Here is a 56,409-nt window from a genome sequence, read left to right as displayed (position 1 = left end):
ATCCGCCCCGGTCAAGTGCGCTCCCGTCAGGGCGGCATGGGTTCCGGTCTCCCCCGGTGCACGCGACAGCAACAGGGTGCCGCCGACGTCGGGCACGAAACCGATGGTTGTTTCCGGCATGCCGGTACGGGTCCGTTCGGTGACCACCCGGACCGATCCGTGGGCCGAAACGCCCACCCCACCACCCAGCACCAGCCCGTCCATGAAGGCAACGTAGGGCTTGGGGTAGTTGGCAATCAGGGCGTTGAGCCGGTATTCATCAGCCCAGAAGTCTGCCGTGGCCGAACCGCCGTGCAGCATGTCCTTGTAGATGGCCACGATGTCACCGCCGGCGCAGAGACCGCGGTCGCCGGCACCGCGCACCAACACCGTGGCAACGGAGTCATCATCAGCCCAGGCAGCCAACTGCTGCAGCATGGCTTTCACCATGCCCGCATTGAGGGCGTTGACTGCCCGGGGCCGGTTGAGCGTCACGGTGCCCAGATGGCCGCGGCGCTCAAAGAGCACTTGGTCTTCTGCCTGTTCGGTGGAAACTGTTTCTCCCATCAGCTGCCTGCCGGCATCACGAAGCTGGCGCCCTGGCGGATGCCGGAGGGCCACCGCGAGGTGACGGTCTTGGTCTTGGTGTAGAAACGGAAGGCGTCGGCACCGTGCTGGTTGAGGTCGCCGAAACCGGATGCTTTCCACCCACCGAAGGTGTAGTACGCGATCGGCACCGGGATGGGGACGTTGATGCCCACCATGCCCACTTCCACCCGGCTGGCGAAGTCGCGGGCGGAATCGCCGTCGCGGGTGAAAATGGCCACGCCGTTGCCAAACTCGTGCTCGCTGCAGAGCCGCAGAGCCTCGTCGTAGTCAGCCGCCCGCAGGACACTGAGCACGGGACCGAAGATCTCTTCCTTGTAGATCTTCATGTCCTTGGTGACATTGTCGAAGAGTGTGGGGCCCACCCAGAACCCGCCGTCATAGCCGTCAACGGTCAGGCCGCGCCCATCGGCGACGAGCGTGGCGCCTTCATCAACGCCGGACTGGATGTATCCCTCGATCCTTTCCTTGGCCGAGGCGGCCACGACGGGCCCGAAGTCCACGTCCTTGTCCAGGCTGTGGCCCACCTTCAGGTCCTTGACCCGTTCACCCAGCTTGGCTACCAGCGCATCGGCCGTCTCCTGGCCCACAGGTACGGCCACCGAGATGGCCATGCACCGCTCACCGGCGGAACCGTACCCGGCACCAATCAGGGCGTCGGCAGCCATGTCGAGGTCGGCGTCGGGCATGATCACCATGTGGTTCTTTGCCCCGCCGAAGCACTGGGCCCGCTTGCCGTGCGCAGCGGCGGTGGCGTAGATGTACTGGGCAATCGGCGTGGAACCCACGAAGCCGATCGCCTTGACCCGCGGGTCCTCGAGGAGCGCGTCCACGGCTTCCTTGTCACCGTTGATCACGTTGAAGACGCCGTTCGGCACCCCGGCTTCGCTGTACAGCTCGGCCAGGCGCAAAGGAACGGAGGGGTCGCGTTCGGACGGTTTAAGGATGAATGCGTTGCCGGCGGCGAGCGCAGGTCCGGACTTCCACAGCGGAATCATGGCCGGGAAATTGAACGGGGTAATGCCCGCAACCACCCCGAGTGGCTGACGGAGCGAATGGACATCGATACCCTGGCCTGCGCTGTCGGAGAATTCACCCTTGAGCAAGTGCGGGGCACCGGCGGAGAACTCCACCACCTCGATGCCGCGCTGGATATCGCCCTTGGCGTCGGCAAAGGTCTTGCCGTGCTCCGAGGACAGGAGCCTGGCGAGTTCGTCCATGTTGTCGTTGACCAAATCAACGAACTTCAGCAGTATCCGGGCACGGCGCTGGGGGTTCATGGCAGCCCACTCGAGCTGGCCCTTCTCCGCATTCGCTACCGCGTTGCGAACCTCGTCCGCGCTGGCCAACGGAAGCCGGGCCTGGACCTGGCCCGTGCAGGGATCGTAGACGTCGCTGAAACGGCCGGACGTTCCGTCCACCCGTTGGCCATCAATGTAGTGGGAAAGTTCGCGCACCATGGTGAATGCTCCTTTGCATCGTGAATGACTGCCGTTCCCGGGGTGCTGGGACGTGGCGGGAACACGTGACCAACTGTGATCCAGGTCATCTCTGAACCTGAATATACTCGGACTTCCTACTAAATTCCAGAGGGGCATCCGGCAGCGGCGGGCAGGCCTCAATGGACCTCGCGCAGCTCCTTGTAGGCATCCAGCGCGTCCTGGCGGGAGGTCTTGAGGTCCACGATTTCGGCGGGGTAATCAGGCGTGCCGAACTCCGGAATCCAGTGCGCGATGTACTTGCCCTGCGGGTCGAACCTGGTGCGCTGTGCCTCAGGATTGAAGATCCGGAAGAACGGTGAGGCATCAGCACCTGAACCGGCCACCCACTGCCAATTGGCCGGATTGGACGCAGGGTCGGCATCAACCAGCGTGTCCCAAAACCACTGCTCGCCGAGCTGCCAGTGAATGCCAAGGTTCTTCACCAGGAAGCTCGCAGCGACCATGCGGACCCGGTTGTGCATCCAGCCCGTGTGCCAAAGCTGTCGCTGCCCGGCATCCACCATGGGAAACCCGGTGAGGCCCTTCTGCCAGGCTTCGAACTCCTCGGGCGCGGACTCATGGCCGGGATGCTTGCCATCGGAGGAACTGCCGGAAGCTCCCGGCCATGCCCACGGAAAACGGTCGAACTCGGTTCGGAGATTGGCCGTGGCCAGGGTCGGGTTGTGGAAGTACTGGTGCCAGCAGAATTCCCGCCAACCAAGCTCGGAGGCGAAAATCGTGGCGCTGTCCGAGCGCTTGGTGCCCAAGGCGTGCCAGACCTCGAACGGGCTCAGTTCACCCCAGCGGAGGTAGGGCGACAGGGAACTGCTGCCATCAACATCCGGCCGGTTGCGTCCGTCCTTGTAGCCGGACAGGCCGTTGGCCACGAAGTCCCGGAGCCGCCGGTGACCGGCATCCGAACCGGGCGTCCAGCGCTCAGTCAACCCCCCGGACCAGTCGGGCCTGGTGGGCAGGAGGTGCCAGGAATCCAGGTCGTCATACGCGGGAAGCTTGCCCCCGTAACCATGCCCCTTGGCCGGGATGGCCAACGGTTCACGGAACTCCTGGGCGGACACCGCCCGCCAGAAGGGCGTGAAGACCTTGTACTGCCCGCCGGTCTTGGTAGTGATCTTCCACGGCTCATGGAGCAAGGAGGCCTGGAAGCTCTCTACATGCAGCCCCTCGTCCCCCGCCCAGGCCTTGATCCCTGCGTCGATGGTCCGTTCCACTTCGCCGTACCGCCGGTTCCAGTACAGCGCGCCCGCGCCTGCCGCCGTCGTGGTTTTCCGCACGACCTCCGCGGCCGGTCCACGCCGCAGCAACAAAGGAATCCCGAGTTTGTCCAGATCCTCGCGCAGCGCCGCCAGGGAGTGGTGCAGCCACCACTTCGCGGCACCGCCGTGCGGACGGATGCCGTGCGATTCCTCGTCCAGGACGTACAGGGCCACTGCGGCGCCATCATCGACGGCGGCGCGCAGGGCCGGGTTGTCGCGGACCCTGAGGTCGTCACGGAACCATACGATGGACGGCTTCACTTGAGCCCCTCTTCCAGGTTGAATACAGAAAGTGCCCTTACGAACGAATCATAAGGGCACTTTCTGTAAACATTCCGACTAGCTGAGGGTGGAAACCGGCCCATCCTGTTCAACCACCAGCAACGCCGGGGTGGGAACCTCCAGGGCACCGGCTACGGGAACGCTGTTGACCACGTAGTCCCGCGCAGCCTCGCCCATCATGCGAAGTCCCGGGTAGTAGCGCAGACCGTCACGCTTGTCATGCTTGACGCCGCTGATCCGGACTGCGGTGCGGAAGGCACTGTCCGGGATGGGAACCTTGTTCCCCAGCAAGCACCAACTGATGTACAGGCCATACAGGGCTTCAAAGCCCAACCCGTCTTCGCTGTCTTCTTCGTAAATTACGGAATCGCGCAGGAACGCATGAATCTGGGAATCTGTCATTGCAGAGGCCTCCAGCCATCAAAAGGGCCGCCGGTCTGCATCAGCGAGGTAGTGCTCTTCCCCACTATAGACCCCTTTCCACCGCCCGGCTGGCCCGCGGAGATGAACTCCGGGTACAGAGGTCTGGTATCCGCTGCCGGCACGGCGTACCGTCAACTACATCCCGCTGCACGCCGTTGAAGGAGCCCCCCGTGGCCGGATGGAATACTGACACGGCCGCCGGCCCCTTGGGTTCCGGTACGGTGACGCTCGTGGAGGGCTCGTCGTTTTGCATCTCCACGGCCAACGGGGACATTCGCCCAGGCCTGCCCCACGGTGTCTTCCATCTGGACACCCGCATCCTGTCGCGCTGGGAAATGACCATCAACGACCAGCCCCTGGAACCCCTGGCCGCCGAAACCCAGGAACCATACCGTGCGCTGTTCGCTTGCCGCGTACCGGGGCCCGGTGGCTACTCGGACAGCCCCCTGCTGGTGGAACGGCGCCGGGAGGTTGGGGCCGGGATCCTGGAGAAGGTTACCGTCCACAACTACTCCGCCAAGCCCACGGAATGCCGGATCACGTTGTCGGTGGAAGCCGACTTTGCGGACCTGTTCGAGGTCAAGGAAGCCCGGGTCACCCGCGAGTGGAAGGAAACCCGCCGGATCGACGGTGACTCCCTGGAAATCCGGGGACAGTGGGAAGGCGTGCGCAAAAGTGTGGTCATCAGGGCCGAAGGCGGCGGTGCAGGAGCGAAGGCCCTGGGCTACAGGATCACCGTGCCGCCTTTTGGGGAGTGGAACGCACGCCTCAGCGTGGTCCCGACGGTCGACGGCACCGGCACGGCCCTTCCTTTCGGGCATCCGGACCGGGACGGGCTCTCCCCCAGCGACCGCCGAAGGCAGGAATGGGTGGCCAGGATCCCGGTCCTCCAGATGGGCAACCGGTCCATCCAGCGGACCCTGCGCCGGAGCTACGAGGACCTGGGCGCTTTGCGGATCCAGGATCCCAACCACCCTGACCGTGTGGTGGTGGCCGCCGGTGCGCCCTGGTTCATGACCCTGTTCGGCCGCGACTCGCTCTGGGCGTCGGAAATGGCGCTGCCTGTGGATCCTTCCCTGGCGCTGGGTACCTTGCGCACCCTCGCGGAACGGCAGGGCACCGAGGTCAATGAGGACACCGAAGAGGAACCGGGCAAGATCCTCCACGAGGTCAGGCTGGATGTCACCAGCGGGCAGGCACTGGGCGGGAGGTCCGCTTACTACGGCAGCGTGGATGCCACGCCGCTTTTCGTGGTGGTGCTCGGCTCCGTCAGCCGCTGGGGCTTCTCCAAGGAGACCATCACGGCGCTGCTGCCCAATGCGGACCGGGCGCTGGACTGGATCCGCCATTACGGGGACCGTGACGGGGACGGCTTCGTGGAGTACGGCCGGCCCAACCAGCATGGGCTCATCAACCAGGGCTGGAAGGACTCATGGGACGGCATCAACTTCGCCGACGGCACCCTCGCAGAGGTGCCCATCGCCCTGGCGGAGGTCCAGGCCTATGTGCATGGCGCCTATGTGGCACGCGCCTGGATGGCTTACGACGACGGCGACACCGCCTTGGCGGCCGACCTCCAGGAACGCGCGGACCGGCTGAAGCAAAGGTTCAACGAGGAGTTCTGGTTGCCGGACCGGGGCTACTTCGCCGTAGCGCTGGACCGGGACAAACGGCCGGTGGATGCGTGCGCCTCCAACATGGGCCACTGCCTGTGGTTTGGTTTGCTGGATGAGGACAAGGTTCCATCCGTGGTGGAACATCTGATGTCCAAGGAAATGTTCAGCGGTTGGGGCGTGCGGACCCTGGCCAGCAACATGGCCTGCTACAATCCGGCCAGCTACCACAACGGATCAGTATGGCCCCACGATAACGCCCTGATCATGTCCGGCTTGCTCCGGTACGGGTATGTGGAGGAAGCCCAGCGGATCGGCACCGCCCTCCTCGAGGCGGCCGAGTACTCCGGTGGCCGGCTTCCCGAGCTCTTCTGCGGCTTCGACCGCGACAGGTTCATGGAACCGGTGCCCTACCCCACCGCCTGTTCGCCGCAAGCATGGGCGGCCACCACGCCCATCCACGTGATCACCAGCCTGATGCGGTACGACACCCACATCTCGCAGGGCGGGATCTGGCTGGACCCGGTGCTGCCGGAGTCCTTCGGGGACCTGCACATCAGCAACGCCCCCATGGGAGATGCCCGCATCACGATCGACGCCTCCGGAATGCAAGCGACGGTGCAAGGCATTCCGGAGGGTCTCACGGTTCATCACGGGCAGCGGCCCTGGATGTCCGAGCTCGTGGAGCGGGCCCGCTTGCGGGAGCCGGACAGGTAGGCCGCCAGCTACTGGATGGCAGCAGCAGTTACTGGATGGCAGCCTTCAGTTCCTTGGCAGCCAGTTCCGGGTCCTCGGCGCTGTAGATGGCGCTTCCGGCAACAGCAACGTCAGCACCTGCCAACTGCACGGATCCGATGGTGGAGGCGTTCACTCCACCGGCCACGGAGAACGGAACACGGGCTTCCTCGCCGGCGTTCAGCAGGGTGCGCAGGTTGTAGCCAGGCTGTGCCTGCTCGTCCAGGCCTGCGTGGAACTCGATGAACTTGGCGCCCAGTGCACGGGCTTCCTTGGCCCGGGATACCTTGTCGGCAACACCGATCAGGTCCACCACGATGCCCTTGTTGTGGGCCTTGGCTGCGGCGACGGCACCGGCAATGGTGGAATCGTCGGCGGTGCCCAGCACGGAGACGAGGTCGGCTCCGGCCTTGAACGCGATGTCAGCCTCGAGCTCGCCGGCGTCCATGGTCTTCATGTCCGCGAACACGATCTTTTCCGGGTGGGCTTCCTTGATGGCGGTGATGGCGGAGAGGCCCTCGGCCTTGATGAGGGGCGTACCCAACTCGATGATGTCCACGTACTCGGCGACCTTGCCGGCCAGTGCCAGGGCATCTTCGGTGGTGAGGAGGTCCAATGCAACCTGCAGTTTCATGTTTTCTTCTTTCTGGTGGTGTTGGTTGTTGTGCACAGCACGGGTAAAACGAGGACGCCTACTCGAGGTTGGCGTGGCGGAGCCATAGCTGCTCAGCCGGCTCGTCTGTGGTGTCCCAGAGGGTTTGGAACACCGTCTCGGTGGCCAGGAACAGAGACTGCTCAAAAAGGCTCCCGGAGTATTGGCGGGTGATGGCGGATCCGTGATCCGTCTTGCGTGCCGCCGGGATAACCACCACGGCACCGGCCAGGCCGGCCAGCGGCGAGTCCGGGTCGGTAGTCACCGCCGCGACCTCTGCTCCGGCGTCGCGGGCAGTCTGGGCAGCCTTGACTACCCCGGCCGTGGTTCCCGATCCCGACGCAACCAGCAGGAGGTCGCCCGAGGTGATGGCCGGCGTCGTGGTGTCACCGGCCACGTGCACCGTCAGTCCGAGGTGCATCAAGCGCATGGCAGCCATCCGCAGGACCAGCCCGCTCCGCCCGGCGCCGGCCAGGAAGACACGGTCCGCGCCCTTGATCCGGTCGGCCAGGACTGCCAGTTCCCGGACATCGATCTTGCTGGTGGTGTCCAGGATTTCCTTCTGGATGAGGGAAAGGTTCAGGGCGGCCTGATCGGTGGTTCCGGTCAGGGACGGCGACTCTGCCGTTACGTCCATACGTGCTCCCTTCTCAGGTGGTAGATGGGCCGCTTCTGCGGCCTGATACCAGTTTTCAGGTATCTGCGGGTAGGTAATACGCTGAAAAAGAGCAGTAATACCTATCCGTTCGGGTAGTCAGGGCGCGCCGACAGCCGGTACCGTTCTTCCATGACCATCACTGCTGCGCCTTCTGCCCTGCTGTCCACGGGACTTCCCTGGCAACTGCTGGACCACATCACGGCAGTTGTGCAGGCCCCCCTCCTGGGCATCGCCGGGAGCCTCCGCGCCGCTGTCCAGCCGTTCATGGCAAACAGTGCCCTGGTGATCTTCACCGAAGACTGCACCGGACGGCCCCAGAAGAAGGCCGGCGACGAGGCAATCATCGGGCGGGTCACCATCGCGGAGCTGGAGCGCCTTCGTGCCGGGGTTCCGGACGGGAAAGCGTGGACAGGGCGGGCGGAGATCGGGGGCATGGAACGGGACGTTCTCGCCCTGAAATACCAACCCAGCGGGGCCTTGCTTGTGCTCACGGACCCCGGGCACGTACAGGCAGGGCAGCCTCCGGCGGAACAGCTTCCCGCAGCACAGCCCAAACAGCATGTCAGTGGGCAGCTGCGCATTGTGGAGTACCTGTGGTGCCTCGCAGCCGCCCGCATCCAGGAAAAGGTATCGGATGCGCCGCCGTCGTACCTTTTGGAATCCCGTGCCGCCTCGGCCGAGCGGCTGCGGGTCACAGCGGAGCTCGTGGACCAGCACTCAACCACGCTGGAAACGGTGCTCGCTGCCCTGCGCTCCACAGCCTTGGACGACAAAGCCGCCCGCACCGCAGTGACGGACATGACCGCCAAAGCATTGGTGGGCCTGCGCACACTGAACGACCGCACCAGCGACCTCGCGGAGGAACCCGTAAGCACTGCGTTCGCGCGACTGCGGGAGGATCTCCGGCCGTTGATGCGGTTCAGCAACATCGATACCCAGTTCATCGAACCGCCGGCCAACGGCAGGGCACTGCCGGGAGAAGTTGCCCACGCCGCCAGGGCTGTAGTGCGGGGACTGGTGTTGGCGATCGCGGAGCAGCCTGATGTGCGGCGGGTCCGGGTCCAGTGGGACTGCGACGGAGAAAACCTGCTGGTCAATGTCCGTGACGACGGCCGCGGCGACCTCTCCCCAGACGCCCCCACCATCGACCGGCTGCGGCAAAGGGTTCAGGCGGTGGACGGACGCATGGGCATCGACGTCATGCAGGGGTGGGGAGCGGACATCTCCGTAGTCCTGCCCCTGGATCCTCCCGGGTTACCGGGCAAGGACGTAGCTGCATGGGGACTGGCGCAGAGGGAGCTCGAGGTTCTGGAGCTCCTGGCCGCGGGACACAGAAACCGTGCCATCGCTGCTGCCTTGAACATCAGCGAGAACACGGTGAAGTTCCATGTGCGGAACTTGTTCAGGAAGTTGGACGTCCGGTCCCGCACTGAGGCCACGGCAATGGCCCACAGTGCGGGAATCCGGTAGTCCGTTGCTGCGCAGGACGCAGCCGGATTGGAGTTAAGCGTCGATTACCAGGTCGGTCTGGGCAGTGGAGCAGCAAGGCAGGAACTTGCCCGCGTCGATCTCCCTCTTTCGGATTCCGCCCTGGTGGTTCATGTCGATGTCACCCGACAGCTTGACCACCTTGCAGGAACCGCACATTCCTTCCTTGCAGTTCGCGCCGATCCTGACGCCCGCGCGCTGTGCCACCTCAAGGATGTGCTCGCTGGGGTCGATCCGCACATTAATGCCGGTCTTCAGGAAGGACATCGTGAGGCTGCCGGAACCTACAGTGTTGAAGCTTGAGGCATCGGGAGTTGCTGCCTCAGGCTCGGTGACCGGACCGCCGTCGTTCGTCCCGGAACCGGAGGGCTCCCCCTCAACCGTCTCCAGGGGCAGGCCTGAAGCCTCCAGGGTCCCGTCGGCATCGTAACCGGGCTCGTAGAGTCCGAATGCGGCGGGCTGGCTTTCGTAGTAGTCCTCGGCCGAGTCGGCGATTTCCTCCGCGATCTCCTCGGCAATGTCCGCGGCGAGGGCAACCTCGGCCGCGTATTCAAGGAGCGTCTGGCGATCACCGGAGAAGAACTCCATGTAGATGGAGGTGTCGTCCACGCCCACCTTCTTGAGAAGTTCGGTGGCGGTGTTCAGGTAGCCCTCGGGACCACAGGCATACACCTGGCGTCCATTGGCGTCAGGCGCCACGTGGTCAATCATGGCCGAAGTCAGGCGCCCCGTGAGGCCTTCCCAACCGTCCGGATTGTTGCGGTCACCCAGGGAGTAGAAGACCCGGATCCGCGAGTCCACGGAAGCGATGTAAGCAAGCTCCCGGTGGAACGCGAAGCCGCCCGCTTCTGCACCGTGGTAAAGCACCACAACATCCGCGTGACCCGGCAACGAATGGATGGTCCTCACCATGGACATGATGGGCGTGATGCCGGCTCCGGCTGCGAGCAACAGGTAACGTGCACGCCGGTCCGCATCAGGCAGATGGAATGCACCCACGGGACCGAGCATCTCCAGCACGGTCCCGGGCTTGACGTTGTCGTGCACCCACGGGGACACCAGACCGCCGGCATCGCGCTTGACGCTGATGCTGAAGGTCCACGGCTCGGTGGGCGAGCTGGACAGGGAGTAGCTGCGGTCCACAGGCTCGTGGTCCTCGCCGTTCACGGGGAACGCCACGTTGACATACTGCCCGGCACGGAATGCCAGGGGCGCACCGTCGCAGCGGCGGAAGACGAAAGTCATCAGGCCGCCGGCCTCGGGAACGGTTTCCACGCACTCGGCCATGAACTCCTGCGGATGCCAGGGCCCAGGGCCCGGGCAGCGCGGGCCGGTGCATCCGTGCTGCCCATCACCCGGTTCCACGGCATTTCAAGGCCGCGGATACGCTGCGGTTCCTCGATGACCGTCTCGGTGAGGAGTTCCGTCATGCCAAGTGCTCCTGAACGCGCTGCACGTACCAGTTGATGAATGCTTCAACCTGGTATTCGCTCTTCATGTACGGGCCGGGCTCGTAGGCGGGGCTGCCCGCGCCGGTCTGGCACAGCTCAACGAAGGCCTTGTCCTGGATGTTGGTCTGCTTCCAGGTGTAGGTGAGCTTGTCCAGGTCGTAGTCCACGCCTTCTTCGGCGTCGTCGGCCACCAACCAGGTGGTGCGGACCAGGGACTGGTGCTCGTTGATCGGGAAGACACCGAACGTGATCACGTGGTCGCCCAGGAAGTGGAACCAGCTGTTGGGCTGCAGGTGCATGGAACAGCGGCCGAGGCGGAAGTCCGGCAGGTCGCCGAGCAGCTTCTTGGAAAGGCGGCGCCCATCGGCGGAGAACGATTCGCCTTCGCCGTCCAAGGACTCGCGTGAGATGCGGATGCCGGCAATACGGGTATCGAGTTCCTCAACCACCTCGTAGGGCAGGCCATAGCGGCGGCAACGCTCTTCAAGCGAGGACTGGGCTTCCTTGTTGCGGTCCCACACCTCCTCAAGGTGTGCCGGGATCAGGCCCTCGGTCAGGCCCCACGTGGGGAAGAGCGAGCACGCCAGCTCGGGGTGTCCGTCGCAGTGGTAGCACTCACGGTTGTTCTCCATGACGAGCTTCCAGTTGCCCTCTTCGATGATGTTCTGCTGGTAGGCAATCTTCGTCTTGGACAGATCGTGGGGCGCCAGGTAGGGCTCGAAGATCTTGGAGGTCTCGTCAAAGTCCGTGGGCGGCTCGTCCGCGATGCAGACAAAGATGAGTCCGGCGACCTCGCGGCTGTGGGCACGCTTGAGGGCGAAGCAGTTCTTGTCGAACTTGGCTTCTCCGGGAGCGGAGGCGTGGATCAGGTTACCCTCGGGGGAATAGGTCCAGGAGTGGTAGCCGCAGACGAGGTTTCCGGTGGAGCCGGCGGCTTCGGTCAGGACGCGGGCACCGCGGTGGCGGCATACGTTGTGGAGAACGTTGACGTCACCTTCATCGGTGCGCAGCACGATCAGGGAGTACGGGCCGTAGTCGACCGTGATGTAGTCGCCGGGCTCAGGCAGTTCGGCGACGCTGCCGGCAAAAATCCAGTGCTGGCCGAAGATGGCTTCCATGTCGATCTTGAAGATCGTGGGATCGGTGTAGAAGGGGGCATCGAGGGAATAGCCCGTACGCCGGAACTCAAACAACGCGGTGATTTCTGCCAACTGCTCGGCAGGCAGGGATGAAGCGAGTTTTCCGCGTGAATTGAGGGCGACGTTCACTGGAGCAGTCATGGGTTTCCTCCCGGGAGGCTGGGTACGTAGGTGAATCTGGGGGACCGGCAATGCGTCGTCGCGGCCGGTATTTTCGAAGTCTTCGTAGTAAGAGATTAGGGTCACAGGAACTGCAACAAAAGCGCAATATTCAGGAGATAACCGTGCACATTTGGTGCATGATTAGTTCATGATCGATCCAAGGCTCAATACCCTTCGCGTGTTTGCCCGCTGCGGCACGGTCGGAGCAACAGCCGAACTCACCGGTTACTCCCCTTCTGCAGTGTCCGCGCAGCTCCGCGAGCTCCAGCGCCTGCTGGGAATGCAGTTGCTGACAAAGGACGGAAGGGGCGTTCGGCTGACCGCCACGGGCCGGTACCTGGTGGCCGGATCGGACGCGCTCGTCGCGGAATGGGAGAGCCTGCGGGCCGCGGCCATGGAAGCCGGCGACCAAGTGCAGTCACATTTTGGTTTGGGCGGATTCTCGACGGCGGCCGCCCAGTTGCTTGCGCCGCTGGCGGCAACGCTGCGGTCAACACGGCCGCAGCTCGAGGTACAGGTATTGGAGGCCGACCCGGCCCGCTGCTTTGACCTGCTGGTCGCCGAACGGATCGACCTCGCCGTCATAGTGGCCATGCAATCGGACACATACGGCGAGGACGATCCGCGCTTCGAACAGACCGTCCTGCTCGACGATCCCCTGGACGTGATTATTCCGGCCGACCACCCCCTGGCAACGAGGACGACCGTGACGCTCGAAGAGCTGGCCTCGGAACCATGGATCACTGAGTCAGCCGGTTCCACGTATCACGCCCTGTTTACCGCGGCGTTCACTGCGGTGGGCGTGACCCCGCGGATAGCCCACGAGGCCGTTGAATGGGAAACCCAGATCGCTTTTGTCGGGGCGGGGCTCGGCGTTGGCCTCTTGCCGCGCCTGGCTCCCCTCCACAGTGCCGAAAACGTGGTCCGGCTCCGCATTACGGGCAAGGGAAAGCCAGCGCGCCGCATTGTCGCCGCAGTCCGCAGGGGAAGCATCTCTTCGCCCCTGATCAAGGAGTCGCTGGACATCCTGCAGGCCCGGGCCCATCGGATCCTCACCGCCCGCCCGGAGGACGACCTCTGACCAGCTCGTGTCTCCCCAAGCGGCGTCCTGGCGTCGCCTGGATTGTCCAGCCGACGCCAGGATCATGCCAAGCCATTCGGCGCAGGTTCTAGACGCCTGCGATCCGCGCCGGCTCGGCGGCTTGGTCGTCGACGATGGTTTCCTTGGAACCCGCAGCCGCTGCCAACGACATTCCCTTGGTTTCTTCTGCCAGAAGTACGCATACCAGCCATCCGAGCGCGGTGAGGCCGGCTGCTGCCAGCATTGTGGGACCAATGCCCCAGTCGCGCAGAGCAAAGGGGATCACGAACGTACCGATGGCCGCCCCGATCCTGCTGGCACCGGTGGTAATGCCGATGGCACTCGCCCGGATCTCCGTGGGAAAAAGCTCGCTGGGGTACGCCCACTCAAGGATGTTGGGACCGCCCGAGAAAAAGGCGTACATGCAGAAGCAGGCAATGATGATGGCGACCGGCGCTCCCGGAGCGAATCCCAAAACAAAGAGCGGGAGCGCCATCAAGGCAAAACTCCAGATGATCAGCGGTCGGCGGCCGACGGTTTCAACCAGGCGGAGGGCAGGCAGGCATCCAAGCAGGAAGACGGCATTGATGATGACCGAGCCAAGGTTTGCCAGGTTGCCCTCCCCCAGGCCAAACGAGCCAAGAATGACCGGGCCGAACGTGAAGATGGCGAAGAGTGGCGTGACTTGGAGGATGTAGAACGCGCTGCAGAAGAACAGGCGCTTGGGGTAGGGGCGGCGAAGCAACATGGCGAAGTCAACCTTGCCCCGCTTCGACGCCCCGGACGGCGCTTCGGCTTCGGCCGCAAGCACCGCCGCTGCGTCCACCTGGTCGCCCAGGCCGGTACGCAGGGCGTCCTCTGCCTCTTTCAGTCGACCATTGTTGAAAAGCCAACGCGGTGATTCCGGAATTCCGTGCCGCATGGCCAGCACCGCGATGCCCAGCACCGCAGAGCTCCCCAGCATCCAGCGCCAGCTTTCGGGACCGAAGACCTCCGACATGGCGAACCCTACAAGGGATGCCAGGGCAGCCCCCGCGAACCAGCCGGTGATCAGCATGCCAAGCATCCTGCCGCGGCGCTTTTGGGGCAGCCATTCGGCCAACAGTGCACTGGCAATGGGGTAATCGGCACCGATGGCCAGGCCCACTATGAAGCGAAGGATGATCAACTGCGTGGCATCCTGCACCACGAACTGCAGCGCCGAGGCAATCACCAGCGCCCACAGGTCGATCGTGTACATCAGACGGCGCCCGATCTTGTCCGTCAGCGGCCCCAGGAGCAGCGCGCCGAAGAAGATGCCCACCAGGGCGGAGGCGCCAATGAGGCTGACTTCGAGCTCATTGGCTCCGAACTGGGCAGTAAGCCCCACCATTGCTATGCCAATGATGCTCAGCATGTACCCGTCCAGGAGTGGACCTCCCATGCAGCCAATGACGAGTTTTCGATGGAAAGGGGAAAAGCGGGCGGAATCGAGGGCGGAGCTTAGACCCATGGTTCTCCTTGGCCTGTCCCGGCGCGACGCTGCGTCGGGAAAACGGTGAATATATTGACAGCAGAAAAATTGATATATGAGAACGTAGTGTTGGCCGTCTCACAGTGTCAATTTGTGTCAATATCCCGCCATGGCCCCTCACATGCTGCTCAGTGCCACACCTGATAACCGGTCGATTTATCGAACAGACGGCGGGATTCGGCCCCGTCCGCGGCCAGCCACAGGACAGAATCATCGGCGGCTGCCTGCTCCACGACCCCGGACATGATGCGGTCGTCCTTTAACCACACCTCCACCACGTGCCCCGTCAACTGGGCCCAGTCATGGCGCAATGCACGCCCTTCTTCCGTCCGAACCTGCCTTGCCTCCGGCACCTCCATCACCAGCCGCGTTCGGCGAGGCGGTGCGGTTGCGGGATCTCGTCGACGTTGATGCCGACCATGGCTTCACCCAGGCCGCGGGAGACCTTGGCGATCACGTCCGGATCGTCGTAGTAGGCAGTGGCCTTCACGACGGCGGCGGCGCGCTGGGCCGGGTTGCCGGACTTGAAGATGCCGGAACCGACGAACACACCGTCGGCGCCGAGCTGCATCATCATCGCAGCATCAGCCGGGGTCGCGATGCCACCGGCGGTGAACAACACCACCGGAAGCTTGCCCGTGGCGGCGACTTCCTTGACCAGCTCGTACGGAGCCTGCAGTTCCTTGGCCGCAACGTACAGCTCGTCCTCGGGAAGGGCGGAGAGCTGGGCGATCTCGGTGCGGATCTTGCGCATGTGACCGGTGGCGTTGGAGACATCGCCGGTACCGGCTTCGCCCTTGGAGCGGATCATTGCCGCACCTTCGTTGATGCGGCGCAGCGCCTCTCCGAGGTTGGTGGCACCACAAACGAAAGGCACAGTGAAGTTCCACTTGTCGATGTGGTTGATGTAGTCCGCCGGGGTCAACACCTCGGACTCGTCGATGTAGTCCACACCGAGGGACTGCAGGACCTGGGCCTCGACGAAGTGGCCGATGCGGGCCTTGGCCATCACGGGGATGGACACGGCGGCAATGATCGACTCGATCATGTCCGGATCGGACATGCGGGACACGCCACCCTGGGCGCGGATATCAGCCGGAACACGCTCGAGCGCCATGACAGCCACGGCGCCGGCATCCTCGGCGATGCGGGCCTGCTCGACGTTAACGACGTCCATGATGACGCCGCCCTTGAGCATCTCAGCCATGCCCCGCTTAACGCGGCTGCTGCCCGTGAGCGCGATGTTTTCAAAAGGGAGAGGTCTTGGGTTCACGTGATACTCCAAAGGAATGAAAGCCGCGGTGGCCGCGGGCACCCGGGGATCGATCATGCAAAGGCAGGAGTGTCTGATATCCGGGTGATATATTAGCTGCGGATTTCAGTATGCAAGCCTTGGTTCCCGGAGTCAACGGCAGGACCGAAGGGCGAACGGGAATGAAGCGGGCGGGCTGCCGTCAGGCGGCAAACAACGCCTGGCGCACGGCCTGCTCGAAGCCGCTCACGTGAACACGGGCCAGTTCGGCCGCCTTCTCGGCTTCACCGTCGATCACGGCTTGAAGGAGGTCCACATGTTCATGGACATGGTGCTCAAGATTCGGCAACCGGTCCAACACCATGCACCAGATGCGCGTGGCGAGGTTGTCATAACGGATCAACACGTCTTCCAGGTGCGGATTGGCGGCCGCCGCATAAATTCCCTGATGGACGCTGGCGTCCAGCTTCAGCGTTTCAACGACCGTGGCCGCGCGGAGGTCGAACGCTTCTACAGCGCGCATCACTTGGCGAAGATGGTCACGGCCCGCCGGAGTGGCTACCCGCGCAGCGCGGGCAGCGGCCACAGGCTCCAGCTGGACGCGGATTTCCGAGATGAAGGCGAGATCGGTGACTTCCACCCTGGTGGCGAAGGTTCCGCGCCGCGGATAAGTCACCACCAGGCGATCCAGCTCAAGGCGCTTCAAGGCCTCGCGTACCGGCGTGCGACCGATGCCCAGCTCCCTGGCGAGTTGCTCGTCGTTCAGGAGATCCCCGGGCTTGATGTCCAGTGTCAGCAATCGGTCCCGCACACTCTCGTAGGCGATCTCCGCAAGGGACTTCCTGCCCGCCTCTTCGGCGGTTGCCAGAGTTTGGATTACCACAGTGCCGAGCCCCTTCCACAGTTCAAAAAAACCTATTGACCCCGTTCCAAGGTCCAGTATACGCTGAATCCAATCCTAATATATCAGTACACGACTCAGGAATATATTTAGGGAATTATCTAAGGAGGACCTATGACCCTCGTGGCTTCAGACTCTCACCTCAGCACCGTGCCGGCAGAGCGCAGCCAGCTCAAGGACGAGCAGGCGCAGAAGTTCGTACTCACACTGTCGTGCGTCGAACAGCCCGGCATCGTGCATGCAGTCACCACGTTTCTGTTCGAACGCGGCTTCAACATCGAAGAGCACCAGCAGTTCGATGACAGCCTGCGCCAGACGCTGCACCTGCGTACCGCGTTCTCCGGTCCGGAGAGCTACTCCCCGGAGCAGCTTGAGGACGAGTTCCGTTCCATCGCGGAGCGTTTCGACATGAAGTTCAGCTTCTACGACCAAACCAAGCAGCGCGTCCTGGTGATGGTCTCCAAGTTCGGCCACTGCCTGAACGACCTCATCTTCCGCTGGCGCGGTGGCAGCCTTGGCGGCGAGTTGGTGGCGGTGGTGTCCAACCATGAGACACACCGCGCCATGGCCGAGGCCGCCGGCCTGCCCTTCATCCACGTCCCGGTAACCCCGGACACCAAGGCAGAAGCCGAAGCCCGGTTGCTTGAGCTGGTTGATGAGTACCAGGCCGACCTCGTCGTCCTGGCCCGTTACATGCAGGTCCTCTCCGACGACCTCTGCCGCAAGCTGGAAGGCCGTGCGATCAACATCCACCACTCCTTCCTCCCCGGCTTCAAGGGTGCCCGCCCCTACCACCAGGCCTACGACCGCGGCGTGAAGCAGGTTGGCGCCACGGCCCACTACGTCACTGCGGACCTGGACGAAGGCCCGATCATCGAGCAGGAAGTCATCCGGGTGGACCACAGCTACGGCCCCACTGCCCTCTCCACGGTGGGCCAGGACGCCGAAGCCCTCGCCCTTTCCCGCGCCGTCCGCTGGCACTGCGAACACCGTGTCCTGCTGGACCAGACCAGCACGGTCGTTTTCCGCTAACCCGCACCCTAGCCCCGCCCGAATCACAGCAGGAGAATACTTTCATGGCCTCCACGCCTCGCATTGTCATCATCGGAGCCGGCATTGTCGGCACCAACCTCGCGGACGAACTCGTTCAACGCGGCTGGAACAACATCACGGTCCTGGACCAGGGACCGCTCAACATGCCGGGCGGTTCCACCTCGCACGCCCCCGGCCTGGTTTTCCAAACGAACCCGTCCAAGAGCATGGCCCTCTTCGCCAAGTACACGGTGGAGAAGCTGCTGTCCCTGACCGAGGACGGCCAGAGCTGCTTCAACCAGGTGGGCGGCCTTGAAGTTGCTACCACCGAGACCCGTCTGGCGGACCTGAAGCGCAAGCTCGGCTATGCGGCATCATGGGGCATCGACGGAAAGATTCTTTCTCCGGAGGAGTGCAAGGCCCTCTACCCGCTGATCAACGAAGAGGACATCCTGGGCGGTCTCCACGTGCCCAGCGATGGCCTGGCCCTCGCCGCCCGCGCAGTCCAGCTCCTCATCAAGCGCACCGAGGCTGCCGGCGTGAAGTACCAGGGCAACACGGAGGTCACCGGCATTGAACAGTCGGGCCGCCGCGTCACCGGCGTCCAAACGGCCGACGGCGTGATCCCGGCTGACATCGTGGTGTCCTGTGCCGGCTTCTGGGGCGCAAAGATCGGCGAGATGATCGGCATGTCCGTGCCGCTCCTCCCCTTGGCACACCAGTACGTCAAGACCACCCCCGTCCCCGCGCAGAAGGGCAAGAACGAGCTCCCGAACGGCGCCCAGCTGCCAATCCTGCGCCATCAGGACCAGGACCTTTACTACCGCGAGCACGGCGAACGCTACGGAATCGGCTCCTACGCCCACAAGCCCATGCCAGTGGACCTGGACGAACTCGGCAAGTACGAGCCCAGCAGCATCAGCGAACACAACATGCCGTCCCGCCTGGACTTCACGCTGGAGGACTTCCTGCCGGCGTGGGAAGCCACCAAGCAGATCCTTCCGGCGCTGCGTGAGAGCGAAATCGAAGACGGCTTCAACGGCATCTTCTCCTTCACCCCTGATGGCGGCTCCCTGGTGGGCGAGTCCAAGGAACTGGACGGCTTCTACGTGGCAGAGGCCGTGTGGGTCACCCACTCCGCAGGCATTGCGCGCGCTGTTGCCGAGGTGCTCGTGGACGGCAAGTCGCAGATCGACCTGGGCGATTGCGACATCCACCGCTTCGAGGACATCCAGCTCACTCCCGAATACGTCAGCGAAACCTCCCAGCAGAACTTCGTGGAAATCTACGACGTCCTGCACCCGCTCCAGCCCAAGTTGTCTCCGCGCAACCTGCGCGTCAGCCCGTTCCACGCCCGCCACAAGCAGCTGGGCGGCTACTTCCTGGAAGGTGCCGGCTGGGAACGCCCCTACTGGTTCGAAGCCAACGCCGAGCTCCTGAAGGAAATGCCGGACGAATGGCAGCCGCCGGCCCGTGACGCCTGGTCCGGCATGTTCAACTCCCCTATCGCGGCAGCCGAGGCCTGGAAGACCCGTACCGCAGTAGCCATGTACGACATGACTCCGCTGAAGCGCCTTGAGGTTTCCGGCCCTGGAGCCCTCAAGCTGCTGCAGGAACTCACCACCGGCGACCTCAACAAGAAGCCGGGCGCCGTGACCTACACCCTTCTCCTTGACCACGCGGGCGGTATCCGAAGCGACATCACGGTTGCCCGCCTGGACGAGGACACGTTCCAGCTCGGCGCCAACGGCAACATCGACACCGCCTACTTCGAGCGGGCAGCCCGCCACCAGACGGAGAACGGCGGAGCCGGCGACTGGGTGCAGGTTCGCGACACCACCGGCGGCACCTGCTGCATCGGCCTCTGGGGACCCCTGGCCCGCGACCTTGTCAGCACCATCAGCAGCGACGACTTCTCCAACGAAGGCCTCCGCTACTTCCGTGCAAAGAAGGTCGTCATCGGCGGCGTTCCCGTGACCGCCATGCGCCTGTCCTACGTTGGCGAACTTGGTTGGGAGCTCTACACCAGTGCCGACAACGGCCAGCGCCTCTGGGATGCGTTGTGGAAGGCCGGCCAGCCGTTCGGCGTCATCGCGGCAGGCCGCGCGGCGTTCAGCTCGCTCCGCCTCGAAAAGGGCTACCGTTCCTGGGGCACTGACATGACCACCGAGCACGATCCGTTTGAGTCCGGCCTCGCTTTCGCGGTCAAGATGGCCAAGGAAAGCTTTGTCGGCAAGGCCGCCCTGGAAGGCCGGAGCGAAGAAAGCTCCGCCCGCCGCCTCCGCTGCCTGACGGTCGACGACGGCCGCAGCCTCGTGCTGGGCAAGGAACCGGTGTTCTACAAGAACCAGCCGGTGGGTTACGTCACCAGCGCCGCGTACGGCTATTCCGTCCGCAAGCCGATTGCGTACGCATACCTGCCGTCGGCTGTTTCCCTGGGAGACTCCGTGGAAATCGAATACTTTGGCCGCCGCATCCAGGCAACGGTCACCGAGGACCCGCTGTACGACCCCACCATGAGCAGGCTTCGCGGCTGATCGCGCAGCCTTTCAAGGGCATGCGGCCCGGACACCCTTTCTCCCTCGCAAACCGTGTCCGGGCCGCTGCCCTTTCCCCTGCCGTCAAGACGCCCCACCACGCCTCTCTCCCGTACGCCCAGGAAGCCCCATGATCAGCTCTGAAAGCATGAACGATTACCTCTTCCGGCTCGCATCACGCCAGCCGACTCCCGGCGGTGGCGCCGCTGCCGCCCTGCACGCAGCACAGGGTGCTGCACTCGTGGCCATGGTGGCCCGGTACTCCACCGGTGAGAAATATGCCGCCTACGCGGAACAAGTAGCCCGGATCACCGAATCCGCAGACACCCTCCGGCACGAAGCCCTCGGCCTCGCCGACGAGGACGAACGCGCCTTCCAAGGCGTGATCGATGCCTACAAACTTCCCTCCACTACGGAGGAGCTCAAAGCCGCGAAGACCGCAGCCATCCAGGACGCCCTGGTCACGGCCGCGCAGACACCTGCGCGGCTGATCGGCCTTTCCGGCGCTGTGGTGGACCTTGCCACCGAACTCTTCGACGCCGCGAACCCCAATGTGATCAGCGACGTCGCCGCCGCCGCGGACGCCGCCCGTGCTGCTGCGACCACTGCCAGGGTCAACATCGACATCAACGTGGTGGCCATCAAGGACCCCGCGGTCCGCTCACGCCTGGCCAGTGAAACCGACGGCCTGGAAGAGAAAGTCGTCCTCGCTGCCGACGCCCTGGTGCAGCGGGTCCGCGAAAGGATCCTCGCATGAATACTGAAGTCCTCTCCGGCAAGCCGCTTGCCGGACTCATCAAGCAGCGGGCGCAGGATGAGGCCCGCCTCCTCGACGCCGAGGGCGTGCATCCGGTCCTGGCCGTGGTGGTTGCCACCGACGACGAATCGACGCACTGGTACGTCCGCTCGATTGAGCGCGCCGCCGAGCGGGCCGGCATTGATTGCCGGATCGTGGACCTCGGCCACGACGCGACCGAACAGGTCCTGGCCAGCGTCCTGCGGGATCTCAGCGCAGAACCTGCGGTCAACGGAATCATCCTCCAGACCCCCTTGCCCGCCGGTGTCCGGAGCGATTCCCTGGTGGGCCTGATCGCCCCGGAAAAGGACATCGACGGCGCAAACCCCCTCAGCCTGGGACGCCTCGCCGTGGGGCAACCTGCATTTGCGCCGGCCACCGCACGGGCCGTGGTGGAGTTGCTGGACCACTTCAACGTGCCCACAGCGGGACAGAACGTAGTGGTCGTCGGACGCTCCGCAGTGGTGGGCAAACCGCTGTCCCTGCTGTTGCTCGCCAAAGACGCCACCGTCACCGTCTGCCATTCCCGCTCCGGTGAGCTGGAGCCGTTCACCCGGCCCGCCGACGTCGTGGTCGTGGCTGCAGGCCGCACCGGACTCCTGACCGGCAGCCATGTTTCGGAGAAGACGGTAGTGGTCGACGTCGGCACGAACGTCCTGCCCGACGGTTCCCTGGTAGGGGATGTCGACGAGGCGGGCGTCAGCGGTGTGGCAGCTGCGTTGACACCGGTACCGGGCGGCGTAGGCTCGGTGACGACCGCACTCCTGCTGCTGCACACCACCGAAGCAGCCCGCAGCCAGGCCCGTGCGGCCACCGGCCAGCCGCTGGCCGCCGTCGTCGCCTGACTCCCGCAAAGCCGCTAGTTCCTGATCTGGAGGGAAGATCGCCATGGCTTCCAAAGCCCCCCGCGAAAACATCGACGAGTCAAAGCTGACCGTCACCAAACCCAAGACAAAGGCCGTGGGCATCCCGGCTGTGGCCAATGCGCTGAAGATCTCGTTCGAACAGATGGGACCGGTCCGCAGCGTTCAGACGCTGATGGCCGTGAACCAGCTGGACGGGTTCGACTGCATGGGCTGCGCCTGGCCGGAGCACGAGAAGCGCAACGCGGCAGAGTTTTGCGAAAACGGGGCCAAGGCCGTGGCCGAAGAAGCCACGAAACGCCGGGTCACGCCGGAATTCTTCGCTAAGTACTCCGTTGCGGAACTGAAAACCCGCGACGATTACTGGCTTGGCCAGCAGGGCCGCCTGACCCATCCCATGGTCCTGGAAGAGGGCGCCACCCACTACGCACCGATCAGTTGGGATGACGCGTACGCGCTGATGGCCGATGAACTGCGCAGCCTGGAGACTCCGGACCAGGCAGTCTTCTACACCTCGGGCCGCACATCCAATGAAGCCGCGTTCGTGTACCAGCTCCTGGTCCGCGGCCTCGGCACCAACAACCTGCCGGACTGCTCCAACATGTGCCATGAGTCCTCCGGATCCGCCCTGGTGGAGACCATCGGCATCGGCAAGGGTTCGGTGAGCCTCACGGACCTGGAAACAGCGTCCCTGATCTTCGTGGCGGGCCAGAACCCGGGCACCAACCACCCGCGCATGCTCAGCGCTTTGGAAAAGGCGAAGAAGAACGGCGCAGTCATTGTCTCCGTCAACCCGCTGCCTGAGGCCGGGCTGCTTCACTTCGAGAACCCGCAGCACGTTGCGGGCGTGGTCACGGGCACCAAGCTGACTGACGACTTCCTCCAGATCAGGGCAGGCGGCGACCAGGCACTTTTCCAAGGCCTCGGGAAGTACCTGCTGGAAGCCGAGGCCGCAGGCCGTGCCACTCCCGGTCTGGACACCGTGCTGGACCACGCGTTCATTGCGGACCACACCGTGGGCATCGACGAATACCTCCGCTACCTCGAAAAGGTGGAGTGGGATGACATCGTCGAAGCCAGCGGCCTGACCCTCGAACAGATCCACGCCACAGGTGAGCGCCTCCTGGCCTCCAACGCCACGATCGTCTGCTGGGCGATGGGGCTGACCCAGCACAAGCACTCCGTACCCACCCTGCGGGATGTGGTCAACGTGCTGCTGCTCCAAGGCAATATCGGCAAGCCCGGCGCAGGCGTGTGCCCGGTGCGCGGACACTCGAATGTCCAGGGCGACCGCACCATGGGAATCTTCGAAAAGATGCCTCCGACGTTCCACGACCGGCTGGACCACGAATTCGGGTTCCTGTCGCCCAGGGAGCACGGTTACGACACCGTTGCGGCCATCCGGGCCATGCGGGACGGCAAGGTCCGCTTCTTCATGGGAATGGGCGGCAACTTCGTCCGCGCGGCCCCGGATTCGCAAGTGACCGAGGACGCCCTTGCCAACACGGCACTCACCGTGCAGATTTCCACCAAGCTCAACCACTCCCATCTCTCCACAGGGCGTCGCGCCTTGATCCTGCCGACCCTGGGACGGACCGAGAAGGACACCCAGGCTTCCGGTGACCAGCGCGTGACGGTAGAGGATTCGATGAGTGCGGTCCATGCTTCCCGCGGACGGTTGAAGCCCGCCAGCGACCACCTCCACTCCGAGGTGGCGATCGTGTGCAACCTCGCCCACCTGCTGTTCACCGACGGCCAGGGCAGGCCACTGCCGGGAGCACCCCGCGCCAACTGGCTCGCCCTCCGGGACGACTACACCCTGGTCCGCAAGCACATCGAAGCCGTCATCGACGGGTTCGAGAACTTCGAGGACCGCATCCAGCATCCGGGCGGTTTCGTCCTCCCCCACCCGCCCCGGGACGCCAGGAAGTTCGACACCGTCTCCGGAAAGGCCCACTTCACCGGGAACGAGCTTGAGTACATCAAGATCCCGGCCGGCCGGCTGGTGCTGCAGACCCTGCGTTCGCACGACCAGTACAACACCACCATCTACGGCAAGGACGACCGTTACCGCGGCATCCATGGCGGTCGCCGCGTGGTCATGATCAACCAGGATGACATCACGGAACTGGGCTTCGCCGATGGAGACATGGTCCACCTCATCTCGGAGTTCCAAGGCACAGAACGCATCGCGGAGAACTTCCGGATTGTTTCCTACTCCACGCCCAAGGGGTGCGCCGCTGCCTACTACCCGGAGACGAATGTCTTGGTTCCGCTGGACTCCGTCGCCGACACCAGTGGGACGCCGACTTCCAAGTCCGTCATCGTCAGGTTGGAACGGGCTTAGAAGGGCCTGTACATCATGTGATGCGTGCCATAGTATGTCACTGATATATCTATAGACCGAGTTCGTAGATATCAGAGGCTTTTCCGGTCTGGCTCCGGCCCGGCCCCAACCCCGTGCAGAAGACATGAGTCAAAGGAGAATCAATGTCTGACATCACCCAAACCCACGCCGATGCCGTCCTTGCCGCAGCACTCGGCTCCGCCCGTGAAACCGGCACAGCCATGAACATTGCGGTTGTGGATGCCGGTGGCAACCTCAAGGCCTTCACCCGCATGGACGGGGCCTGGCTGGGGAGCATCGACATTTCCATTAAGAAAGCCAGGACCGCGCGCTACTTCGACATGCCCACCGGAGCCATTGGCGGGTTGTCCCAGCCCGGTGGTCCGCTGTTCAACATCGAGGTGTCCAACGGAGGACTCATCACGTTCCCCGGCGGTGTCCCGCTGAAGGACGGCAGCGGCGCGGTGATTGGAGCGATCGGCGTCAGCGGCAGCACTGTCGAGGACGACCACACCGTGGCATCGGCTGGAGCTGCTGTCCGGTTCCAAGGCGTCGCCTAGACCCAATGCACAGCTGTCCAATGGTCCGTGAACGGTGCTTCGGTGGCCTGAAACCTGGGGAGGTATTCCTCATCGGAGCATCGCTTTCGGACCATTGGACAGCCCATGAGTTCCGTATCATCAACTGTCCAAGGAGTGGCCATGTCAGGAAATAGAGCAGTCGCCTACAAGGAACCCGGTGTCGTCGAAATCATCGACACTGAGTACCCGACGTTCGAACTCAAAGACGGACCTGGCGTCAACCCGGCCAACGTCGGCAGGAAGGTGCCCCACGGCGCCATCCTGCGTACCGTGACCACCAACATTTGCGGTTCCGACCAGCACATGGTCCGCGGCCGCACCACCGCGCCGCAAAACCTGGTCCTCGGCCACGAGATCACGGGCGAAGTGATCGAGGTGGGACCCGACGTCGAGTTCATCAAGGTAGGCGACATCGTCTCGGTGCCGTTCAACATCTCCTGTGGCCGGTGCCGGAACTGCAAGGAACGGAAGACCGGCATCTGCCTCAACGTCAACCCCGACCGCCCGGGCAGCGCCTACGGCTACGTTGACATGGGCGGCTGGGTAGGCGGCCAGGCCGAGTACGTCCTGGTCCCTTACGCGGACTGGAACCTGCTGCGCTTCCCCGACCGTGACCAGGCCCTTGAAAAGATCATGGACCTGACCATGCTCTCGGACATCTTCCCCACGGGCTTCCACGGCGCCGTCACTGCCGGCGTCGGCGTGGGCTCCACCGTGTACGTTGCCGGCGCCGGCCCTGTGGGTATCGCCGCTGCCGTCGGCGCCCAACTGCTGGGTGCCGCCGTCGTCATTGTGGGCGACATGAACGAAGACCGCCTGGCACAGGCGCGCTCCTTCGGTTGCGAAACCGTCAACGTCTCCAACGGAGACCCGAAAGACCAGATCGAACAGATCCTCGGCGTGCCCGAGGTGGACAGCGGCATCGACGCAGTCGGCTTCGAGGCCCGCGGCCACGGCAAGGACGCTTCCCACGAGGCGCCGGCCACCGTGCTGAACTCCCTGATGGACATCACCGCAGCCGGTGGCGCCCTGGGCATTCCGGGCCTGTACGTCACCGGCGATCCGGGCGGAATCGACGAGGCCGCCAAGCACGGTTCCCTGTCGCTGTCCCTCGGCACCGGATGGGCCAAGTCGCTGTCCTTCACCACCGGCCAGTGCCCGGTCATGAAGTACAACCGCCAGCTCATGATGGCCATCCTCCACGACAAGGTCCAGATCGCGAAGGCAGTCAACGCCAAGGCGATTCCGCTTGAGGACGCACCGCGCGGTTACGCGGAATTCGACGCCGGGGCGGCCACCAAGTTCGTCCTGAACCCCAATGGCTATGTAAAGGCCTGACAACCGCGGGTTCAGTTCGCAACCACGGATTCCGGGGGCGGCACGGCAAAAACGGGAAGGCCTGCCGCCCCCGGCTTCCGCATTTAATGCACGGCATCCGCCGTCAACCAGCTCAGATTCTCAAACAGCCCAGACAGCACAACCAGACCAGGAAGTGGGCATCATGCTAGCCCAGGAAGTCTCCGACATCCCCGCATTCCACATGTCCTGCGAAAATAAGCACTCGCCCACGTGGCTTGAAGCGCGGCACGTGGCCTACCACTGCGCCAAGCCGCTCGGTTCCGTGGTGGTACCGCTTGCGGACGGAATCGGATCTGCACTGACCGCGGACGTTGTGGCGCGCCAGGATATTCCCCACTACGCCTCCTCCGCCATGGACGGCTGGGCCATCAGTGGCCCCGGACCTTGGATCCTCGTGCCGTCAGGGTCGGTCCTGGCCCCCGGAGAGGCCAGCATCATCGCCACCGGAGGGCTCGTCCCCGAGGGAGCCGACGGCATCCTGCGGAAGGAAAGTGGCGAGGTCACCGCAGACGCGGCCGGCACCCGGCAGGTCACACTCACACCGGACGCCAAGCCCGGAGAAGCACAACCGGGCCGCCACATCCGTCCCGCGGGGGAAGAAGCCTCGGCAGGCGACGTCCTGGTTCCGGCCGGGACCATACTCAACCCGGCCCACATCGCCCTTGCGGCTGTAGCAGGCCACGACCACGTGCGGGTACAGCGCAAGCCACGCGTCGCCGTCGTGCTTACCGGGTCCGAAGTAGTAACGTCCGGTGAGCCGGCTCCGGGACAGGTCCGCGATACTTTCGGTCCGCAGCTGGCCACGGTTATCTCGCAACTGGGCGGCGAGCCGGCCGGCCGACACAGGATCGGCGACTCTTACGACGAATGGCTGGACGCCCTTGCCGGCCGCCACGACGGCCACCAGGCGGACGTGACCATCACCACCGGCGGTACCGGGGTATCCGGAACAGACCACTTCCGGACTGCCGTGGACGCCCTGGGAGGGCGCCTGCTGCTGGATGGAATTGCCATGCGTCCGGGCCACCCCGCGGTGCTGGCCGAGCTTCCGGACGGTCGCTTCATCATTGGGCTGCCAGGGAATCCGCTGGCGGCCATGCTGGCCTTGGCCACCCTGGGCGAGCCGTTGCTGGCCGCCCTTGGAAACCGCCCGCTGTCCGCCGCAGGCCGGATGACGTCGGGCGCGGATTTCGAACCGGACCGCGGCAGGACGCGGCTGGTCCCGTGCACGTTCGTCCACGGACTCGCCGTTCCCGCCGCCCACACCGGGCCCGGAATGATGCGCGGACTCGCCTGGGCAGACGGCTACATGGCTGTTCCCCCCGAAGGGGTGGAAGCCGGCCAACCCGTCCCGGTCATGCCGCTGCCGTGGACATCGCCCCTGGACCACTACGGAAAGACGGCCCCATGGCACGCTTGACCCAGCGCCGCAAGATCCACCGCTTCCTGTTGGATGACGCGGCAAGCGGGCACCCGGTGCGGTTCAAGGAGGACGTTCTTGCCGCGGAGGAGCCCCTGGAGATCCGCCTCAACGGTACGTCGTTCGCCGTCACCATGAGGACGCCGGGTGACGACTTCGATCTGGTGGCCGGGTTCCTGGTGTCCGAGGGCATCATCCGCCACCAGACCGAACTGGTTTCCCTGCGGTTCTGCGCGGGCGAGAGGGACGGCGTTCAAACGTTCAACGTGGTGGAAGCCCAGCTGCGGCCGGACGTTCCCCTTCCCGACACCATGAGGCACGTCTACACCTCAAGCTCGTGCGGCATCTGTGGAACAGACTCCATAGATGCCGTCCGGAAAACCATCACCTTCGATCCATCCAGCGACCCCCTGCACGTCCCGGTGGACCTTCTCGCCCAACTGCCGGATCGGCTACGCGAGGCCCAGGCCGTGTTCGACCGGACCGGCGGGGTCCATGCCGCAGGACTGTTCAGGCTGGATGGCCCGGAGCCGGAACTGCTTTGCCTGCGCGAGGACGTAGGGCGTCACAATGCAGTGGACAAAGTGGTGGGCTGGGCACTGCGGCAGGATCTGCTGCCGTTGTCCGGCCTGGTGCTGCAGGTGTCAGGCAGGGCATCCTTCGAACTGGTCCAGAAGGCAGCACTGGCCGGCATTCCCGTCCTCTCAGCCGTCAGCGCCCCATCCAGCCTGGCGGCCGACCTGGCCGCAGAGACGGGCGTGACGCTGGTGGGCTTCAGCCGCGGCAAAAGCCTCAATGTCTACTCCGGGCGGGAGAGGGTCGGTCTCCCGCGTCGGGCACTCCTTGAGGAGGCGCGCATGGGCCCGTAGAGTCCCTTGCCCCCGCCTGCGTCCGTCCTGTCCGTTTAGGATGTGAACCATGGCACGCAGCAACCCGGACATCGACAAGGACGCAGACGCCCAAGGCGGAGGCGTCCAGTCAGTGGACCGTGCCCTCCAGATCCTGGAAATCCTGGCCCGCGAGGGCGATGCCGGAGTCAGCGAAATTGCCGAGGAAATGGGCGTGCACAAATCCACGGTGTCCAGGCTGGTTGGCTCACTGGTTGCCCGTGAACTGGTCCGGCAGAACAGCGAACGGGGAAAGTACCAGCTGGGCTTTGGCATCCTCCGCCTGGCCTCCTCCATCCCCGGACGTCTCAGTGTGGTCCACGAGGCCCGCGAAGTGCTGGAGACCCTCGCTGCCGAATACAAGGAAACCGTAAACCTGGCGGTGCTGCGGTCGAACTACGCCGTCAACGTTGATCAAGCCATGGGACCCTCCACGCTGGCCACCTACGACTGGGTGGGCAGCCTGACGCCACTGCACGCGACATCCAGCGGCAAGGTGCTCCTGGCGGCATTGACGGCGGACGAGAGAAGCCAGGTCTTCAAGGCGGTGGGACTCCCGGCCCGCACCCCCCGCACCGTCACCAACCGCGGGGAGCTCGAACGGCAGCTCCATGATGTGGCACGGAACGGCTATGCGGTGGTCCATGAGGAGTTCGAGATCGGACTCACGGCAGTCGCTGTGCCGATCTACAACCACTTGGGCAGCGTGATCGCCGCGGTCAGCATTTCCGGGCCGGCGTTCCGTTTCAACCCCGAGGACCAGCCCGGACTCATAGATGGACTTCGCGAGGCCGGGTTGTCCATCAGCGCCAAGATGGGTTACCGGCACCGGTAATTCAGCGTCTTCGTCCGCTGGCGTGCCTTCCGGACTCCGCCGTCGGCACCTAGCCGGACTCCGCCGTCGCACATTGCGCAACTGTTGACACCATACGCAACGGGCCGACTTGAAGCCAATTGATATATCAAGTTGCCGTCAAAGAGCCAAAAAGGCTTGACTTTGAGTGTGACGGGGCGCACTCTGTTGCTTACCGCGAATGTTGTTGATTCTTGCGGAACGCCCGTCAGGCCGGACGGCCACCGGGCCGGCAGACCGTCCCATACACCGGAAGAGGTGCATCATGCACGACGCCTCCCCGCCCAGCGCAACCGCTGACGGGAAGGCAGCAAGCCCCCAAACAATTGCTCCGACCGCCGCTTTCACACGTGAAGATGGCGGGACCACCGCCACTGACGGAATGCATGACGCCGCCAGGTCCGGCCTCCATAGCCGAGGATCGGACACCCGCCCGGTATACCTGCCGGTCGGCGCCGACAAACTGCAGACCGCCACCGGCAACCGCATGGTCACCGGTCCGGATGAAGCCCCCAACCTTCCCTCCGGCCCACCATTCCACGGCCATGTTTAAACGCAAGCCCATGACTCGCCGAGCAAAGGACCCGCTCATGGCCATAAACAGTGACACAAAACCCTTAACGCCCGAGGAGTTACCTGCCGACAACCTGCCGGCGGAAACTCCAACAGCCAACAAACACACCCGCAAGGGAACGGATGAAGACGTCATCACCGTCTCCCCTGAGGAAACAAACCCCGCAGTCCTCGACGCTGAGGACGGAGGGGCCGAAGTTCTCCCGGACGCTGAAGAATATGAGCAGATCCTGGAAGAACTCCGCGTCGCCAAGACCGAGCAGGCCGTATCGGCCCGCCGGAACCGCAAACTTACGCTCGACAAAGTCACCTTCGGAATCACGGGCGCCATCGCCGTCGCCTTTGTGGTCTGGGGATTTGTCGGAAGGGACAGCCTCTCTGAAACCTCCAAAGGTGCCCTCAACTGGGTCATGGAGTACACCGGCTGGCTGTTCATGGTCCTTGCCTCTTTGTTCGTGATCTTCGTGCTGTGGCTTGCCCTGGGCAAGTTCGGCAATATCCCGCTGGGCAAAGACGGTGAAAAACCGGAATTCCGCACCATTTCGTGGATCGCGATGATGTTCGCCGCCGGCATGGGCATCGGCCTCATGTTCTACGGCGTGGCCGAACCGCTCTACCACTACATCTCACCCCCGCCCGGCACCGTGGATGGTCGCACGCCTGACGCCATCCAAACCGCCATGGCTACCTCGATCTTCCACTGGACCCTCCATCCTTGGGCCATGTACGCGGTGGTGGGCATTGCCATGGCCTATGGCACCTACCGCCTCGGCCGGAAGCAGCTGGTATCCGCGGCTTTCACCTCGCTGTTCGGCATCCGGATGGTGGAAGGTCCGCTCGGGAAGTTCATCAACATCCTGGCCATCTTCGCCACGCTCTTCGGCACCGCCGCGTCACTCGGCCTCGGCGCCCTGCAGATCGGCAGCGGCATGACGTCCAACGGCTGGTTCGGGGAAATCGGCACGCCCATCCTGGTGGTGATCGTGGCCATCCTGACCTTCTGCTTCGTGGCTTCCGCGGTCTCCGGCATCAGCCGGGGCATCCAGTGGCTGTCCAACATCAACATGGTCCTGGCCGTCGTCCTGGCCCTCATTGTGTTCGTCGCAGGACCCACGCTGTTCATCCTCAACCTCATCCCCTCGGCAGTAGGCGACTACGCCCGCGACCTTGCCGAGATGTCATCCCGGACCGAGGCTGTCGGGGACGACGCCCTGCGCAGCTGGATGACCAGCTGGACCATCTTCTACTGGGCCTGGTGGATTTCCTGGACGCCCTTCGTTGGCATGTTCATCGCCCGGATCAGCCGCGGCCGCACCATCCGCCAGTTCGTCACCGGTGTCCTGCTGGTGCCAAGCATCGTCAGTGTCATCTGGTTCGGCATCTTCGGCGGAGCCGCCTTCCACGTCCAGCAGGAAGCCGACAAAGCCGGCACGCCGGGGCTCGTGACCATGGTCGACGGCGCTCCCTCCATCAACTTCGACGGCGCGCTTTTCGATCTGGTCAAGAACCTTGGCATGCCGGAGTGGCTCACGGCAGGCGTGATCGTGCTGGCCATGGTCCTGGTGGCGATCTTCTTCGTCACCGGCGCCGACGCGGCCTCCATCGTGATGGGTTCACTCAGCTCCAACGGCGCTGAGCACCCCCGCCGCGGAGTCGTGATCTTCTGGGGCAGCCTGACCGGTGCCGTGGCAGCCGTCATGATGCTGGCCGGCGGTGATGAACCGTCCGAAGCGTTGTCGGGACTCCAAAGGGTCACGATCGTGGCAGCACTGCCCTTCATCCTGGTCATGTTGCTGCTCTGCTTCGCCCTCGCGAAGGACCTAAGGCGCGACCCCCTGTCCCTGCGGCGCCGGCTGGCAACATCCGTCGTGGAACGGGCCATCCGCACCGGGGTGGAACAGCACCGGGGAGTCAAGTTCGATCTTGTGACCAAGCACGAGTGTGCCGAGGATTGCCCGGACTCTGACTGTCCCGGTGGAACCGCCACCGGCAGCATTCCCACCGTTGAAGACAACCCCCCGAAGGCGAAAGACCTTTAAGTCCAGCCTTCCTCTCCCAGCAACCAGCAGTAAGGTGTCATGCCATGACCTCAACCCGTGCAGAAGAAAGCACAGTCAGGGTATCCAGCGATTCCAAGGAGCACGTCTCCTTCACCGTGGATGCTTCCAGCCCCGTGACCGTCCGAGTCGAGCTTAACGGCGGTTGCCCCTGTGGAGCAGAACACCGCCACACAGGGTCCTACGTGGACAGCGACCTCGGCCGCTGAGCCCGGACACAAGAAAGCAGGCGCCGGAAACCCGGCGCCTGCTTTTTCTTTGCCTTCAGGTCCTGCTTACTTGGGCATCAGCACCGAGTCGACCAGGTACACCGTGGCGTTGGCGGTGTGGACGCCACCGCAGATCACGTTGGCGCCGTCAACAGTGAGGGCATCCTTGGTGCCACCCACCGTAACTTCGCCACCCTGGACCGTCTTGTGGGTACCCACGACCTGGTCCGGGGTCAGCTGGCCCGGGACAACGTGGTAGGTCAGGATCTTGCTCAGCAGGGCATCGTCCGTCTTGAGCGTTTCGATCGTAGCGGGATCGATCTTGGCGAAGGCGTCATCTACCGGGGCGAACACCGTGAATTCGCTGCCGTTCAACGTCGAGACCAGGTCCACCTTGGGGTTGAGCTGCCCGGACACTGCCGCGGTGAGGGTCTTGAGCAGCGGGTTGTTGGACGCGGCCACCGCTACGGGGTCCTGGGCCATGCCAACCACAGAACCGGGGCCGTCCGGGACCTGGGCTGCGTAGCCGGCGCAACCGGGACCCACCAGGTCGCGGGCGGGGTCCATGGCGGCGTTGCTCATGGAAGAGGCGGACGGCGACGGTGCCGCTGACGACGTCTCCGGTGCTGCGGAGGAAGATGCAGGAGTGCTGGAGGTGCTTGAACCACCACAAGCCGTGAGTCCGAGGAGGGCGGCTGCAGTGAGGCCGACGAAGGCGAGGGCGGGGCGGCGCTTTGTGGACAACATGTCATTCTCCTTGTTCTTGGAACCATGGGCGTTTGGTCCTCTGGGGGTGGCACGGGCGGCCCGGCGATGGTGCTGCCGGTGTTGTGCTCACCTGCTATTCGGAGGGTCTGCCGGGGTGGATGGGTGCGGATGGAAAAAATTTTGGAAGCACCCTTGTTTTCCTGAAACGCGGGCTTAAGGCACGGCTCCAGGCGGACTGGCCCCACTCCTGCCATCCCGCTGCAAGCCGGACCAAGCCGTCCGCCCTGCCGCTCCGAACTTCCTGCAGATCCCGGAGCCGGACCACCACACGGCCGGCCCGGCTACGTTGGGAGACTCAATGCTGCAATTGGCACTCATCGGCCTGCTCGGCGGGCTCATCACGGGAATCTCGCCGTGCATCCTGCCGGTCCTCCCGGTGATATTTCTATCGGGCGGCGCCCAGGGGGCCCGCCAACGTACCGGCAGCAAGGCCCCGGCCGCCAAGGACAACTCCGACGCCGGCAACGGACTCCGCGCCCACAGCACCGCAGCAGCCGGGTCACCCGGCAGCAGCGCCGGAACTGCCGCCGTCGAACGTGGTTCCGTTGCCACACAAAAGGAAGCGACCGCCGTCGGGACCCCCTCCGACCGTGCCCAACGGCGCGCAGCCGGGTGGCGTCCCTATCTGGTGATCCTTGGCCTGGTCATCAGCTTCAGCACCTTCACGCTGGCAGGATCTTTCCTGCTGACGCTGCTGAACCTGCCGCAGGACCTGCTGCGGTGGATCGGGCTGACCGTGCTGGTGCTGATCGGGCTTGGCCTGATCTTCGACCGTTTCCAGCACATCCTGGAGAAGCCATTCTCGTGGATTCCGCAGAAGCAGGTGGGGACGGAAAACGGCGGGCTGGTGCTGGGTCTGGCGCTCGGCGTCGTGTATGTTCCCTGTGCAGGACCAGTGCTGGCCGCCATCGCGGTGGCCGGGGCAACCGGCCAGGTGGGTCCGGAGACGATCGTGCTGACGCTGACCTTCGCCGTGGGCGCGGCCATTCCGCTGCTGGTGTTTGCCCTCGCTGGACGGCGGGTTGCCGAACGGGTCAAGGCCTTCCGGCGCAATCAGCGGAAGATCCGTATCACCGGCGGCATCATGATGATCGCCCTGGCCATTGGCTTGGTCTTCAATCTCCCCCAGCTGCTCCAGAAGCTGGTCCCCGACTACACCTCCACACTCCAGGAACAAGTGCAGGACAACGAATCGGTGAAGAAGGCGCTGGACCTCGGCGGGCTCGTGAACGACCAGAACAGGGATCTGGACAAATGCAGCAACGGTGCGGCCGAGCTGGAGTCCTGCGGCACTGCGCCGGACCTCAAGGGGATCCAGGAATGGTTCAACACCCCCGGCAACCAGCCTGTGAACCTGAAGGACCTCAAGGGCAAGGTGGTCCTGGTGGATTTCTGGGCATACTCCTGCATTAACTGCCAACGCTCCATTCCGCACCTCACCGACTGGTACGGAGCCTACAAAGACGCCGGGCTGGAAGTTATCGGCGTGCACTCCCCGGAATACGCATTTGAGAAGGAAGTCCGGAACGTCGTGTCCGGCGCACAGGGCCTGGGCATCACCTACCCCGTGGCCATCGACAACAACCTCTCCACCTGGACCAACTACCGCAATCGTTACTGGCCGGCCCACTACCTGATTGATTCCGAGGGCACGGTGCGGCACATCAAGTTCGGCGAGGGCGGCTACCAGACCACGGAACGGCTGATCCGTGAGCTGCTGAAGCAGGCCGATCCGTCCGTTGAGCTGCCGGAGCCAGTGGAAGCGTCCGACGACGGCCCGGTAGCGGGTGCCACGACTCCCGAGACGTATTTGGGCGTGACCAAGAAGGTCAACTATGCGGGGAGTGAACCGTATAAGGCCGGGGTGGGCACGTACACCGTCCCTGCTTCGCAGCCCGCTGACAGTTTCGCCCTGGCCGGCGGGTGGGACATTGGCACGCAGTCCATTACCCCCACGGGTGCCGGTTCTTCCATCACCCTGAATTACCACGCCAAACAGGTGTACATCGTGGTGAGCGGTGAGGGTTCGCTGGATGTGGTCCGCGACGGCAAGGCCACTCCCGTGGCGGTTTCCGGCACGCCGACGCTGTACAAGATCGTGGACGATCCGGACATCCGCCCGGGCAAGCTCGAAGTACGGGTTCCGCAAGGGATCCAGGCGTACTCGTTTACATTTGGGTAGCAGCAGCCTTTCGAACGGTGGCAGGATGGGCGGATGGCTATCGAAGTCCGCCCTGCCACGGTGTTCGAAGACGTCAAGACCATGGTGGGACCCAAAAACCCCGGCTCCAACGTGTGCTGGTGCCTGAGCTATCGCATCCCGTCCAAGCTGAACCAGAGCCTCCAGAAGGAAGCCCGCGGCGAATATGTGGAGAAGCTGGTCGCCGAAGACCCGCCTCCGGGTGTTTTGGCGTACGACGGCGACGACGTGGTTGGGTGGGCAGCCGTCCACCCGCGTGCGGACACCAGTTTCGCGACGAACCGGAAGATCCCGCACGTGGACGACTCCCCGGTTTGGTCCGTGTGGTGCATCCGGGTGCGGCCGGGCCACCGTGGGAAGGGCATCTCGCACCATCTGCTGGCGGGGGCCGTGGAGATGGCCAGGAAATACGGGGCCCCGGCCATCGAGGGATACCCCGTGGACAACAAGGGCGGCAAGGTGGACCTGACCATGGCGTACGTAGGAACCCGCAGGCTGTTCGAGAAAGCCGGGTTCAAAAAGGTAGCCGAAACGACGTCCGTCCTCAACGGCTTCCCCAGGGTCCTGATGCGTTTGGACCTCCCCTAACGCCCCACCCCCAACTCCCCCACGCCCCCGCCCCCAACTCCCCCAACTAGGTCGCATTTGTGCGCGTTTTGAGCCCTCAAAACGCGCTTAACTGCGACCTAGTTGGGCTGGGACCCTTGCAGACGCGCGGTCATCCGGTGGGCTTCCTCGAGGAGGAGTTTGCCGAGGAACTCCTGGCGCTCCGCCCGGAACCGCGGCTCGATCCCGGTCAAGGACAGGGCCCAGGCCGGGTGGCCCTGCCGGTCGAAAACTGCCGAACCCATGCCCCAGCTTCCTTCCAGAACCAGCCCCGGGTTCACCGAGTAGCCGGCCAGCCTGGTCTGCTCCAGGTTTCCCCGCACCACGTCGGCGGGATGTCCCACGGCGAATTCACCGGCATGCCCTTCCCAGTCGGCGAGCAACGACTCCTGCTCCGTCTCCGGCAGGAAAGCCATGATCGCCGTCCCCGCGGACGCGACGCCCAACGGGAAGCGCACGCCTTCATGCAGGACGAACGACCTGATGGGAAATGAGCCCTCTTCCCGCAGCACGCACACGGTTTCATTGCCACGCCGGATGGAAAAGAAGGCGCTCTCACCCGTTTCAGCCGCGAGCCTGCGCAGGGACGGCCGGGCGATGTCTTCCATGGGAAAGCGGGCCGCTGCCACGGTACCCAACAGGAAAATCTCCGGTCCAAGGACCCATTTACCGGTGGCTTCCTCGTGTTCCACCAGGCCCTCGACTGCCAGCGATGTCAAAAGGCGGTACACCGTGGGCCGGGTCAGCCCCGACTCCCGGACCAACCTCGCCAAGGACATGCCGCCGGGTTTTCGGCCGACAAGCCTCAGCAGCAGGGCAACGCGTCCCACCACTTGGGCGCCTTGGACCGGGTTGGAGGATGCGGATTTAGTGGCCGTCACAGCTGCTCCTGAATTTTCATCCACAATATGGACACCTAGCATCCTATCGTCCACAGCGTGAGTCGGGAAGCTTGGCTGCCGTTGCTCAGAAGGAGCGCCGCTCTTAGGCTCAAGATCAACGAAACGCCGGTCCACAAAGTGGATACTCAACGAGGAGTCGCCCAATGTCCAAGCTGCATCCCTCCGCAACCCAAGCGCTCCATGACCTTTTGGCAGACGGCCAGACGATCGCCGTCGGCGGTTTTGGCCTCAGCGGCATACCCGCCGACCTGATCGACGCCGTCCGCGAGTCGGGCGTCAAGGACCTCACCATCGTTTCCAACAACATGGGTATCGACGGCAAGGGCTTGGGAGTCCTCATCGAGGCGGGCCAGGTCCGCAAGGTCATCGCCTCGTACGTCGGCGAGAACAAGCTGTTCGCCGAGCAGTACCTGGCCGGCGAGCTGGAGGTCGAATTCACGCCCCAGGGCACGCTCGCTGAACGCCTCCGCGCGGGCGGTGCGGGCATCCCCGCTTTCTACACCCGCACCGGAGTGGGAACCCTGGTTGCCGAAGGCAAGCCCCATGAAGAGTTCGACGGCGTGACGTACGTCCGCGAGCGCGCCATCACGGCAGATATCGCCTTGGTTCACGCGCACACCGCGGACACCGACGGCAACCTGATCTACCGCTACACGGCGAGGAACTTCAACCCGGTGGTTGCCACAGCGGGCACAGTGACCATCGCCGAGGCGGAGGTCATCGTGGAGCCCGGCCAACTGGACCCGAACCACATCGTGACCCCGGGCGTGTATGTCCAAAGGCTCGTCCAGGCAAGCAACCGGGTCAAGGACATCGAACAGCGCACGGTCCGCCAGCGCCTCGAACCCGCAGCCGTCTAACGCGGCCGTCCAAGCAGACTAAAAGGAGCACACACCATGGCATGGACACGTGACCAGATGGCCGCCATCGCGGCCGAAGAACTCAATGACGGCGACTACGTCAACCTCGGCATCGGCATCCCCACGCTGGTGGCCAACAACCTGCCCGACGGCGTGCGGGTGGTCCTGCAGAGCGAGAACGGCCTGCTCGGCATGGGCCCGTTCCCCTATGAGGGCGAGGAAGACGCCGACCTCATCAACGCGGGCAAACAGACCGTCACCATCAACACCGGCGGCAGTATTTTCGACTCCGCCACCTCGTTCGGCATGATCCGCGGCGGCCATGTGAAGGTCGCCATCCTGGGCGCCATGCAGGTCTCCGGCATCGGGGACCTCGCCAATTGGACCATTCCGGGCAAGATGGTCAAGGGCATGGGCGGTGCCATGGACCTGGTAGCCGGGACGCCCCGGGTGGTGGTCCTGACTGAGCACAACGCCAAGGACGGATCGCCCAAGATCGTCACCGAATGCACGCTCCCCCTCACGGGCCTGAAGTGCGTGGACCGCATCATCACGGACCTCGCCGTTTTTGACATCGCGCCTGATGAAACGCACGACGGCGGCACGCGCCTGCTGCTGACCCGCCTCGCCCCGGGCGTGACGGTGGACGAGCTGCGCGACAAGACGGAGGCGCAGTTCACGGTCGCGCTGGACGCAGAAGCACACACCCTGGAAGGAGCCAACGCATGAGCCTCAAGGATCAATTCGGCAAGGACATCCTGCTCACAGGCTGGGGCCACAGCAAATTCGGCAAGCTCACTGACGAGACCTTGGAGACCCTGATCGTCCAGGTAGCCGGTGAAGCGATCCGGAACTCTGGCCTGGACCCCAAGGACATCGACGAGATCTACCTTGGCCAGTTCAACTCCGGCATGCAGCCCCTGGGCTTCACGTCGTCCCTGGCACTGCAGGTCTCCGCGGACCTGGCCAACGTCCCGGCAACCCGCACGGAGAACGCGTGTGCTTCCGGTTCCGCGGCGTTCCAGCAGGGCGTGAAGTCTGTCCTCGCGGGCACTGCCCGGAATGTGCTGGTGATCGGTGCCGAGAAGATGACCGATGCCGGAGCCGACGTCGTGGGGGCGGCCCTCCTGGGTGCCTCTTATGAGATGGCCGGAAAGCCTTCCACCACCGGGTTCACGGGTCTTTTTGCCGAGGTCGCCAAGCACTACGGGAAGCGCTACGGCGCGGACATCGCCGGCCCGGGGTTTGAAGCGGGCCTCGGGGATGTCCTTGGCTCCATCTCGGCCAAGAACCACCGCAACGGCATGGACAACCCGTACGCCCAAATGCACCGCGACTTTGGCGAAGAGTTCTGCCGGACCATCTCCGAGAAGAACCCCATGGTGGCCGATCCCTTACGCCGCACTGACTGCTCGCCGGTCTCGGACGGTGCTGCCGCCGTCGTACTGTCCACCACGGCAACCAACGGCGCTACCGCAGCCGTGCGCCTTGCCGGTTTTGGCCACGCCAATGATTTCTTCCCCGCGGAGAAGCGCGACCCCACCGAATTCGCTGCCACCCGGGCTTCGTGGGAGCGGGCGTTCACCATGGCGGGCGTGGGAGTGGAGGACCTGGACTTTGCCGAGGTTCACGACTGCTTCACCATCGCCGAACTCATCATGTATGAGGCCATGGGCCTGGCCCCACGCGGCGAGGGTTCCCGGGCCGTCAAGGAAGGCTGGGTGTACAAGGACGGAAAGCTGCCCGTCAACGTGTCGGGCGGCCTGAAAGCGAAGGGCCACCCGGTGGGTGCCACCGGAGTTTCGCAGCACGTCATCGCGGCCATGCAGCTCAGCGGCACCGCCGGGGACATGCAACTCCCGGGTGCCCGGCGCGGCGCCGTCCAGAACATGGGTGGGGTGGGCATCGCCAACTACGTGAGCGTCCTCGAAGCGCTCTAGCCCTCCCAACTAGTACGAAAGTAGTGGTGGGTTAGGCTGCGGTGACCGGGGTGATGGTGACGTTGTAGCCGAGGTTGTTGAGTTGTTTGATGGCGTTGTTCTTGGCTCTGGTTGGGTTGATCCTGGTGAAGTGGTCGGCGCCTGGGTCGGTGTAGCACTCGCCGTTGCGGAGCATGTGCCAGGCCGCTGTGAGGATGGAGTGTTCGATGGCGACGAGGGCTTTGTTGGTTCCGGAACGGGCGGTGATGCGGCGGTATCTCGCGGCGAGGTAGGTGTTTTTGGATCGGGTCGCGGACATGGCCGCGGTGCCGAGTGCTGCTTTGAGGTATTTGTTGCCGGGCATGATGTGGCTGGATTTGATCCTGCCGGCGGATTCGTTGGCGCTGGGGCAGACCCCGGCCCAGGACGCGAGCCGGCCCGGGGTTTCGAACACGCTCATGTCAGCTCCGGTTTCGGCGATGATCACTTCGGCGACTCGTTGGGATACTCCGGGGATGGTGGCCAGGGCTTCCCTGGCCTCACGAAAGGGTTCCATCGCCTCCTCAATCCGTGCCGTGAGGGTATCGATGGTGCGGGTGCGGGCGTCGATCTGGTCCAGGTGCAGTCGTGCCATGAAGGCGTGGTGGGGTTTGAACCTGCCGGTGAGGGCGTCGACCAGTGCCGGGATTTTCGAGCGCAGCATTCCACGGGCCATCCCGGCCAGCACCTCGGGGTTCCGTTCGCCGTTGATGAGGGCTTCGAGCATGTCCCGGGAAGAGACCCCGGTCAGGTCTGAAACCACGGAAGAGAGTTTGATCCCGGAGCTTTCCAGGAACTTCTCCAGCCTTTGGATTTCCCGGGCCCGGTCGCGGGTAGCGATGGCGCGGGCCCGGGTGAGGTCCCGCAGTTCGCGGATGGGTTCGGGCGGCACGAATGATGCCCGCAGCAGCCCGTGCGCGGCCAGTTGGGCCAGCCACGCGGCGTCGGAGACATCGGTTTTGCGTCCCGGGATGTTCCGGGCGACTTTGGCGTTGACCAGCATCACCGGCAGGGTTTCTTCGAACAGGTAGAAGAACGGTTTCCAGTAATCGCTGGTCGCTTCCATCACCACAACAGTGACGTGTTCGCGTTCGAGGAACTCCCGAAGTTCCAGGATCGCGTGCGTGGTCGCGCCCCAGGTTGTGACCTTTGAGGTGTAGGTCCCTGCCCGTTCTCCGGGGACCCGCACGCAGACCTTCGCGTCGCGTTTGGAAATATCCATTCCCGCGGCCCGTTCATGAACAATGTCCATTCCAGCTTCCCTTCAATACATCCAGTTACCGGCGTCGTCTCGGGGAGGACAGGGAGAATATTCAGGAATCTAGTACCCGTGCTTGAAAGCAACAATCCACGGTTCCCGTGGAAGTCCTCCACGCCACGCTGGGTCACGGACTCAAGGCACCAAGTTGGGCCGGCGTTCACCGAGATGAACAATCCCATGATCAACCCGTATGGGCAGAGCCCACCAGAGCCCAGGCATGCCAACCGCATACTTTCCCGGATCACGGCGCGCCGAAGGCACTCACACGCTGGGTCGCACTTAAGCATGTTTTGACGGGTCTAAACGCGCTTAACTGCGACCCAGTTGGGTAGGCGGGGGGAGGTGAGACAGGGTGGTCAGCGGTTGCGGATCAGGGCCGCGATCTCCGTAAATCCGAGCCTCTCTGCGTTCTGCAGGGCAGTCCGGCCTTGGGGATCGCGGATGTCCGGGTCGGCCCCGGCCGCGAGCAACTGCCGCACGACGTCCTGCTGGTTCGGCCCGCCGTTGTTGAGCAGGATCGCCTCCTGCATAGCGGTCCAGCCCAGGTTGTTCACGTGGTTCACAGGCACTCCGGCGGCAATGAGTATCCGCACCGTTTCCGTGTGCCCGTGCTCGCTCGCAGGGATCAGCGCCGTTCCGCCGTACCGGTTGATGCTGCGGACATCGGCCCCGGCATCCAGGGTCAACTGCAGGACCTCGTTGAACCCCTCCGCTCCGGCATACAGGAACGCGGAGTCCTGGATGTCGTCCTTCGCGTTGACGTTTCCGCCGGCGGCAATCAACTCCCGGACGCGCACGGGATCGTTGGCCTTGGCGGCGAGGATGAGCAGCCGGTCGGTTTCCATCTGGTCCTCCGGTGACAGTTTCGGCGGCGCGGCAGGGGACGACGACGTCGGGCCGCCACCCGCGCTCGACGGCGGGGCTGTTGGAGCTGCTTGGGCGGAGACGGGGCCGGAAGGCGGGACAGCCGCCGTCGGGCCTGCCGGCTCAGGTGCCGCAGACGGCACGCAGCCGGCCACGAGCCCGGCGAGCAGCATCGCCGAACCCGCGGCCAGGCCGCGCGCTTTCCACAAACTCATACGTCGAGGCTACTTCGCCGCTGCAGCCAGGGCATCGGCTCCGGCGGTGGCGCAGGCTTCGTCCAGGGCGCCGTCGGGAGCACCGCCGACGCCGATACCCGCCACCGAGACACCGTTCACCTTCAGCGGCACGCCGCCGGCGAGGTAGAGGGTGCCGGGGAGGTCGGCGATGGACGGACCGTTGCCGTTGATGCGCTTGGCAAGTTCACTGGTGGGAGCGCCAAAGGCGGCAGCGGTGTAGGCCTTCTGCTTGGCGGCCTCGATGGTGTGCTCGGCGGCGTTGTCGCCGCGGAGGAGCGCCTGGACCGTACCGAAACGGTCAACCAGGGCCACAGTGACGAACGGCAGCTTGTCGGCCTGGCACTTGGCGAGCGCAGCATTGACTGCCTTGCTGGACGCACCCACGGTGATGCGGTTCTGGGCGACGACGTTCTCGGGCGCCGGCTGCACATCGGCCGGAACCTTCGCAACCGCGGCAGCGGGAGCGGCCTGCGGCGCAACGGCGTTGGCAACAGCAGTGACGCCACCGGTGAGCAGCAATGCTCCGGCGGCAGCGGCGGCGATCATCTTCTTCGACTTCTTCACGGGGTTCTCCTCGCAGTAGGCACGGTCAATCCGGTACAGCTCCATGCTTCCGCCCGGCACCCCGTGCCCGCATCGGCCAGCCGCAGGGACCGGCCTCAGCCTTTCCGCCACCGGTATCAGCCAAAAGTTGGAGAGACCGGTGGCTGCGCGGGATTTAGCATGGAAAGAGCGCCCTCAACCGAACGGGAACCCTCATGCCAGCCCCCACTTCCGCCGCCGGCCGCATCGACGGCCGGATCGACATCGTGGTGCACCTGGGCTTCGCGGTGCTGATGGTGGCTTCAGCCGTCCGTTATGTCATGCGCCACTCCCCCGCCGACAACCTGTGGACAGTCGCCTTGGCCGCTGCGGTGTGCGCTCTTTACGCCGCGACTGCCGTGCTGGCCCACAGGAGGAACGCCGGACGCACCCTGCCGTGGATGGTCGCCCTCCTTGCGGCCTGGGCGGCGTTGGTGGTGGCGGCTCCCAGTTTTGCCTGGTGCTCCTTTGCGATCTTCTTCCTGGCCCGCACCGCGTTCACCGGAGTGGCCGCGTACGTGGCGGGCGGGGCGACGGCCGCCGCTACCGCCGTCGGGCTTTTCCGGATGAGCGGTTGGACGGACGTGGCCATGCTGCTGGGTCCGCTGGCAGCGGGAGCCCTGCTGACGCTGACGTACGACAAAATCGAACGCGATGCCGCCCTCCAGCGCAGGCTGGCGGAAGAGGTCACGCGGGCGCAGGAGCAACTCACCGCCACGGAACGGGCGGCCGGCATCGCCGCGGAACGTGAACGCGTTTCCCGCGAAATCCACGACACCGTGACCCAGGGCCTGGCCAGCAGCCTCCTTCTCCTGGAAGCCGCCCAGAGGTCGTGGCCGGAGGCGGATGCCCGGGAGGACGTGGCAAAAGCGACCGGGTTGCTGCGGCGGAACCTCGCCGACACCCGCAGCCTGGTCCATGAACTCTCCGCGCCCGGCCTGGAGAGCGGGCCGCTCGCGGAGGCCGTGGAGCACGCCGCGCGGCAGCATGTGGACAACGTCCGCTTCCAGGTAACCGGCGATCCCCTGCCTGTCCCGCCGGAAGTGCGCCACGCGCTGATCCGGGTGACCCAAAGCGCCGTGGCCAACATCAAGCTCCACTCCGACGCCGGGCACGCCAGCGTCACGCTCGGTTACCTTCCGGAGGCGGTCACCCTGGACGTGTACGACGACGGCCGCGGCTTTGATCCCGCGGCGGTACCTCCGCCGTCGGAAACCGGAGGGTACGGTTTGCGGGCCATGCGCCAGCGCATGGAACAACTGGGAGGACAATTGTCGGTGGAAAGCGGGCCCGGCGAAGGCACCATCATCGCGGCGCAGTTGCCCCTTCAAGGCACCGGCTTCCAGCCAAAGGAGACTCCGTGACCACCATTTCCGTGCTCCTGGTGGACGACCATACGGTAGTCCGGAGCGGCCTCAAGGCGCTGCTGGGCACCCAGGCGGACATCGCCGTCGTCGCCGAAGCCGCATCGGGTGAGGAAGCCCTGCAGGCCGCGGCAGAACACCAACCGGCTGTTGTGCTGATGGATCTGGCGATGGGCTCCGGAATGGATGGGATCGAAGCCATCAAGCAGCTCCGTCAGCGCAATCCCCGGCAGGCCGTGATCGTGTTCACCACCTATGACTCGGACGCCGATATCGTGCGGGCCGTCGACACCGGCGCCATGGGCTACCTGCTCAAGGACGCGGCCCCGGAGGAAATCTTCGCTGCCGTCCGCGGCGCGGTGCAGGGCAAGAGCGTCATGAGTGCGCCCGTGGCTTCGCGGCTGTTCCAGCAGTTGCGGAACCCGGACGAAATCCTCACCCCGCGCGAGGCCGAACTCCTGAGCCTCCTTACCCAGGGCCTGAGCAACCGTGACTTGGGCAAGCGGCTGTTCATTTCCGAGGCGACGGTCAAAACCCACCTTGCCCACATCTATGCCAAGCTCGGCGTGGAGACACGGGCGGCTGCCATTGCGACCGCCATCCGACGCGAAGGAATGCGCTAAGGAAGCCCCGTATGCCTCTGTTTCCGGGAGGTCCGTTCGATTAAGCTGACCGTATGTCCGACGCTTCGGGACGCAGGATGTTCAAGCATTCGGGAACAGCATTGCTGGTCCGGGGAATCATTGCCGTGCTGTTCGGCTTCCTGGTGGCGGCGTTGCCTGTGGCCACGGTGTTCGGGCTGATCCTAGCCTTCGCCGTCTTTGCCGTCACGGACGGCCTGACCAACGTGGCGCACTATTTCTACGATCCTTCCCGCCATTCCCGGTGGACCCTGGTGGGTGGCTTCGTGTCCATCTCTGCAGGACTTGCGGCAGTGGCGTGGCCGGGGCTGACAGCCGCTGCGTTCGGGGTGCTCCTTGGCCTCTGGGCATTGGTGCTGGGGCTTTCGGAAATCATTCTGGCGTTCGCCGCAAGGGAGACCATGAGCGGCTGGGGCGTGTGGGTGCTGACCGGTTTCCTGACGGCGGCGTTCGGACTCTTCCTGCTCCTCAACCCCGGACTGGGCCTGTTGAGCATGGCGGCCTTCCTCGCGGCGTTCTCCGTGGTGGCGGGGTTGCTGCTGATTGTGTGCGGGATCAGGCTCCGCAGGGGCCCTTCCTCGCAGTTCCTGTACGCGCACTGAGCCGCAGGTACCATCAGCCCGGATTCCAGGGAGACCGGCACCAAGGGATGCGCTCAGCGCCAAGTTCGGTAAGTTAGTTGCTGTGAAGATAGCTACCTGGAACGTGAACTCCCTCCGCGCACGCGCCGACCGCGTGGAAGCCTGGCTCGAGCGCAGCGACTGTGATGTCCTGGCCATCCAGGAAACCAAATGCAAGGACGACAACTTCCCGTGGGAGCTGTTCGAGCGCATGGGTTACGAGGTCGCCCACTTCGGCCTGAACCAGTGGAACGGCGTTGCCATCGCCTCGCGGGTAGGCCTGGAAGACGTGGAGCGCACGTTCGTGGACCAACCGGCGTTCGGCAAGGCCGGCAAGGACCCGGCCCAGGAAGCCCGGGCCATCGCCGCTACCTGTGCAGGGATCCGCATCTGGTCGTTGTACGTCCCCAACGGCCGCTCCCTGGATGACGAACACATGCCCTACAAGATCAAGTGGCTCGAAGTCCTCCGCGACCAGGCAGCCGCATGGGCCCAGGCCGACCCCAGCGCCCAGATCGCCCTCATGGGCGACTGGAACATCGCACCCTTCGACGACGACGTCTGGGACATAGAGCTGTTCCGCAACAACAACTTCACGCACGTCAGCGAACCCGAGCGCGCAGCTTTCCACGCGTTCGAAACAGCAGGCTTCACCGACGTCGTCCGCCCCTACACCCCGGGCCCCGGTGTCTACACCTACTGGGACTACACACAGCTGCGCTTCCCCAAGAAGGAAGGCATGCGGATCGACTTCTGCCTTGCGTCCGTTCCCCTGGCAGCCCGGGTCACCGGCGCCTCGATCGACCGCGAGGAACGCAAGGGCAAGGGTGCCTCGGACCACGCTCCGGTGATTGTGGAGCTCGCAGACTGACCATTCACTGACTCGGACGAAAGGGGCTGGTTGGACATGAGCGGGAACCTGTACAGGGGCCAGGCCGGCCTGCCCTTTTCGTCATCACTGCGCATCTACGAGCCCCTGGAGGCCTTTCCTCCCGAACAACAGCGCCAACTCGTGGCGGACAGCGGCAGGATCGGTTCCCGGGCCGCCGTCGAGAATGCGGAGCTGCAGGCCTCGCTCGGACGCATCACCCGCCCGGGCGGTGACCCCTTTCCCACAGGGCGGACCGACCTGGTCCGGATGACCCGCGTCCCCGCCGGGCGGCATGCGGCACCTGATGATTCCGGCGAGGTCCCGCAGGAGCACGACGCGGGGCGGCTGCTTTACTGCCCCAGCCAGCTCGTGATCCGGGCCGGCTTGGCGGCAAACGCCCTCATGGACGGCGTGCACAGTCCGCTGGCCGATCTCCTGATTCCGGTTCCGCAGCGGGACAGGCACCAGCTCCGGATCGACCGGATCAACGCCGGCGAGGACGCCAAGCGGGTCCATACCCGGGCATCCACGTGGGGCATCCCTTTCAGTTGGTTCTCCCTGTTCGCTGAATCGGACCGTACGGACGTGGTGGAGGCTGATGGCCGGATCGTCACCGTCCGGGTATGGACGCCCCTGATGGAAGCCCTGGACAGGGCGCGCTTCGCCGTGGCCCACCTGGCCCTGGCTGCGCCCGATCTGGACATGCTGGATGACCTGACGCAGCTGACGGAATGGCTGGAGTTGTTCCATGAGCAATCGATGGTTGAGCTCGACTACGGCGCCGTGGCGGACAAGGTGTATCCGGACGAATCCCCCATGGACGTGCGCCTTGGCATCGAATGTCTGGCTGAAGGGGACATGACCGGCGCCGCGGCAGCCTACCGCAGGCTGGCTTCGCGGTGGATCCCCATCCGCCAATTGGCGCGGGCGTCGTAGTTGCCGTAGCTCCCGCCAGGAGATGATTCCTAGTTGGCGCAGGGCGGAGCGGTGGTCTCGCGGACGATAAGCCGGTGGGGCGCCACTTGGGAATGCACGGCGCCGGTGATCCCGTCCAGCTCGTCAAGCAGCATTTTGGTGCCCAGTTCAGCTTGGTTGTCTGGGCGCTGGCCCACTGTGGTCAGTCCCAGCGAGGCCGAAAAATCGTGGTCGTCGATCCCGATCACGGAAAGGTCCTCCGGTACCCGGACACCGTGCCGTGCTGCTTCGAAGATGACGCCCATGGCCATCTCGTCGGAAGAACAGAAGATGGCCGTGGGCTTCCGGCCGGGCCTGCCCCACAACCGGTTGAACGCTTGCTGCCCACTGGCTACCGTGAAATCCCCCCATTCGTCCCATTCGGGACGGACCTCCAGGCCGGCGTCGGCCATGACCTCCTGGAACGCGCGGATCCGCACGCGGGGAACATCGAAGTTCAGGTCGGTCTCGTCGTCGCCATGCAGCAATGCGATGTCCGTGTGCCCCAACTCCAGCAGGTGCCGCACGGCGGTGGACGCGGCGTCGTAATCATTGATCCCGATGTACGCGCAATCCTCAACGTGCCCGCCTACCACCACCAGCGGAATGTCCAGCTTGTGGAGGTGGCCCAGTTCCTCTTCGCCCAGGGCCATGCAGAGGACCAGCAGGGCGTCGATCTGCTTATAGACCATGGTGGAACTGAACAGCCGCTCGCGGTTGCTGCCGTGGCCGCCCAGGTTGAACAGGGAGAGGTTGTAGTTGCGTGAGTGAAGTTCCCGGTCTGCTCCCTCAATCGCTTTGGAGAAGAACCAGCGGCTGACGAACGGGGCGAGGACGCCCACGGTGCGGGTCCGTCCGGTAGCCAGACCCGAGGCGGAGGACGACGCCACGTAACCCAGCGACGCGGCGACTTCCAGGATCTTCTCGCGGGTCGCCGGGGAAACCCTTGGGAGTCCGCGGACCGCCCTCGAAACCGTCGCGGTGGAGACTCCGGCGGCCGCGGCGACGTCCTCGATGCTGACGCCGGCATGGCCACCGCGTTGGGACCTACCCGTCGCACGCGTCACAGGTCCCCCTCTCCGGCTGCTCGGTGCCTGTGTGACTATCTTTTGGCGAACAAACAGTCTATTTTGTGCAGGCCCCGGTTACGCAGCGGGGTGTCCCCGCTGCGTAACCTGCCGCATTTGTTGTTATCCCTTGAGACCGCCGGACAGCAGGCCGCGTACGAAGTACCGCTGGAGGCCGAAGAAGACCAGGAGCGGGATGATGATCGAGACGAAGGCTGCTGCGGGGTTGAGGTAATCCCTGGCGCCACGGGTACCCGAAATTTCGGCCAGACGTTGCGTAATAGGTGCAACGTCTGCCGTTCCGCCGGAGAACACCAAGGCCACCAGCAGGTCGTTCCAGACCCACAGGAACTGGAAGATGGCCAGCGACGCCAAGGCCGGAACGGACAGTGGAAGGATGATGCGCCAGAAGATGGTGCTGTGTCCGGCACCATCCACCCTTGCCGCCTCAATCACTTCACCGGGGATTTCCGAGATGAAGTTGTGGAGGAGGAAGATGCCCAGCGGGAGGCCGAACATGGTGTGCGCAATCCACAGCTGGGCGTAGGATCCGGCCGGCAGTTGCAGCGTTTGCGTGAAGAACTGCAGGAGCGGGATCAGTGCCATCTGGAGCGGAATGATCTGCAGGGCAAAGACGAAAATGAACAGGGCATCGCGGCCCTTGAACTTGCCCCAGGCGAACACGTAGGCGGCCATGGCTGCCAGCACCAGCACGAAGACCGTGACGGGGATGACGATCGCTATGGAGTTGACGAAGTACTGCGAGAGGTTGGCGGACTGCGAACCCGCCGGGGTCAGCACGTCCACGTAGTTCTTGAACGTGAAGTCCCAGTCAACGAACGCATTCCACCATCCGTCAGAGCGGGGACCCACCTGCTTGGCGGCGGGACGGAACGACGTGACGAAGAGGCCGAACGTCGGCACGGACCACACAACGGCGATGATGATTGCCGCCGCTGTTGCCCACTTGGACGTCAGCTTGGTCTTGACGCGCCGCATGATGGGCTGGGCGTCCTCCGTGGGATCCGATCCAGGACGCTGCCGGGTGGCGGCCTTTGAGGCCTCTTTCGGGGCTGGCGTGGCTGTCAATGGATCTCCCTTTGCTTGCGAAGGACTCGGGCGTTGTACACAACGATCGGCAGGACCATCAGGAACAGGACCAGGGCCAAGGCGGCGCCGCGTCCAGGTTCGCCGGCACGGAAGGCCTGCGTGTACATTTCGTTCGCCACAACCGACGTCTCGTAGTTACCGGCGGTCATGGTCCGGACAATGTCGAAGACCTTCAGCGTGGCGATCGTGATGGTGGTCAGGACCACTACCAGGGCTCCACGGATGCCGGGAACCGTGACGTTCCGGAACTGCTGCCAGGCGTTGGCGCCGTCCAGGCGGGCTGCCTCAATGAGTTCCACCGGGACACCCTTGATGGCAGCAGACAGGATGACCATGGCAAAACCGGTCTGGATCCACACCATCACGATGATCAGGAAGATCGTATTCTCCGGAGCGTCCAGCAGGAATTGCTTGGGATCCATGCCCAAAGCCACCCGGAAGAAATTGATGACACCGGTTTGCTCGATGTTCGGGCCCCGGTAATCGTAGACGAGTTTCCAGATGATGCCGGCGCCCACGAAGGAGATGGCCATGGGCATGAAGACCAACGACTTCAGGACCCGCTCGCCCCTGGCCTTGTCGATGAACACGGCGTAGGCCAGGCCGAAGCCGGTGGACAGCAAAGGCACCAGTACCGTCCAAATGACGGTATTGCGCAGCGTGACCAAGGCCTCCGGCTGCGTAAACATCCAGACGAAGTTGTCGAAACCATTGCCGTTCCCGCTGGCGTCCGTGAACGCCAGCATGGACGTGCGGATGGCGGGATAGACCAGGCCGACCACCATGAGGATCGCGGCAGGAGCAAGGAATCCCGCCACCGTGACCTTGTCTTTGATTGATTTGGGGGCCCTGTCCACCAGCAACATGATGAGGCCGATCACCGCTGCGAAAATCGCCAGGGCTATCACTACTTGAAGGAGTTTTTCTCCTATAAATTCCATACCCAACCTCCGGGGCGTGAGTGAATCACTTCAGTTCCGGGAAAAGCACTGCCTCCCCGGCTGGGCAGGGCCAGCAAGGGAGGCAGTACTCGGTGAGTCAGCTCTTGGGCCAGCTGGACTCGATGCTGTTGGCCACATCCTGGGAGGACGTGCCGTTGATCCACTGCACGATGCCCTTCCAGAAGGAGTTGGATCCCACGGCGCTCGGCATGAGGTCCGAACCATCAAAGCGGAAGACGGTCTCGGGGTCCTGGAGGATCTGGACGGTCAGCTTGTCCAGGTCGGACTGGGCGTTGTTGGGGTCGAGTCCCTTGTTGGCGCTGACAACACCACCGAGCTTGACGCGGTTGTTGGCGAAGTCGGCGCTGGCCAGGTAGGCAAGGAACGACTGAACCTCAGGAGTGTCCTTGTAGGCACCCACCATTTCGCCACCACCCGTGACAGCCTTGCCCTTGCTCTCGTCGATCGGGGGCGTCATGAAGGCCCAGACGTCGCCGTCCTCGGCAACGTTGGTTCCCGCGGGCCAGTTGGCAGCCTGGAAGTTGGCCTGGTGGTGCATGGCGCACGTGCCGTCCAGGACCGGCTGGCCGGCCTGTGCGAAGCCCGTGCTCAGGATCGAGCGGACGTCACCGAAGCCACCGTTGACCATCTCCGGGTTGAGGAGGATATCACCGGCCTTGTTGAAGGAGTCCACGATCTTGGGGTCATTGAACGGAATCTGGTGGGTGATCCACTGGTCGTAGACCTCCGGGCCGTGGGCGCGCAGGACGACGTCCTCGATCCAGTCGGTGCCCGGCCAGCCCGTGGCTTCACCGGATTCGAATCCGGCACACCACGGCTTCATGTTGGGATCGTCCGCGGCAATCTTCTTGGAGAGCTCGATCATTTCGTCCCATGTCTTGGGGACTTCCCAGCCCTTGTCCTTGAAGGTCTTCGGGGCGTACCAGACGAAGCCCTTGACGTTCGCCAGCATGGGCGCGGCGTAGAACGTGCCGTCCACGGTGCCGTACTTCTTCCAGTCCGGAGACCAGTTCTTGTCCACGAGGTCGGAGACCGTCTGGGGAGCCGCCTTCAAGTAGCCTGCGCGGGCCTGGGTAGCAAGAAGTCCGGGCTGCGGGAAGATCGCCACATCAGGCGCGGTGCCGGACTGGGCGCGGACGCCGATCTGGGTTTCGAATTCCTTGCTGCCCTCGTACTTGATGGTGATTCCGGTGCAGTCCTCGAACTGCTTCCAGGATTCTTCGAGGTTGGTTGCCTCGATGTCCACGATCGTGGAGTAGACGGAGACGGTCTTGCCGTCGTGCTTACCGTAGCTTTCGTAGGCCGAGCAATCGTCCGATCCGGCCGTGTTTCCTCCGCCGCCGCTGTCGCCGCTACAGGCGGAGAGGGTAAGTGCCAGAACACCGGCCGTAGCGACCGGGAGCAGGTACTTGGATTTTTTCATGCTGAAGACTCCTCGCTGAGTACAAGAAAATCGTGGCGCAACTGATGTGGTGGCCCTCACACTAGCGATCAAGCACTATGACATGCAAGCGCTTACACCGACCGTAACCACACTGATACCAAGTAACCTTTCCATCGCGATGGCGGGGCCGCGTTCAGGGGAATCAGTGCGCCCCCTGGCAAGGTCCGGGCATCCGGCCCGGCACCCCCCTGGCATCATCCGGAAGAACACCGGATTTGGTTGCCTAGTATTGCCTATGGAACAGTGGGAACTGTGGATGAACTAGAAGCACTCCAGACTATTGGCCGGCTGATCAAGGAAGAACGCCTGGCCCAGGGGCTCAGCCAGGTGCAGCTGGCCAAGCAGGCCGGGACCGCCATCAAGACCGTCCGGACGCTGGAGTCGGGCACTCGTCGGACGCAGGAAATCAACCAGCGGAAATTGGAGCATGCCCTGGGGTGGCGGGCGGGCTCGGTTTCAGAAGTCCTTAAGGGAAAATCAAGCTTCGCCCCCGACCAGATCACGCCGGACGACATGCGGACCACCGAAGACTCCCGGCAACTGCCCGGTCCACGGGTTACAGCCCCGGCCGCCCCGATCGCCCGGGCGTCACACCTCTCGGATGAGGAGCTCCTTGCTGAGCTGACCTACCGGATGATGCACCGCAATCGGGGCTAAGTTCCTCAGGATTGCTTCCGGCGCACCATCTCATTGATCCAGATGGGCGCGAACGGCGAGGTGCAATTGGGCGGCGTGGGGTAGTCCTTGAGCACTTCCAGCCGTTCGCCGATGCTCAGGGCACGGGCACGGAAGTCCGGGTGCTCGATCCCGATCTGGGCCAGGCAATGGTTCATGGCCCACTGAAGACGTTCCGGGGCCTCCTTCATGCCCGCCTCGATCGTGTCCAGCAGCCCGCCGAGATCCAGGCCTTCAGGGCTTTTGACTACGCGCTCCGACGTCAGCGCCCAGCCTGCGCTGGCAATCACCGGGTCCGGGTCAGCGAACCACGCTTCGCGCAGCGCCTCTGCGTGGGCACTCTTCTTGACCACGTAATTGACCAGCCAGTCATGAACCTTGGGTGTACGGGATTCCCGCAGCATGCCGTCCAACTCTTCCCGAGTAAAGGCTTTGGGCCTGCAGATCAGCAGCGCGAGCAGTTTCGCGGCGGTGTCATCGGTGGCCCAGAGCTCGCGTGCCAGTTCCTGCTGGGTTTTCAGGCGCTTGGCCACAGCCCGCAACTTACCCAGGTTTACACCGTGATCGTCGCCGTGTTTTTCGTTGACTTCCCGGGCGCGGGGATCCTCCAGAGCGGCGAGTTCGGACATCACCTGATGGAGGGTGGATTCTCCGAGAGCAGTTGTTCCTGACATCAGCGGACCCTTTCAGCCTTGGTGAAACGCGCACGGGCGCCGGTTGCCATGTGGACCAGGACAGGGGTCTTCTTGCCGATGACCAGGTCCAGCGCCTCCACCAAACGGGACACTTCTGCGGCAAGAAGGTGCGGGGCCACTCCTTGCCTCGGATGGATACGGACCCGCAGGCACGGCTGGCCCTTGACCTCATAGGTTGCCACCGAGGCTCCGGCGAGGTCCGGCCTGTCCGCCAGCGCTGCACGAAGGGCCTGCTCGGCAACGCCGCCGCCGATCTGGACTTCACCGTCAACATGGCTGTCGTCGTCGCTGGACACCAGCAGGTTTGCCCGGCCCTTGCCCTGTTGCGCCAGCCACGCCACCATGGCCACGATGACCAACAACAGGACCGCGCCTGCGACTATCCAGAGCCAGCTCTCCTGGCGGCCGGGAAAGCGCGTGGCCCGGAACGCATCTTCGGCGCCGGCCCAGACGGATCCAGACCACCCGTGCCACCAGTCCGCGACCGCCGGGACGGTCGCCAGCAGCACCAGCAACAGCCCTACGGCCAGCATTTTCACACCGATAATGAACAGGAGCACCCGGTTGAGGGCCCTGGGGGTCTCATTCATGCACCGATCACCCCCGACGTCGCCAGGTTAACCCGCACCGTGGGCATGGGAACGGGAGACATTTCCTCAAGTTCAGCCTGGACCGCGGTGAGGATCGCTTCGCGGCTGACCCTGATGCCTGACGTTGGCCGTACGTTCACGATCACTTGCTGCTGCGACACCACCACCATGACCTGCTCCTGGGTCACGTTCGCGGCAGTACGCGCACGACGGGCCAGGGCGGAGGCCAGGACCTCGTCATCAACCACGACGGCGGTGCGTGCGTCACGCAGCAAGTGGCGCGCCCGTTTGCCCGGGAGCACCGCCTGGAGGAGGAAAAACAGTCCCACCATGGCGATCACTGCACCGCTGGCCCCGAGCAGCAGCGGAGAAATTCCCGCAGGCAGGGCGATGATCCTTTCTGCAGCGGTGCCGGGGTCGACGAGCCAGGGCGGTTGCCCGATAGCTCGGACCACCGATTCAAGCAGCGCATAGACGCACACGATGATGACCAGCACTGCCGCGATACCGGCAGCACCGGCACGCGATGAGTGGGTCTCCCTGCTCAGGATCCGGCTCATGGCGGCGTCCTCACCGGCAACAGGGCTGGCTCCCGGAAGATGCCCGGGGGCGGGATCCGCAGGCCCCGAGACGACATATTCCTGGGTCATTGGACCCGGCCTCCCTCCGAGACATGCGCGCCGCTGATCCGGATATCCACGCGGCTTAGTTGGGAACCGCTCAGCCTGGTCACGGTTTCGAGCACCATGGCTTTCGCTGCCACGGCACGGTCCCAGATGGAGCCGCCCATGCCCCGGACGCGCTGCGGGTTCCGGAGGACGTCGCCCAAGGCGGGGATCCGGATCGGTGCGACGATCGATAGAGCCAGCAGGCCGTCGTCGTCCGTCCAATCTGCACGGATATCACCCTGGGCAACGCCGAGGGCCTCGGCGGCGGCAGCCTGGGCCAGCGATGTCAAAGCCTGGGTACTGATCCGGTTGTGGCCGGCCAGGCTGGTGGTGGGTTCCACAGCCTCAGCCACACTCATGACGACGAGCGCCGGCCCGTAAGCGCGTCCAGGACGCTGCGCAGGTCCAGCTTGCCGTCGGCCGCGCGTCCAAGGAGGGCGCCGATGCCCATGAACAGCAACGCCACGAGGAAGCCCCAAAGACCGAACTGAAGGGACATGAAGGCCACGAAGGCGCCGATCGCAATACCCACCACAGTCATGCTCACTGGAGTGCCTCCTTTTCGACCACCACTGTTTTCGCCCCGGCAGGTTTGGCGGGCGGTGTCACGTAAACATCGTTGATTTCCACGTTGACTTCAATGACCTGGAGCCCCACAAGTTCCTCCACCGCCCGATAAACGGCGGCACGGACCTGGTTGGCTACGCCGTGCAGGGGGTAGCCGTAGAGGGCGACGAGGTTGATGTCCACGGCCACCTGCGTTTCGCCTACCTCCGCCCGTACCCCGGCTGCGTGGTCCGAGCTGCCCACGGCATCCCGGATCGCGCCAAGCGCCCGTGAAGGTCCGGATCCCAGGGAGTACACGCCGGGGACCGTGCGGGCCGCAATGCCGGCAACTTTGGCTACCGCGGTTTCCGAGATGATGGTGCGCCCGGTGCCAGGGACTTCGTCCCCGGGCATGGGTTCTATCTGCACAGTCGGATCCGGCACGTTGTGGTGTGGCACGTTCTGTTCTGACACGGAGCACTCCCCTTCTCTTGACTACCACCCTAACGTCTAGGTCAGACGCTTTGGGAGAGAAGGAGTTGCGCGGCGACCAGTACTTGCAGCGCCAATGCCTGCAGCCCGGGCCGGGACTCTTCCTGCACATGACGAGGTTATCCACAACCGTGCTGCACGGGGTCGGAACCTCCATCCTCCCCTGCCTAGACTGGCCGACAATACGCCAAACAGCCGCTGGGGAGCCTGTCATGCCACGCCGTACTTTCCTACCGACCTTTCGCCTGCCTGTCGCCGCTGCTGTGGCGGCAGCGCTGCTTCTGGCCGGCTGTTCGAGCGGTGGCTCACCATTCGCCAACCCCACGACGACGGCGGCACCCGCCCCAGGCGGCTCGGCGGGTCCTTCGGAAAGCAGTGGTCCGCCCACTGTTGCAGCCACCGGTGCGTATAAGCCGGCGGATGCGCAGGGGAAGGCCCAAAACGTCCCGGTTCCCGTGATGCAAGCGGCTGGGCCTCAAGCTGGGCGCCGTCGCACAATTGGCATTCCGTGCTCGTGCGGGTCTTCGGAGGCATGTCTACGTGGCACCTACGGGATTCGAACCGGGATTCGCGTGCGTATGGGTCGTCACCAACGCGGCGCCGCGCGACCGCTAAAATGCCTCACAGCGGGACGTGGACCGGGGGCGGGCGCAGTGCACGAACTGCCGGCACGAGTTGGGCGAAGCCGACCGCGTGAACCAGTGCCTCACCGGGCACCCGCAGGAGATGCTCGCCGGGATTGAGATCTCCGCAGGCCATACGCCGGCTACTCGACGCCGTGGAAGCAACGCTTAGGGAGCGGTGAGAACGCTCCTGTTCTCGGGACAGACTCCTGCTTGTTCGGCTCTCAGGCTTCCGCTTTTAGGGCGATTCAAGACTCACGGACTCGCCCTTTCTCATCGGCTCAGGCGCGATTCTGGCGCTCTCGTGGGTTTGGTGCCACCTGTGAGTCCCCGCACCGATTCACGCGCGGTCATGGTGGCCCGCGCGAGCCCGCGATCCGCGCGATCCCGACCCATCGCGGCGACGAACTGCTCGCGCGCTTCATCCACATCCGGCGCGACGAGGTGAGCCCGATTCGAGGCTCTCGCCCGCGTAATTCCCACGTACACACCTGCCGCATCCATTGAATCGCCGAGCACCGTATGTGACTCGTCGACCGTCATGCCTGAACCCCGTGGGCCGCTGAAGCGTACGCGAGATGGGTGTGCTCGGCCACGTACTCGGCAGGCAACGGCACGGATCGCGGCCGACGACCAGTGGCCCGCT

General features: G+C 64.4%; 54 protein-coding genes and 1 pseudogene (1 of these 55 cut by a window edge). 28 read left to right on the top strand and 27 right to left on the bottom strand.

Annotated elements, in window-relative coordinates:
- The 4 genes from ACUYMZ_RS03565 to ACUYMZ_RS03550 all read right to left on the bottom strand — a co-directional run.
- A protein-coding gene (locus tag ACUYMZ_RS03565) for an enoyl-CoA hydratase/isomerase family protein (RefSeq protein WP_481602114.1) crosses the window boundary here: on the bottom strand, window positions 1-546 show its 5' portion. It extends 531 nt beyond the left edge of the window; 546 of the gene's 1,077 nt are visible here — the first part of the coding sequence; its start codon is at window positions 544-546; its stop codon lies beyond the left edge, outside the window.
- Window positions 546-2,045 carry a CoA-acylating methylmalonate-semialdehyde dehydrogenase gene (locus ACUYMZ_RS03560; protein WP_426005645.1) on the bottom strand — a complete coding sequence of 500 codons (1,500 nt, stop codon included), beginning with the start codon at window positions 2,043-2,045 and terminating at the stop codon, window positions 546-548. The genes ACUYMZ_RS03565 and ACUYMZ_RS03560 overlap by 1 nt, the downstream gene beginning before the upstream one ends.
- Before the next feature lie 158 nt (window positions 2,046-2,203).
- On the bottom strand, window positions 2,204-3,601 hold the full coding sequence (locus ACUYMZ_RS03555) for a cryptochrome/photolyase family protein (protein WP_481602113.1): 1,398 nt from the start codon (window positions 3,599-3,601) through the stop codon (window positions 2,204-2,206).
- Between the two features lie 78 nt (window positions 3,602-3,679).
- A complete protein-coding gene (locus ACUYMZ_RS03550) occupies window positions 3,680-4,024 on the bottom strand; it encodes a hypothetical protein (protein ID WP_442423311.1) in 345 nt (114 codons plus the stop codon).
- Between the two features lie 191 nt (window positions 4,025-4,215).
- Between ACUYMZ_RS03550 and ACUYMZ_RS03545 the strand changes: the two genes are divergently transcribed.
- The gene (locus tag ACUYMZ_RS03545) at window positions 4,216-6,375 is read left to right on the top strand and encodes an amylo-alpha-1,6-glucosidase (protein WP_481602112.1); all 2,160 of its coding nucleotides are present in this window, start codon (window positions 4,216-4,218) and stop codon (window positions 6,373-6,375) included.
- A gap of 28 nt (window positions 6,376-6,403) precedes the next feature.
- On the opposite strand, the gene hxlA is transcribed toward ACUYMZ_RS03545, so the two are convergent.
- Entirely contained in the window at window positions 6,404-7,027 is a 624-nt protein-coding gene (gene hxlA / locus ACUYMZ_RS03540; protein ID WP_481602111.1) for a 3-hexulose-6-phosphate synthase, read from the bottom strand.
- Window positions 7,028-7,085: 58 nt separating this feature from the next.
- Complete coding sequence (hxlB, locus tag ACUYMZ_RS03535; RefSeq protein ID WP_426005639.1) at window positions 7,086-7,682, bottom strand: 6-phospho-3-hexuloisomerase; 597 nt, start codon at window positions 7,680-7,682, stop codon at window positions 7,086-7,088.
- Between the two features lie 150 nt (window positions 7,683-7,832).
- Here hxlB and ACUYMZ_RS03530 point away from each other — a divergent pair, with 150 nt between their 5' ends.
- The gene (locus ACUYMZ_RS03530; protein WP_481602110.1) at window positions 7,833-9,173 is read left to right on the top strand and encodes a helix-turn-helix transcriptional regulator; all 1,341 of its coding nucleotides are present in this window, start codon (window positions 7,833-7,835) and stop codon (window positions 9,171-9,173) included.
- A gap of 33 nt (window positions 9,174-9,206) precedes the next feature.
- On the opposite strand, the pseudogene ACUYMZ_RS03525 reads toward ACUYMZ_RS03530, so the two are convergent.
- A pseudogene (locus ACUYMZ_RS03525) lies at window positions 9,207-10,621 on the bottom strand (ferredoxin reductase).
- Window positions 10,618-11,922 carry an aromatic ring-hydroxylating oxygenase subunit alpha gene (locus tag ACUYMZ_RS03520; RefSeq protein ID WP_426005635.1) on the bottom strand — a complete coding sequence of 435 codons (1,305 nt, stop codon included), beginning with the start codon at window positions 11,920-11,922 and terminating at the stop codon, window positions 10,618-10,620. Before ACUYMZ_RS03520 ends, ACUYMZ_RS03525 begins: the two are co-directional and overlap by 4 nt.
- A 169-nt stretch (window positions 11,923-12,091) precedes the next feature.
- On the opposite strand from ACUYMZ_RS03520, the gene ACUYMZ_RS03515 reads away from it, so the two are divergent.
- Window positions 12,092-13,024: a LysR family transcriptional regulator gene (locus tag ACUYMZ_RS03515; protein ID WP_426005634.1), complete on the top strand. Its 933-nt coding sequence runs from the start codon at window positions 12,092-12,094 to the stop codon at window positions 13,022-13,024.
- 88 nt (window positions 13,025-13,112) lie between these two features.
- Here the strand turns inward: ACUYMZ_RS03515 and ACUYMZ_RS03510 are convergent, their stop codons facing one another.
- From ACUYMZ_RS03510 to ACUYMZ_RS03495, 4 genes are all read right to left on the bottom strand, one after another.
- Entirely contained in the window at window positions 13,113-14,447 is a 1,335-nt protein-coding gene (locus ACUYMZ_RS03510; RefSeq protein ID WP_481602109.1) for an MFS transporter, read from the bottom strand.
- A gap of 218 nt (window positions 14,448-14,665) precedes the next feature.
- Window positions 14,666-14,848, bottom strand: a complete 183-nt coding sequence (locus ACUYMZ_RS03505) for a hypothetical protein (RefSeq protein ID WP_442423309.1) — start codon at window positions 14,846-14,848, stop codon at window positions 14,666-14,668.
- Between the two features lie 47 nt (window positions 14,849-14,895).
- Window positions 14,896-15,810: a pyridoxal 5'-phosphate synthase lyase subunit PdxS gene (gene pdxS, locus ACUYMZ_RS03500; protein WP_481602108.1), complete on the bottom strand. Its 915-nt coding sequence runs from the start codon at window positions 15,808-15,810 to the stop codon at window positions 14,896-14,898.
- Between the two features lie 181 nt (window positions 15,811-15,991).
- The gene (locus tag ACUYMZ_RS03495; protein WP_426005631.1) at window positions 15,992-16,672 is read right to left on the bottom strand and encodes a GntR family transcriptional regulator; all 681 of its coding nucleotides are present in this window, start codon (window positions 16,670-16,672) and stop codon (window positions 15,992-15,994) included.
- 132 nt (window positions 16,673-16,804) lie between these two features.
- Here ACUYMZ_RS03495 and purU point away from each other — a divergent pair, with 132 nt between their 5' ends.
- The 13 genes from purU to ACUYMZ_RS03430 all read left to right on the top strand — a co-directional run bounded on the left by purU (window position 16,805) and on the right by ACUYMZ_RS03430 (window position 32,204).
- On the top strand, window positions 16,805-17,722 hold the full coding sequence (gene purU, locus ACUYMZ_RS03490) for a formyltetrahydrofolate deformylase (RefSeq protein WP_426005630.1): 918 nt from the start codon (window positions 16,805-16,807) through the stop codon (window positions 17,720-17,722).
- A 44-nt stretch (window positions 17,723-17,766) separates the two neighbouring features.
- A complete protein-coding gene (locus tag ACUYMZ_RS03485) occupies window positions 17,767-20,259 on the top strand; it encodes a GcvT family protein (protein WP_426005629.1) in 2,493 nt (830 codons plus the stop codon).
- 130 nt (window positions 20,260-20,389) lie between these two features.
- Entirely contained in the window at window positions 20,390-21,016 is a 627-nt protein-coding gene (locus ACUYMZ_RS03480; RefSeq protein WP_442423306.1) for a cyclodeaminase/cyclohydrolase family protein, read from the top strand.
- Window positions 21,013-21,900: a bifunctional 5,10-methylenetetrahydrofolate dehydrogenase/5,10-methenyltetrahydrofolate cyclohydrolase gene (locus tag ACUYMZ_RS03475; protein WP_481602107.1), complete on the top strand. Its 888-nt coding sequence runs from the start codon at window positions 21,013-21,015 to the stop codon at window positions 21,898-21,900. The genes ACUYMZ_RS03480 and ACUYMZ_RS03475 overlap by 4 nt, the downstream gene beginning before the upstream one ends.
- Before the next feature lie 43 nt (window positions 21,901-21,943).
- On the top strand, window positions 21,944-24,265 hold the full coding sequence (locus tag ACUYMZ_RS03470) for an FdhF/YdeP family oxidoreductase (RefSeq protein WP_426005626.1): 2,322 nt from the start codon (window positions 21,944-21,946) through the stop codon (window positions 24,263-24,265).
- A gap of 143 nt (window positions 24,266-24,408) precedes the next feature.
- Window positions 24,409-24,825 carry a GlcG/HbpS family heme-binding protein gene (locus ACUYMZ_RS03465; RefSeq protein ID WP_426005624.1) on the top strand — a complete coding sequence of 139 codons (417 nt, stop codon included), beginning with the start codon at window positions 24,409-24,411 and terminating at the stop codon, window positions 24,823-24,825.
- 141 nt (window positions 24,826-24,966) lie between these two features.
- Window positions 24,967-26,184: a formaldehyde dehydrogenase, glutathione-independent gene (fdhA, locus tag ACUYMZ_RS03460; RefSeq protein ID WP_426005623.1), complete on the top strand. Its 1,218-nt coding sequence runs from the start codon at window positions 24,967-24,969 to the stop codon at window positions 26,182-26,184.
- 163 nt (window positions 26,185-26,347) lie between these two features.
- Window positions 26,348-27,625: a molybdopterin molybdotransferase MoeA gene (locus tag ACUYMZ_RS03455; RefSeq protein ID WP_481602106.1), complete on the top strand. Its 1,278-nt coding sequence runs from the start codon at window positions 26,348-26,350 to the stop codon at window positions 27,623-27,625.
- Window positions 27,613-28,494, top strand: a complete 882-nt coding sequence (fdhD, locus tag ACUYMZ_RS03450) for a formate dehydrogenase accessory sulfurtransferase FdhD (protein ID WP_481602105.1) — start codon at window positions 27,613-27,615, stop codon at window positions 28,492-28,494. Before ACUYMZ_RS03455 ends, fdhD begins: the two co-directional genes overlap by 13 nt.
- A gap of 49 nt (window positions 28,495-28,543) precedes the next feature.
- Entirely contained in the window at window positions 28,544-29,347 is an 804-nt protein-coding gene (locus ACUYMZ_RS03445) for an IclR family transcriptional regulator (RefSeq protein ID WP_426005620.1), read from the top strand.
- A 283-nt stretch (window positions 29,348-29,630) separates the two neighbouring features.
- Entirely contained in the window at window positions 29,631-29,918 is a 288-nt protein-coding gene (locus tag ACUYMZ_RS03440; protein WP_442423301.1) for a hypothetical protein, read from the top strand.
- Window positions 29,919-29,955: 37 nt separating this feature from the next.
- Window positions 29,956-31,977, top strand: coding sequence for a BCCT family transporter (locus ACUYMZ_RS03435; RefSeq protein WP_426005618.1), 2,022 nt, complete (start codon window positions 29,956-29,958; stop codon window positions 31,975-31,977).
- A gap of 44 nt (window positions 31,978-32,021) precedes the next feature.
- Window positions 32,022-32,204 carry a hypothetical protein gene (locus tag ACUYMZ_RS03430; protein ID WP_426005617.1) on the top strand — a complete coding sequence of 61 codons (183 nt, stop codon included), beginning with the start codon at window positions 32,022-32,024 and terminating at the stop codon, window positions 32,202-32,204.
- 66 nt (window positions 32,205-32,270) lie between these two features.
- Here ACUYMZ_RS03430 and ACUYMZ_RS03425 read toward each other — a convergent pair whose 3' ends face one another.
- Window positions 32,271-32,951, bottom strand: a complete 681-nt coding sequence (locus tag ACUYMZ_RS03425; RefSeq protein ID WP_481602104.1) for a fasciclin domain-containing protein — start codon at window positions 32,949-32,951, stop codon at window positions 32,271-32,273.
- Between the two features lie 319 nt (window positions 32,952-33,270).
- Between ACUYMZ_RS03425 and ACUYMZ_RS03420 the strand changes: the two genes are divergently transcribed.
- Together ACUYMZ_RS03420 and ACUYMZ_RS03415 are read left to right on the top strand one after the other, a co-directional pair.
- Window positions 33,271-35,154, top strand: coding sequence for a cytochrome c biogenesis protein DipZ (locus tag ACUYMZ_RS03420; RefSeq protein WP_481602103.1), 1,884 nt, complete (start codon window positions 33,271-33,273; stop codon window positions 35,152-35,154).
- 33 nt (window positions 35,155-35,187) lie between these two features.
- Complete coding sequence (locus ACUYMZ_RS03415; RefSeq protein WP_481602102.1) at window positions 35,188-35,760, top strand: N-acetyltransferase family protein; 573 nt, start codon at window positions 35,188-35,190, stop codon at window positions 35,758-35,760.
- Window positions 35,761-35,858: 98 nt separating this feature from the next.
- Here ACUYMZ_RS03415 and ACUYMZ_RS03410 read toward each other — a convergent pair whose 3' ends face one another.
- Window positions 35,859-36,611 (bottom strand): IclR family transcriptional regulator, encoded by a 753-nt coding sequence (locus ACUYMZ_RS03410; protein ID WP_481605803.1) that lies wholly within the window; start codon window positions 36,609-36,611, stop codon window positions 35,859-35,861.
- 212 nt (window positions 36,612-36,823) lie between these two features.
- Between ACUYMZ_RS03410 and ACUYMZ_RS03405 the strand changes: the two genes are divergently transcribed.
- Genes ACUYMZ_RS03405 through ACUYMZ_RS03395 form a run of 3 tightly spaced genes read left to right on the top strand, consistent with a single transcriptional unit; the run spans window position 36,824 to window position 39,480 of the window.
- Window positions 36,824-37,540 carry a CoA transferase subunit A gene (locus ACUYMZ_RS03405; protein ID WP_442423297.1) on the top strand — a complete coding sequence of 239 codons (717 nt, stop codon included), beginning with the start codon at window positions 36,824-36,826 and terminating at the stop codon, window positions 37,538-37,540.
- 36 nt (window positions 37,541-37,576) lie between these two features.
- Window positions 37,577-38,269, top strand: coding sequence for a CoA transferase subunit B (locus tag ACUYMZ_RS03400; RefSeq protein WP_481602101.1), 693 nt, complete (start codon window positions 37,577-37,579; stop codon window positions 38,267-38,269).
- On the top strand, window positions 38,266-39,480 hold the full coding sequence (locus ACUYMZ_RS03395; protein WP_481602100.1) for an acetyl-CoA acetyltransferase: 1,215 nt from the start codon (window positions 38,266-38,268) through the stop codon (window positions 39,478-39,480). Before ACUYMZ_RS03400 ends, ACUYMZ_RS03395 begins: the two co-directional genes overlap by 4 nt.
- 31 nt (window positions 39,481-39,511) lie before the next feature.
- On the opposite strand, the gene ACUYMZ_RS03390 is transcribed toward ACUYMZ_RS03395, so the two are convergent.
- From ACUYMZ_RS03390 to ACUYMZ_RS03380, 3 genes are all read right to left on the bottom strand, one after another.
- Window positions 39,512-40,750, bottom strand: a complete 1,239-nt coding sequence (locus ACUYMZ_RS03390) for an IS110 family RNA-guided transposase (RefSeq protein ID WP_481602099.1) — start codon at window positions 40,748-40,750, stop codon at window positions 39,512-39,514.
- A gap of 365 nt (window positions 40,751-41,115) precedes the next feature.
- Window positions 41,116-41,838 (bottom strand): ankyrin repeat domain-containing protein, encoded by a 723-nt coding sequence (locus ACUYMZ_RS03385; protein WP_481602098.1) that lies wholly within the window; start codon window positions 41,836-41,838, stop codon window positions 41,116-41,118.
- Between the two features lie 9 nt (window positions 41,839-41,847).
- Entirely contained in the window at window positions 41,848-42,423 is a 576-nt protein-coding gene (locus ACUYMZ_RS03380) for a GlcG/HbpS family heme-binding protein (protein WP_481602097.1), read from the bottom strand.
- A 194-nt stretch (window positions 42,424-42,617) separates the two neighbouring features.
- On the opposite strand from ACUYMZ_RS03380, the gene ACUYMZ_RS03375 reads away from it, so the two are divergent.
- The 5 genes from ACUYMZ_RS03375 (at window position 42,618) to ACUYMZ_RS03355 (ending at window position 46,873) form a co-directional block, all read left to right on the top strand.
- Window positions 42,618-43,805, top strand: coding sequence for a sensor histidine kinase (locus tag ACUYMZ_RS03375; RefSeq protein ID WP_481602096.1), 1,188 nt, complete (start codon window positions 42,618-42,620; stop codon window positions 43,803-43,805).
- Window positions 43,802-44,428 (top strand): response regulator, encoded by a 627-nt coding sequence (locus ACUYMZ_RS03370; protein ID WP_481602095.1) that lies wholly within the window; start codon window positions 43,802-43,804, stop codon window positions 44,426-44,428. The genes ACUYMZ_RS03375 and ACUYMZ_RS03370 overlap by 4 nt, the downstream gene beginning before the upstream one ends.
- Before the next feature lie 53 nt (window positions 44,429-44,481).
- Window positions 44,482-45,048, top strand: a complete 567-nt coding sequence (locus ACUYMZ_RS03365; RefSeq protein ID WP_481602094.1) for an HdeD family acid-resistance protein — start codon at window positions 44,482-44,484, stop codon at window positions 45,046-45,048.
- 82 nt (window positions 45,049-45,130) lie between these two features.
- Window positions 45,131-45,937, top strand: coding sequence for an exodeoxyribonuclease III (locus ACUYMZ_RS03360; protein WP_481602093.1), 807 nt, complete (start codon window positions 45,131-45,133; stop codon window positions 45,935-45,937).
- A gap of 36 nt (window positions 45,938-45,973) precedes the next feature.
- Window positions 45,974-46,873, top strand: coding sequence for a DUF8083 family protein (locus ACUYMZ_RS03355; protein ID WP_426005601.1), 900 nt, complete (start codon window positions 45,974-45,976; stop codon window positions 46,871-46,873).
- A 29-nt stretch (window positions 46,874-46,902) separates the two neighbouring features.
- Here ACUYMZ_RS03355 and ACUYMZ_RS03350 read toward each other — a convergent pair whose 3' ends face one another.
- From ACUYMZ_RS03350 to ACUYMZ_RS03335, 4 genes are all read right to left on the bottom strand, one after another.
- A complete protein-coding gene (locus tag ACUYMZ_RS03350) occupies window positions 46,903-47,958 on the bottom strand; it encodes a LacI family DNA-binding transcriptional regulator (protein WP_426005599.1) in 1,056 nt (351 codons plus the stop codon).
- A gap of 123 nt (window positions 47,959-48,081) precedes the next feature.
- Entirely contained in the window at window positions 48,082-49,047 is a 966-nt protein-coding gene (locus ACUYMZ_RS03345) for a carbohydrate ABC transporter permease (RefSeq protein ID WP_426005598.1), read from the bottom strand.
- The gene (locus tag ACUYMZ_RS03340) at window positions 49,044-50,009 is read right to left on the bottom strand and encodes a carbohydrate ABC transporter permease (protein ID WP_481602092.1); all 966 of its coding nucleotides are present in this window, start codon (window positions 50,007-50,009) and stop codon (window positions 49,044-49,046) included. Before ACUYMZ_RS03340 ends, ACUYMZ_RS03345 begins: the two co-directional genes overlap by 4 nt.
- Before the next feature lie 97 nt (window positions 50,010-50,106).
- Window positions 50,107-51,453: an ABC transporter substrate-binding protein gene (locus ACUYMZ_RS03335; RefSeq protein ID WP_426005594.1), complete on the bottom strand. Its 1,347-nt coding sequence runs from the start codon at window positions 51,451-51,453 to the stop codon at window positions 50,107-50,109.
- 273 nt (window positions 51,454-51,726) lie between these two features.
- Between ACUYMZ_RS03335 and ACUYMZ_RS03330 the strand changes: the two genes are divergently transcribed.
- Complete coding sequence (locus ACUYMZ_RS03330; protein ID WP_426005593.1) at window positions 51,727-52,131, top strand: helix-turn-helix domain-containing protein; 405 nt, start codon at window positions 51,727-51,729, stop codon at window positions 52,129-52,131.
- 5 nt (window positions 52,132-52,136) lie between these two features.
- Here ACUYMZ_RS03330 and ACUYMZ_RS03325 read toward each other — a convergent pair whose 3' ends face one another.
- From ACUYMZ_RS03325 to ACUYMZ_RS03300, 6 genes are read right to left on the bottom strand one after another with little or no spacing between them, the layout of a single operon-like run.
- A complete protein-coding gene (locus ACUYMZ_RS03325) occupies window positions 52,137-52,823 on the bottom strand; it encodes a DNA alkylation repair protein (RefSeq protein WP_442423291.1) in 687 nt (228 codons plus the stop codon).
- Window positions 52,823-53,434 carry a hypothetical protein gene (locus tag ACUYMZ_RS03320; RefSeq protein ID WP_426005590.1) on the bottom strand — a complete coding sequence of 204 codons (612 nt, stop codon included), beginning with the start codon at window positions 53,432-53,434 and terminating at the stop codon, window positions 52,823-52,825. Before ACUYMZ_RS03320 ends, ACUYMZ_RS03325 begins: the two co-directional genes overlap by 1 nt.
- Window positions 53,431-54,084, bottom strand: coding sequence for a DUF6286 domain-containing protein (locus ACUYMZ_RS03315; RefSeq protein ID WP_426005588.1), 654 nt, complete (start codon window positions 54,082-54,084; stop codon window positions 53,431-53,433). The genes ACUYMZ_RS03320 and ACUYMZ_RS03315 overlap by 4 nt, the downstream gene beginning before the upstream one ends.
- Window positions 54,081-54,461: a hypothetical protein gene (locus ACUYMZ_RS03310; protein ID WP_442423290.1), complete on the bottom strand. Its 381-nt coding sequence runs from the start codon at window positions 54,459-54,461 to the stop codon at window positions 54,081-54,083. Before ACUYMZ_RS03310 ends, ACUYMZ_RS03315 begins: the two co-directional genes overlap by 4 nt.
- Complete coding sequence (locus ACUYMZ_RS03305) at window positions 54,458-54,649, bottom strand: DUF2273 domain-containing protein (protein WP_426005584.1); 192 nt, start codon at window positions 54,647-54,649, stop codon at window positions 54,458-54,460. The genes ACUYMZ_RS03310 and ACUYMZ_RS03305 overlap by 4 nt, the downstream gene beginning before the upstream one ends.
- On the bottom strand, window positions 54,646-55,062 hold the full coding sequence (locus ACUYMZ_RS03300) for an Asp23/Gls24 family envelope stress response protein (protein WP_426007471.1): 417 nt from the start codon (window positions 55,060-55,062) through the stop codon (window positions 54,646-54,648). Before ACUYMZ_RS03300 ends, ACUYMZ_RS03305 begins: the two co-directional genes overlap by 4 nt.
- A gap of 188 nt (window positions 55,063-55,250) precedes the next feature.
- Between ACUYMZ_RS03300 and ACUYMZ_RS03295 the strand changes: the two genes are divergently transcribed.
- The gene (locus tag ACUYMZ_RS03295) at window positions 55,251-55,883 is read left to right on the top strand and encodes a DUF6318 family protein (protein ID WP_481605801.1); all 633 of its coding nucleotides are present in this window, start codon (window positions 55,251-55,253) and stop codon (window positions 55,881-55,883) included.
- Window positions 55,884-56,409: the final 526 nt, after the last annotated feature.

This window comes from Arthrobacter sp. T572 (assembly GCF_056780115.1).
Note: the sequence above shows the minus strand (reverse complement) of the source record. Positions and strands in the feature narration are given on the sequence as shown.

Coding starts and splice junctions, on each gene's coding strand:
- ACUYMZ_RS03560 (WP_426005645.1), bottom strand. CDS start 2,045: ATGGTGCGCGAACTTTCCCACTACATTGATGGCCAACGGGTGGACGGA.
- ACUYMZ_RS03550 (WP_442423311.1), bottom strand. CDS start 4,024: ATGACAGATTCCCAGATTCATGCGTTCCTGCGCGATTCCGTAATTTAC.
- hxlA (WP_481602111.1), bottom strand. CDS start 7,027: ATGAAACTGCAGGTTGCATTGGACCTCCTCACCACCGAAGATGCCCTG.
- hxlB (WP_426005639.1), bottom strand. CDS start 7,682: ATGGACGTAACGGCAGAGTCGCCGTCCCTGACCGGAACCACCGATCAG.
- ACUYMZ_RS03530 (WP_481602110.1), top strand. CDS start 7,833: ATGACCATCACTGCTGCGCCTTCTGCCCTGCTGTCCACGGGACTTCCC.
- ACUYMZ_RS03520 (WP_426005635.1), bottom strand. CDS start 11,922: ATGACTGCTCCAGTGAACGTCGCCCTCAATTCACGCGGAAAACTCGCT.
- ACUYMZ_RS03515 (WP_426005634.1), top strand. CDS start 12,092: ATGATCGATCCAAGGCTCAATACCCTTCGCGTGTTTGCCCGCTGCGGC.
- ACUYMZ_RS03510 (WP_481602109.1), bottom strand. CDS start 14,447: ATGGGAGGTCCACTCCTGGACGGGTACATGCTGAGCATCATTGGCATA.
- purU (WP_426005630.1), top strand. CDS start 16,805: ATGACCCTCGTGGCTTCAGACTCTCACCTCAGCACCGTGCCGGCAGAG.
- ACUYMZ_RS03485 (WP_426005629.1), top strand. CDS start 17,767: ATGGCCTCCACGCCTCGCATTGTCATCATCGGAGCCGGCATTGTCGGC.
- ACUYMZ_RS03480 (WP_442423306.1), top strand. CDS start 20,390: ATGATCAGCTCTGAAAGCATGAACGATTACCTCTTCCGGCTCGCATCA.
- ACUYMZ_RS03475 (WP_481602107.1), top strand. CDS start 21,013: ATGAATACTGAAGTCCTCTCCGGCAAGCCGCTTGCCGGACTCATCAAG.
- ACUYMZ_RS03470 (WP_426005626.1), top strand. CDS start 21,944: ATGGCTTCCAAAGCCCCCCGCGAAAACATCGACGAGTCAAAGCTGACC.
- ACUYMZ_RS03465 (WP_426005624.1), top strand. CDS start 24,409: ATGTCTGACATCACCCAAACCCACGCCGATGCCGTCCTTGCCGCAGCA.
- fdhA (WP_426005623.1), top strand. CDS start 24,967: ATGTCAGGAAATAGAGCAGTCGCCTACAAGGAACCCGGTGTCGTCGAA.
- ACUYMZ_RS03455 (WP_481602106.1), top strand. CDS start 26,348: ATGCTAGCCCAGGAAGTCTCCGACATCCCCGCATTCCACATGTCCTGC.
- fdhD (WP_481602105.1), top strand. CDS start 27,613: ATGGCACGCTTGACCCAGCGCCGCAAGATCCACCGCTTCCTGTTGGAT.
- ACUYMZ_RS03445 (WP_426005620.1), top strand. CDS start 28,544: ATGGCACGCAGCAACCCGGACATCGACAAGGACGCAGACGCCCAAGGC.
- ACUYMZ_RS03440 (WP_442423301.1), top strand. CDS start 29,631: ATGCACGACGCCTCCCCGCCCAGCGCAACCGCTGACGGGAAGGCAGCA.
- ACUYMZ_RS03435 (WP_426005618.1), top strand. CDS start 29,956: ATGGCCATAAACAGTGACACAAAACCCTTAACGCCCGAGGAGTTACCT.
- ACUYMZ_RS03430 (WP_426005617.1), top strand. CDS start 32,022: ATGACCTCAACCCGTGCAGAAGAAAGCACAGTCAGGGTATCCAGCGAT.
- ACUYMZ_RS03425 (WP_481602104.1), bottom strand. CDS start 32,951: ATGTTGTCCACAAAGCGCCGCCCCGCCCTCGCCTTCGTCGGCCTCACT.
- ACUYMZ_RS03420 (WP_481602103.1), top strand. CDS start 33,271: ATGCTGCAATTGGCACTCATCGGCCTGCTCGGCGGGCTCATCACGGGA.
- ACUYMZ_RS03415 (WP_481602102.1), top strand. CDS start 35,188: ATGGCTATCGAAGTCCGCCCTGCCACGGTGTTCGAAGACGTCAAGACC.
- ACUYMZ_RS03405 (WP_442423297.1), top strand. CDS start 36,824: ATGTCCAAGCTGCATCCCTCCGCAACCCAAGCGCTCCATGACCTTTTG.
- ACUYMZ_RS03400 (WP_481602101.1), top strand. CDS start 37,577: ATGGCATGGACACGTGACCAGATGGCCGCCATCGCGGCCGAAGAACTC.
- ACUYMZ_RS03395 (WP_481602100.1), top strand. CDS start 38,266: ATGAGCCTCAAGGATCAATTCGGCAAGGACATCCTGCTCACAGGCTGG.
- ACUYMZ_RS03390 (WP_481602099.1), bottom strand. CDS start 40,750: ATGGACATTGTTCATGAACGGGCCGCGGGAATGGATATTTCCAAACGC.
- ACUYMZ_RS03385 (WP_481602098.1), bottom strand. CDS start 41,838: ATGAGTTTGTGGAAAGCGCGCGGCCTGGCCGCGGGTTCGGCGATGCTG.
- ACUYMZ_RS03375 (WP_481602096.1), top strand. CDS start 42,618: ATGCCAGCCCCCACTTCCGCCGCCGGCCGCATCGACGGCCGGATCGAC.
- ACUYMZ_RS03365 (WP_481602094.1), top strand. CDS start 44,482: ATGTCCGACGCTTCGGGACGCAGGATGTTCAAGCATTCGGGAACAGCA.
- ACUYMZ_RS03355 (WP_426005601.1), top strand. CDS start 45,974: ATGAGCGGGAACCTGTACAGGGGCCAGGCCGGCCTGCCCTTTTCGTCA.
- ACUYMZ_RS03340 (WP_481602092.1), bottom strand. CDS start 50,009: ATGGAATTTATAGGAGAAAAACTCCTTCAAGTAGTGATAGCCCTGGCG.
- ACUYMZ_RS03335 (WP_426005594.1), bottom strand. CDS start 51,453: ATGAAAAAATCCAAGTACCTGCTCCCGGTCGCTACGGCCGGTGTTCTG.
- ACUYMZ_RS03325 (WP_442423291.1), bottom strand. CDS start 52,823: ATGTCAGGAACAACTGCTCTCGGAGAATCCACCCTCCATCAGGTGATG.
- ACUYMZ_RS03320 (WP_426005590.1), bottom strand. CDS start 53,434: ATGAATGAGACCCCCAGGGCCCTCAACCGGGTGCTCCTGTTCATTATC.
- ACUYMZ_RS03315 (WP_426005588.1), bottom strand. CDS start 54,084: ATGACCCAGGAATATGTCGTCTCGGGGCCTGCGGATCCCGCCCCCGGG.
- ACUYMZ_RS03310 (WP_442423290.1), bottom strand. CDS start 54,461: ATGAGTGTGGCTGAGGCTGTGGAACCCACCACCAGCCTGGCCGGCCAC.
- ACUYMZ_RS03300 (WP_426007471.1), bottom strand. CDS start 55,062: ATGCCCGGGGACGAAGTCCCTGGCACCGGGCGCACCATCATCTCGGAA.
- ACUYMZ_RS03295 (WP_481605801.1), top strand. CDS start 55,251: ATGACGAGGTTATCCACAACCGTGCTGCACGGGGTCGGAACCTCCATC.